We start from the raw sequence: 56553 nt of genomic DNA, 5'->3' as shown, positions 1-56553 counted from the left end.
GGGCGCTGCGCTGCGCCAGCGTGCGCACCTCGGCCGCGACCACGGCGAAGCCCTTGCCCTGCTCGCCTGCCCGCGCCGCCTCCACGGCGGCGTTCAGCGCCAAGATGTTGGTCTGGAAGGCGATGCCGTCGATGACGGAAACGATGTCGGAGATCTTCACGGAGCTGGCGGAGATCGCGTTCATGGTGCTCACGACTTCGGACACGGTGGCGCCGCCGCGCGACGCGGTATCCGAGGCTGCAGCCGCAAGCTGGTTGGCCTGCTTGGCGCTGTCGGCATTCTGCTTCACGGTGGACGACAACTGCTCCATGGACGCGGCGGTTTCCTCCAGGGAGGCGGCCTGCTGTTCGGTGCGGGACGACAGGTCCGTGTTGCCGGCCGCGATCTCGCCGGAGGCGGACGCAATGCTGTCCACCCCGGTCCGGATCCGGGAGACGGTGCCCGCCAGATTGGCGTTCATGGTTTCCAGCGCGCGCAGCAACTGCCCGATCTCGTCGCGGGACGTCACGGTGATCGTGCTGGTCAGGTCGTTGGCGGCCACGGTGCGCGCGACGCGCACGGCGTCGGACAGCGGACGGGTGATGCTGCGCGTCAGCAGCACGGCCAGCAGCAGGCCGCTGACGACCGCGACGGAGCCGATCACGATCATCCAGAAGTTGGCGGCGCCATAGGCGCTTTCAATTTCCGTGGCCCGCGCGTCGATGTCGGCGCGCTGCAGCTCGGACAGCCGCGTGATGTTGTCGATGAACTGGCGCGTCGCGGGCAGGAATTCCTGCGAGAAAATCTTGTTGGCGGCCTCCACGTTGCCTTCCTGCTTGGCCTTGAAGATGCCGTCGCGGGTGCGCAGGTAGTCGCCGCGGGCCTTCCCGATGCCCTGCCACAGCGTCTTTTCCTCGTCGCTTTCGATCAGCGGCTCGATCTTCTGCTGCAGCGCCGACGAGTTGCGGGTCGACGTCGCGGCTTCCTCGGTGAAGAAGCTCGCCAGGCTCGCATCGGCGCTCTTGGCGATCGCCGTGGTCCGGGTGACCCCGGTCTGGATGTTGCGCGCCCAGTCGTTGATCAGGCGCTCCTTGGTCAGCGACCGCTGGGTGAGCGTGTCGACCGATTCGTTGATGTTGGCCAGGCTGACCAGGCCCACGATGCACATGACCATGATCATGGCCAGCAAGATGGCGAAACCACCCGCAAGGCGGGTTCCAAGCTTCAAGTTTTTCATACTGCCTCCGGCTACTTCCAGGGCAAGTGTGAATGCGTGCTCAGGCGGATGCCTCGGCGGCGGACGAGCGCCGCCGCCAATGCAAGCCAGATGCCCGCAAGCCCCTGGATATCCGCCCCCAATAATGGTGTCCGTTGTGTCAAATAAGCGCCGTCGGGGAAGTCGTATCCGAGGGTTCCCGGGACGGTCGAACGGATGCTAGCAGCCCCGATTTGGCGGGCATCGGGCGAAATGGAGAACTTATTGACGCAAGCTCTACGGTTTGGACGAATCGGCCGACAGCGTTGTAAAAAAGCCCCATCCGGGGAGAAAAAAGGCGGCCGGATCGGCCGCCTTGCGGGCTATTGCGGCGACGTCGGCCGCGCCAGCTGAAAGGTGTCGGTGCTGCGCGCGTACCAGCCCCCGCCGTGCATGCGGGCGATCAGGCCCAGCGCCGGCGTGTCCACATGCCCGCGCGCCGCGTCGCGCACGCAGGCATCGTCCACATGCGCCCCCAGCACGCGGCCGATGACCACGATCTGGCGCGGTCCGGTGACGACTGTTGCCTGGCTGACACACTCCAGCGAAACCGGGCTGCCCTGGATCCGGGGCGGACGCACGTGCGTGGCGGGCAGCGCGGTCAGGCCGGCCGCCGCCATCTCGTCCACGTCGGCCGGATAGTCCGCGCAGGTCTGGTTCATCTCGCGGACCAGCGATTCGGGCACCAGGTTCACGACGAACTCGCCGTTCTCGATGATGTTGGCGCCCGTGTCCTTCAGTTCTCCGCTGGCATGGCGCATCAGGCCGATGGCGACCGTGGGGGGCTGGTGCCCCATGACGTTGAAGAAGCTGAAGGGCGCGGCGTTCACGACGCCTTTGTCCGACACGGTGGTGACCCATGCGATCGGACGCGGCGTGACGGTCGAGGTCAGGATGTTGTAGACCGTCTGCGCCGGCAAGGCGCTGAAATCAAAATGCATCGATCAGGCCTCCTGCTGCGAGCCGGCGGCGCCGATGGCCGAGACCGCGCGCTTTTCGCGGGTGTCGACCTGGAGCTGGAAGACGTCGGGCCGGGCGTAGTGGCCCGATACGTCGAAATCGTACTTGCCGCGCAGGATCTGATTGGGATTGATGTCGGCGTACAGGATCGTTTCGTCGGAAAAATCCGGCCCGGCCAGCACTTCGCCCAGCGGATCGATGATGGCGCTGCCGCCGCGCATCAGCACCGTGTCCGGCGCATCGCCCAGCGCGCACTCGAAATCGTCGGGATAGGCGCTGCGGCGCAGGTGCTGGCAAGCCGTCAGCACGTAGCAGCGGCCTTCCAGCGCGATGTGGCGCATGCTGGGAATCCAGGTGTCTCGGTCGTCGGCGGTGGGCGCGCAATACAGCGCCACGCCCTGGCTGTACATGTACATGCGCAGCATGGGCATGTAGTTTTCCCAGCAGATCACCGCGCCGATCTTGCCGTACGGCGTGTCGAAGACGGGCAGGGTCGAGCCGTCGCCAAAGCCCCAGATCAGCCGCTCGCCGGCGGTCGGCATCAGCTTGCGGTGCTTGCCGGCAAGGCCTTCCTGGCCATTGAAATACAGCACGGTGCAATACAGCGTGCCGCCGTCGGCCTCGATGCAGCCCATCACGACGAAGCTGCCGGTGTCGGCCGCGGCCTGGGCCACCAGCGCGACTTCCTCTCCATCCAGGCGGATCGCCTGCTGGTGGTAGCTGGCGAAGGCGTCGCGGCCTTCGGGCTTGCGCATGCCGATGGGTGCGCCGAAGGAGTTGCCCTTGGGATAGCCGCCCAGGAAGGCCTCGGGAAAGACCTGCACGCGGGCGCCCTGCTCGGCCGCCTGGCGAATCAGCGAAGCCGCCTTCTGAGCGCAGGCCACGCTGTCGGTGGGAATGGACGCCGCCTGGATGACGGCGGCCTTGAAGCTCTGTTGCACGGACATGTCTCGTCTCTCTTGTTAGTGGGCCGGATCTTCGTCGATGGCCTGGGCGCGCGTGTTGGGCAGCAGCAGGCTGCCTATGATGCCCACGACCACCATGACCGCCACCGGATACATCAGGCCGCCGAAGATATTGCCGCTGGCCTGCGCCAGGTAGGTGGCGGTAAACGGCACGATACCCCCAAAGATGCCCGCCCCGATGTGATACGGGAACGACAGCGCCGTATAGCGGATGCGCGCCGGGAACAATTCAACCAGATAGGACGCGACCGGGCCATAGACCATGGCGACGACGGCGGTCATGAGCACCAGGATCAGGATGATGGTGGCGCGGTCGATGCGCGCGGGATCCGCCTTGTCGGGATAGCCGGCCGCGGTCAACGCCTTGGCATAGGCGGCGCGGTCGAAGCCGTTGACGGTGGCCCCGCCCACGCTCATCGCGATCTCCTGGCCCGGAATCGGCGCCGCGTACTCGAAGTTGATGCCCTTGCCGACCAGGAATTTCTTGGCCTGCACGCAGACCTTCCTGTGGTCGGCATGGCTGCCGATCATCGCCGCCTGCAAGCCGAAATCGCACGCGCCGCCGCTGGTGTCGGCATGCACCCGGACCGGCGTGGTCTGCATGGCCTGCGCCAGGGCCGGGTTGCCGGCATTGAGCAGGACGTCGAACATGGCGTGGTAGCCCATCGCGCCGACGAACAGGCCAGCCATCATGATCCACTTGCGGCCGATCTTGTCCGACAGCCACCCAAACAGCACGAAGGTCGGCGCGCCGATGATGAAGCCGATGAGGATCAGCGTGTAGACGGTGGTCTGGTCAAGCTGCACGGCCTGCTGCATGAAGATCATGACGTAGAACTGGCCCGTGAAGTAGGTGGCGCCCTGGCCGGCGGTCACGCCGATCAGCGCCAGCAGCACCAGCCGCAGGCTGGGCCACTGGCCGAACGTTTCCTTGACCGGATTCTTCGACAGCCGGTTCTGCTTCTTCATGCGCGTGAAGACCGGCGATTCATGCAGCTTGGCCCGCACATAGATGGAAATGGCCAGCATGACGATCGACAGGATGAACGGCAGGCGCCAGCCCCACTGGCGGAAGTCTTCGGCGCTCATCGAGGCCTGGACGCACAGGATCACGACCAGCGACAGGATCAGGCCGGCCGACGACGTGATCTGGATCCAGCCCGTCAGCAGGCCGCGACGCCTGGGTTCGCAGTGTTCGGCGACGTAGATCACCGCTCCGCCATATTCCCCGCCCACGGCCAGGCCCTGCACGACCCGCAGCGTCAGCAGCAGGATCCACGAGAGATGGCCCGCCGATTCATAGGTGGGCAGGCAGCCGATCAGCACGGTCGCGCCGCCCATCATCACCACGGTGATCAGGAAGGTGTACTTGCGGCCCAGCTTGTCGCCCAGGTAGCCGAACATCACGGCCCCGAGCGGCCGGATGATGAAACCCACGGCCAGCGCCCCCAGCGCGGCCAGCAGCGCCACGGTGGGGTTGTCCTGCGGAAACAGCACCTGGCTCATGAAGACGGCCAGCGTCCCGTAGATGAAAAAGTCGTACCACTCGAACAGCGTGCCCAAGGTCGAGGCCACGACGACCTGGCGTTCTTCCTTCCGGCTGAGCGTAGGCCCGTCGTCGATCCTGGGCATTGCGACGTTTGCTTCCATGCTTGCTTTCCCCTGTCGTTTTAGATTGATACTGCTGTATGCATTAACTATTATCAAACTTATGGCAGCCAGGGAAAAAGCTAGGGGAAACCCGGCGGCCGGCGATCCAGCGGCCCGGCGGCGCGTTCCTGGCGTCCGGAAGGCCGCTGCTACACTGCCGCCACCGACACAGTGGAGGCAGTAATGGCAAGGCCCGCCGGCAAGGTTGAGAAGAACTCGGAACAGGCGCCGGCCGCGGCGCGCAGGGGCATCCAGTCGATCGAAGTGGGATTCCGGATCCTGGACGTGATCCGCAAGACCGGCCGCCCGATGCCCTTGAAGGAAATCGCCGACGCCTGTGAACTGACCGTCCCCAACGTCCACTACTACCTGGTCAGTTTCCAGAAGGTGGGCGTGGTGCAGCAGCACGCCGACACGGGCCATTACGGCCTGGGTCCCTATGCCTTGCGGCTGGGCCTGGCGGCGCTGGAGCAGTTCGACGTGTTCACCACCGCACGCCCCATCATGGCCGAGGTGGCCGCCGCCACCGGGCACACCGTATTCCTGGGGGTTTGGGGCAACAAGGGCCCGACCATCGTCTACCGCGTGGAAGGCAGCCGCAGTCGGCCGCTGCTGGAATTGCGCGTGGGTACCGTGATGCCCTTGCTGTCCTCGGCGCTGGGCCGCAACTTCCTGGCGCACCTGCCGGACGCGCTCACCCGCGAATTGCTGGAACAGGAAATGGCGTCGGCGGTGCCCGAAAGCCACGGAGGCACGGCCGGCAATTCGTACACACAGGAGGATGTGCAGGCGATCCGCGACGAAGTGCGCAAGCACCACATCAGCCGCTGCCGCCATGCCCTGCTGCCGCACTACACGTCGCTGTCGGCGCCCATCTTCGACATGCTCGGAGAAATGAAGGCCGCCATCACCCTGATGGGGCCAGTGGGCGCCGTGGACGACGACCTGGAGTCCGACACCGCCCGGCTGCTCAGCGAAAAAGCCCGCTCGATCTCGGCGACGGCGGGCTGGGTGGATCCTGAAGCGGGCTAGCGTGCTGTCCGGCGCCCCGATACCGCGCCGGCCTCAGCCTTCGGCGACGATCTTCGCGTCCTGGATGGTCTTGGCGTACTTCTGCTGTTCGCTCTTCATAAAGTCGGCAAAGCGCTGCACCCCGCCGCCGCCGTCCTCCGCACCCACCTGCGCCAGCTTCTCCTGCACGTCCGCCATCGCCAGCACCTGATCGATGTCGCGGTTCATGCGCTGGACCATGGCGTCCGGCATCCCGCCCGGGCCCACCATGCCAAACCAGATGCTGGCCTCGAAGCCCGGATAGCCCTGCTCGGCGACGGTCGGCACGTCCGGCTGGCTCCTGGACCGCTTCTGCAGCGTCTGCGCCAGGGCAATGACCTTGCCGGACTGCAGCAGCGGCGTGGCGGTCGTCATGCCTTCAAAGCAGTACTGCACGTGGCCGCCCATCAGGTCGTTCATCAGGGGCGCGGACCCCTTGTATGGCACATGCAGCACGTCGATCCCGGCGCGCGCCTTGAAGATTTCCAGCGCCAGGTGCTGGGCCGATCCGCTGCCGGCGGAACCGAACACGATCTTGCCCGGCTGCGCACGGCACAGCTGGACCAGGTCGGGCAGGGTCTTGGCCGGCTGGTTGGCGCCGCCGATCAGGATGGTGGGCGTCTTGCCCACCAGGGCGATGGGCGTGAAGTCCCGGTCCACCGAATACGCCAGCTTGGGCTGCAGGCCCGGGGCAATGCCGTGGCTGTTCACGTGCGCCATCAACAGGGTGTTGCCGTCATTGGGCTGGCGCGCGACCTGCTCGGCGGCGATGATGCCCGCCGCGCCCGCGCGGTTTTCGACGATGACCGGGATATTCCACAGCACGCCCAGCTTCTGCCCCAGCAGCCGCGCCAGCACGTCCGTGCCGCCGCCGGCGGGAAAGCCCACCACGATCTTCACGGGTCCGGACGGCATGTCCTGCGCCCGCGCCGCCGCCGGCAGGACCAGCGCCGCCCCCAGCGCCGCGGCGCCGGTCATGAATTGCCTACGTTGCATTGTTGTCTCCTCGCGCGCCGGTCCAAAGGCCGGCAACTGTTTATGTGGACACCGCCTGCCTCTGGCGCATCCGGCCGTCTGTCGCGGCCTGGATGCGAAGCCCCTGCACTACGTCTGCGTGAAAGCGCGCTGCCCGCCGCCGAAATCAGCGGGCAACGCGGGTCCACTTGCCGAAACGCTCGACCATGCGCTCGTCAAAGCCGAATCCCAGCCCGGGCTCCTGGTGCAGGACCACGCGCCCTTGCTTGTGGGTCAATTGACGGTCGACCAGCTTGCGGAAATTCAGGACCTGGTCGTCCCAGAAGAATTCCACGTAGCGCGCGTTCGGCGTCGCGGCCACCAGCGGCGCGTGCACGTCGTGGAACCAGTGCGGGCAGACCACCACGCCGTAGCTGGCGGCGGTGGCGGCGATGCGCTTCCATTCCGTGATGCCGCCGCAAACCGCCGCGTCCGTCTGCAGGATGCCGGCCGCGCCCTTGTCCAGCAGCTCTTTGTGATACCAGCGGCCGTAGCCGATTTCCGCCGTGGCGATCGGCAGGTGCGTCAGGCGCGCCAGCTTGGCGTGGCTGTCGATGTCGTCCGGACCGAAGGGTTCTTCGATGAAATACGGCTCGTATTGCTCGAAGCGGCGGATGTACTGCATGGCCTGGGTGACGTCCTGCCAGGCGTTGTTGCAGTCCATCATCAGCTCCACGTCGGGGCCGACAGCCTCGCGCGCGGCCTTCAGGCGGGCCTCTTCCTCGCGCGGCGACAGGCGGCCGGTCTTCATCTTGACGGCGCGGAATCCCTTGTCCACATAGCTGGCCATTTCCTCGCCCAGGTGCTGCGGGGTCTTGCCATCCAGGTAATAGCCGCCGCTGGCGTAAGCCGGCACGGTTTCGAGTTCCATGGCGCCGAGGAACTTGTGCAGCGGCAGGTTCGCCGTCTTGGCGTTCAGATCCCACAGCGCGATGTCCAGTGCGCTCAGCGCCCGCATCACCGTGCCCTGCCGCCCCTGCAGCAGCGCTTCCTGGTACATGGCCTGCCACAGTCCTTCGACGGCGTGCGAATCCTTGCCCAGCAGCACGGGGCCCAGCAGGCTCTGCACCGCCGCTTCGAAGATGGCGCCGCCAGCGCTGCCGACGTAGCAAAAGCCGATGCCTTCCACGCCATCCGTGGACCGGACCTTGACCAGACCGTAATGGCGGACCGACACCGTGCGGTTGGAAAACGAGGTGACTTTGTCCAGAGGCACCGCCGCGGCGCATACGTCTATGGATTCAATGATGGGCACGGTGGCTCCTTGATGGCTGGATGGTTTCGACGGGCCCGACCGGCGCGCGTTGCGCCGTATCGATGCCGTGAACGTATTCTTCCCGCCGCCAAAGAAAACAACAATTATCTTCATGCATCTTTAGAATATGGAAAAAACAACTTCCAAAGAGACAAGCCGCCGTGGACTCGCGCTTTCTGCAAACCTACGTGCACGTCGTGGAGCTGGGCTCCATCGCCCAGGCCGCCCGCCACCAGGGACTCACGCCCGCCACGGTGCAGCAAAGGCTGCGGGCGCTCGAGGCGGACGTAGGCAGCGCGCTGATCGCCCGTTCCGGCCGCACGGTCAAGCCCACGCCGGCAGGCGTGCGCATTCTTGAACGCGCGCGCGTCATCCTGCGCGACGTCCGCGACCTGCGTTCCGCCGCGTCAGACACGGAACTGCCCGCCGGGCCCCTGCGGCTGGGCGCCACGCCCACCGCGCTGACCGGCATCATGCCGCCGGTGCTGCGAACCTGGGTGGCGAGCCATCCGCGGATCGAGATCTATATCGAACCCGCGCCCACCACCCTGCTCTACGGCAAGGTGCTGTCCGGCGAACTGGACGGCGCGCTGCTGGTGCATCCGCTCTTTCCGATTCCCAAGACCTGCGCCTGGCGCGACCTGCGGCGCGAACCGCTGGTGCTCGTCACGCCGTCCGGCATGAAGGTCGACGACCCGCTGGCCGTCATCGCGCGGGAGCCCTACATCTGCTATGACCGCAGCGTGGTGGGCGGAAAGATGGCCGACGACTACCTGCGGGCGCGCAATCTGCGGCCGCGCGTCAGGTTTGAACTGGACGGCATCGACTCCATCGCGAAGCTGGTGTCGGAAGGGCTGGGGGTGGCGCTGCTGCCCGACTGGGCGACCACGGGCACGCCGTCGGCGCGCGTCACGCGCTGGCCGCTGCCCGCGCCCTGCCCGGTGCGCACGGTGGGCGCGATCTGGCTGCGATCCGGCGTGCGCTCGGCGCTGATGCGGGCGTTCGTGGAACTGACCGAATCGCAGCTCGGCCTGGGCGGAAAAGCCGGCGAACGCGCCGGCTAGGCGATGGCGTCTTCGCCGTTGCGCGCCACGACCACCCCGCCGGAAATCACCAGTCGGCGCGGCGCCGGCTGCGCCACGGCCTGCGCCACACAGCTCGCGTCGGCCAGCACCAGATCGGCGCGCGCGCCAGGGATCAGTCCATAGTCCGCAAAGCCGCACGCGCGGGCCGCCGCGGTTGTCACGCACTCCAGCGCCCACGCGATCTCGTCGTCGCGGCGCAGGTCGTTGCGCAGCCCGATCAGCATGGCGCGCGCCAGCATGTCGGGGCTGCCGTAAGGCGTCCAGGTGTCGCGGACGCCGTCGTTGCCGCCGAAGAGGGTCACGCCCGCTTCGCGGCAGGTGCGCAAGGACGGGACGGGCCGCGATGCCGGCGCCGTGGTCAGCAAGGCCACGTCGAGTTCGGCCAGGCGGCCGAGCAGGCCGTCCAGCCGCCTGGGTTCCAGGGCGCCCAGGCAGAAGGCATGGCTGATGACCACCTTGCCATGCATGCCCAGCGCCTGGACGCGGTCCAGGATCAGTTCAAGCGTGAAGGCGCCCAGTTCGCCGGGCTCGTGCAGATGGATATCCACCGGCTTGCCATGCTTGTCGGCCAGGCCGAACAACACGTCCAGCGACTTCGCGGGATCGCGGTCGATGGCGGACGGGTCCAGCCCGCCCAGCACGTCGGCGCCCTGCGCCAGCGCCCGGTCCAACAGGTCGGCCGTGCCGGCGCGCGCCAGCAGGCCGGACTGGGGGAAGGCCACGGTCTGGATTTCCACACGGCCGGCCAACGCCTGCCGTGTGGCGTGCACCCCGTCCAGGTGGCGCAGGCCGGCGTCGGTGTCGACATCGACGTGCGTCCGGATGCGGGTGGCGCCCGCCCGCAGGAACGCCAGGGCCAGGGCGCGGGAATGGCTTGCCGCGTCGTGGCCAGTGCGGGACCGCCAGGCGCGTTCATTGTCGATGCGGTCGGTCAGCGCCGGCCCGACTTCGTTCACGTACCAGGGCGAGCCCCAGGTCGTCTTGTCCAGATGGGTATGGCCTTCGATCAGGCCAGGCAGCAGCAAGGCTCCACCGCCTTCTTCCACCGCAACGGAGGAGTCGGCGGCGAGTCCGGGCCCGATCTGCTGGATGCGACCGCCGCGAACCAGCACATCCACGCCATCGCCCTGCGGCGCGCGGACATTCTTCAGGAGCAGGTCCGCCATGTCAGAGCAGAGGCGGTTCGATCCAGAAGAAGCGTTCGCCCTGACGGACCATGTCGGCCACGCCTTCGGCGCCAATGCGATAGTCCGTGCCCATCAGCGTGGCGCCGCCGTCCTCATGGATATGGATGACGGCCAGCGGGTCATTGGCCATGGTGTACCAGTAGTAACCGGGCTTGAGATCGTGCAGGTCAGTAGTCATGAGTCGAGTATACAAATAACCCCGCCGCGTTTTCAAAAAGACAACACATATTCAGGCCGCGCCTGACAGCTAGGTCGTGACACGTCATACTTCCCCTGCAAGACTTGAATAAGGCTCAAACAGACGACACGTGCCGACCCGGCCGCAACAGCGATAGCGCGCATGCACAGATCGCGAGGGAAACAGCGAGCACATGAAACGGCAGTCACTTCAATTCAGCGAACCGCACAAGCAGGCCATTCTGGATGGCGCCAAGGTGCAGAGCCGGCGCATTCTAAAGCCGCAGCCGTCGAAATTCACGACGGCCTGGTATGCGGACGCCGCGGATTCGGGCAGGTGGGTGGCCATGGGTCCCTCGCCTGATAATCCGTCTGAATTGCGCAAGACCTCAAGCTGGGTCAGATGCCCGTACGGAAAGTCCGGAGAAACCATTCTTCTTGCCGATGAGGCAGGGGTCCCATTCGCCAGCGCGGTCGTGGTGGGCGTGCGCATCCAACGTCTGCAGAACCTCACCGAATCCGACGCGCGCGCGGAAGGCACCCACGCCCTGTATCAAAGTTCTGCGTTGTTGCCTGGTGTTCCCCTCCAGACCGCGTTTGCGTTGATGTGGTGCGAACGCTATGGCGCGTCCGCATGGGCCGCCAATCCCTGGGTGTGGGTGGTGGAATATCGCCAGTCGACACCCTACGACGAGTTGGCCTGAGCGCTGGCGTGGCGTACGCACGCAACACAGTTACCCGCAGCCGTCGGCCGATAGTGACTACGTGTAACGAAGGCGTCCCGCTTCAGCCGATTCCAGGGTATTTCAATCGACTTCAACTGCGGGTTTACCGGAGAGCACGTCCGCTGCGGCAGCGCAGCACGCCTGGGGATTTCATCAAGGGGACGGTTGCGGATTGTCGCTATTGAGCCCGTGCCGCTTACGTATAACTGGCGCAAAGCACCGAAAATAGCGTCAACGGATATTCAACTTTGCTGCGTCATGCGGCAGGCAGGTGCAACATGAAAAAATGGCTTATCGCAGGTGTCGGTGCCGCGGGTCTGCTGATCTCCAGCGTCGCCCTGGCTCGCGTTGACGTCGGGATTTCCATCGGCGTCCCCGGGATCGTGTATCCCGCTCCGGTTTATGTCGCGCCGCAGCCGGTCTACGTGCCGCCGCCGCCTCCGGTCTATTACCGTCCGGCTCCGGTTTATGTCGCGCCCCCGGTGGTTTATCCGGCGCCAGTCTATTACCGTGGCGGCCGATATTATGATCGCGGCCATTATCACGGTCGCGGCCATGGCCACGGCTACTACCGCGGACGCGGGCACGACCGCGACTGAACCCGCAAGCGGCGCGCAAAACAAAGGCCACTCTGTCGAGTGGCCTTTTTTCCGCCAGGGCAATGTCCGGTGCCCTGCGGCATGCCGTTCAGACAGCGGGAGCCTGGACGGGTTTTCCAGCCAGGACGGCCGGTTGCTGCGGCGCCTGCTTGGCCTTGTTATCGGCCCAGCGCGGCGATTCCTGAACAAGATCGATCCATCGGCGAGGCGCACTCGACGCTCGCCACCAGCCATTATGCGGACGCATGAGCAAACTCCGGTTCACCGTTGAAACGCACACCATTGATACCTTGGAACAACTGTTGGCTTTCCTGTTCTGCTTCGTGCAAGTTTGCGAACGGCGCCTGTCCCGGCACGGTCCAGCATTTTTCCGGTGCGGTTCCGCCTACGCGGCGGGTCCATATCTGCACGCGGTAGCCATGCTCGTCTTCCCGAGCCACAGAGCATCTCACACGAAAATCTCCAATCATTCTTGAAGTCATGGACAACTCCTTGTTATATAAGTGAATGAAGCGTGTAGAACGCGGGTGTATTGTGCCGTAACTATCCGGCCCTTTTATCGGAATACACAATTGCTCACATCAAATCAAGCACTCATGCGAGCACGATAGCGTTCTAAAACGACAGGAATATGTCGCAATCATAAAAAAAAACGGAGCCCGAAGGCTCCGCCTTTTCATCAGCCATTTGGCCGATGGACAGGGTCATCAAGTCAGGGCTTGAGCACCGTCAGGCCACCCATGTAAGGCTGCAGCGCCTCGGGGATCAGGATGCTGCCATCTTCCTGCTGGTGGTTTTCCAGCACGGCGACCAGCGCGCGGCCCACGGCCAGTCCCGAACCGTTCAACGTGTGCACGAATTCCGGCTTGCCCTGGGCGTTGCGGAAGCGCGCCTGCATGCGGCGCGCCTGGAAGGTTTCGCAGTTGGACACCGACGAAATCTCGCGCCAGGTGTTCTGGGCCGGCAGCCACACTTCCAGGTCATAGGTCTTGGCCGACCCGAAGCCCATGTCGCCCGTGCACAGCAGGACCACGCGATACGGCAGGTTCAGCAGCTGCAGCACGCGCTCGGCGTGGCCGACCATTTCCTCGAGGGCTTCGTACGACTGGTCCGGCTGCGTGATCTGCACCATTTCGACCTTGTCGAACTGGTGCTGGCGGATCATGCCGCGCGTGTCGCGGCCGCCGCTGCCGGCTTCGGAGCGGAAGCAGGGAGTATGGGCGGTGAGCTTGAGCGGCAGGTCGGCGGCGGCCTGGATCGCGCCGCTGGCCACGCTGGTCAGCGTGATTTCGGACGTGGAGATCAGGTACTGGTCTTCGCGCACGTAAGGCTTGCCCTGGTCGTCGACCTTGGGGTCGTCGTCGCCGCCGCCCTTGGAGACCGCGAACATGTCGTCCTTGAACTTGGGCAGCTGGCCCGTGCCGAACAGCGTCGACGCGTTGACGATGTACGGCGTGTAGCACTCGGTGTAGCCGTGCGTGCCCGTCTGCAGGTCGAGCATGAACTGCGCCAGCGCGCGGTGCAGGCGCGCAATGGGGCCGCGCATGAACGAAAAGCGCGCGCCCGACAGCTTGGCGGCCATGTCGAAGTCCAGGCCCAGCGGTTCGCCAAGGGCGACGTGGTCGCGCGCTTCGAATGCCAGGGCCGGCGGGTTGCCATCGGCACCCGCGGCGCCAGGCAGCCAGCGGCGGACCTCGACGTTGTCGTCGGCGGATTCGCCCAGGGGCACGCTGGCGTGCGGCAGGTTCGGCACCGACATGAGCAGGTCGTTGAGCGGCTGCTGCAGCGCGGCCAGCTCTTCTTCCAGCTGCTTCAGGCGTTCCGGCACGGCCTGGGATTCCGCCATGACGGCGCTGGCGTCCTCGCCCTTGGCCTTGAGCTGGCCGATCTGCTTGGCCAGCGCGTTGCGGCGGGCTTGCAGGGACTCGGTTTCGGTCTGGACGGCCTTGCGGCGAGACTCCAGGTCGTTGAACCGTTCCGTGTCGAAGGTCACGCCACGGCTCTTGAGGCGGTCTACGACGGTTTGCAGGTCTTTGCGCAGCAGTATCGGGTCTAGCATGGTGTAGTCGGTGAGGTTGCGAGAAGCAACGGGCGCGGCCCGTTACCGGTTTTTGGCACGTTCCTGCGCGTCCAGCTCACGCAGGAAAGCCAGCTTTTGCTGGATTTTAGCCTCCAGCCCGCGATCGGTCGGGCGGTAGAAGGTAGGCTTGAGTCCATCGGGGAAATATTGCTCGGCGGCGGCGTACCCGTGGGGCTCGTCGTGCGCGTAGCGGTAGGCCTTGCCGTGGCCCAGCTGTTTCATCAATTTCGTGGGCGCATTGCGCAAGTGTATGGGCACCGGCGCGCTGCCGTGTTCCGCGGCAAACTTGCGCGCCTGGTTGTACGCGTTGTAGACGGCGTTGGACTTGGCCGCGCAGGCCATGTAGACCACCGCCTGCGCCAGCGCCAGTTCGCCTTCGGGGGAGCCCAGGCGCTCGTAGATGTCGGCGCCATTGACCGCCAGGTCCGTGGCGCGGGGGTCGGCCAGGCCGATGTCCTCCACCGCCATCCGCACCAGGCGGCGCGCCAGGTATTTGGGATCGGCGCCGCCATCGATCATGCGGCAGAACCAGTACAGCGCGGCATCCGGATTGGAGCCGCGCACCGATTTGTGCAGGGCGCTGATCTGGTCGTAGAAGGCGTCGCCGCCTTTGTCGAAGCGCCGCAGGTTCTGCGACAGCGAGATCTCGAGCCAGGCGGCGTCCACCGTGTCGCGCCCCGCCGCCTGCGCGGATTCGGCCACGACTTCCACCGCGCTGATCAGCCGGCGCGCATCGCCATCGGCCCAGGCCGCCAGTTGCTCGCGCGCGTCGGGTTCGATCCGGATGGCCTCGCCCTCTTCCAGGCCTTCATTGAGCGCCTGCACCGCGCGGTCGACCAGTTGCTGCAGTTCTTCGGCCGTGAGCGACTGCAGCACATAGACGCGCGCCCGCGACAGCAGCGCGGAATTGACCTCGAACGAAGGGTTCTCGGTGGTGGCGCCGATGAAGGTGAAGAGTCCGCTTTCCACGTACGGCAGAAAGGCGTCCTGCTGGGCCTTGTTGAACCGGTGGACTTCGTCGACGAAAAGGATGGTGCGCCGCCCCTGGCCCTGCGCGATCTGCGCCACGGTGACGGCGTCGCGGATGTCCTTGACGCCGCCCAGCACGGCCGAGATGGCGATGAACTGGGCGTCGAAGCCGTCGGCCATCAGCCGCGCCAGCGTGGTCTTGCCCACGCCCGGCGGCCCCCAGAAAATCATGGAGTGCGGACGGCCCGATTCGAAGGCGACGCGCAGCGGCTTGTCCGGCCCCAGCAGGTGCGACTGCCCGACGACGTCGGCAAGGGTGCGCGGGCGCAGGCGTTCGGCCAGGGGAACGTAGGGCCGATGGGCGGGATCGGCCGCGAAGAGATCGTTGCTCATTGGCAGCAGATGGAGGAAGACAGCAAGGAATTCAAGTCAGCATTACACCATGCCCGCCGCCTGCAATTGCCGCCCCGCCCATGGCGGGGCCAGGGGCGGCGGTTCCCGCATGGCCTATGCCAGTTCGGGCGGCGAGAACCGGCGGTTCGCCAGCACCGGCAGCACCTTGCGGGCGTGCGCCAGGCGTTCGGGATCGATGTCGGCAAACACCAGCGCGGGCGCCTCGCCGGCGCGCGCCGTGACGACGCCCAGGGGATCCACCACCATGCTGCAGCCGATGTTGCGCTCGCCGCATTCGCCGGTGGCGGCGACGTAGCAGGTGTTCTCGAGCGCGCGGGCCGTGACCAGGACTTCCCAGTGCATTTCCTTGAGCGGGCCGCGCACCCAGGCGGCCGGCAGCACCAGCAGGTCGGCGCCGTCCAGCGCCAGCCGGCGGGCCAGTTCGGGGAAGCGCACGTCGTAGCAGGTCATGAGCCCCACGCGCAGCCCGCCGATATCGAGCAGCGGCGGGATGTCGGCGCCGGGCGTGACGTTGGTGGACTCCTTCATGGTGAAGGCGTCGTACAGATGCAGCTTGCGGTACTGCGACACGATCTGTCCGTCGCGCAGCGTGACCAGCGTGTTCCACACCCGGCCTTCGCCCGTGGGGACGTGGACGCACATCATGGTGGCCATGTCCGAGCCGCGGCTGGCTTCCAGCAGGCGGGTGATGAAGGGGCCGTCCAGCGGCTGCGCGGCCTTGAGCACGATCTGCGGGTCCGTGATGTCGCGCGCGAGGATGCCTTCGGGCAGCACCAGCAGGCCGGCTCCGCCCGCCCGGGCGCGTTCCATCAGGTCGATGCAGACCTGCGCATTTTCTTCCCAGACGCGGCTGACGGCGAACTGGCCCAAGGCAACTTTCAGCATGGCTTTTCCTCTGTGTGGACGCCCAGGCGCGCAGCGGCGGCGCGCGTGACATGGAACTATTTTCCCATTGTCGGCCTCGCGCCGACTACGGGAAACTCCTAGCTGCCCGTTGTAAATTTCTTTCACGATAATGAAAAAAACCAGATTTGAAGTAAATATTTTCCATAACGGGCGCCCGCCATGACGAATTCTTCCTCCCCCGCAGCCCCCCTGGACGTCAACGGCAAAGGCCTGGGCGCGTTCCCGGAATCCTGTACGACCGCCGAGGTGGCGGCGCTGAACTGGAATCTGCTGGACGAGGACGTGAGCCTGCCCGTGGCCGTCCTGTACGAAGCCCGCATGCGCCACAACCTGCAATGGATGCAGCAGTTCATGGAGGCCTACCACGTCAAGCTGGCCCCGCACGGCAAGACCACGATGAGCCCCGCCCTGTTCAAGCGCCAGATCGACAACGGCGCCTGGGGCATCACGCTGGCCACCGCCCCGCAGGTTTTGGCCGCATACCAGCACGGCGTGCGCCGGGTGCTGATGGCCAATCAGCTGGTGGGCCGCGCCAACATGGCCATCATCGCGCGCCTGCTGCGGGACCCCGCCTTCACGTTCTTCTGCATCGTGGATTCGGCGGCCAACGCCGCCCAGCTCGGCAAGTATTTCGGCGACCAGGGCCTGGTGCTGCCGGTGCTGATCGAACTGGGCCCCGCCGGCGGCCGCACCGGCGTGCGCGACGACGCGCAGCTGCAGGCCGTGGCCGATGAAATCGGCCGCTGGCCCGGCCTGGCATTGGCCGGCATCGAGGTCTACGAAGGCGTGCTGCAGGACGAAAGCGCCATCCGCGCCTTCCTGCGCCGCGCCACGGACGCGCTGCGCGGGCTTGCCGCCGCCGGCAGGCTGCGCAAGAATGGCCCGGCCGTGATCTCCGGCGCCGGCTCCGCCTGGTTCGACGTCGTCGCCGAGGAATTCTCGCAACTGGACATCGGCGCGCCCCTGGAAGTGGTGCTGCGCCCGGGCTGTTACCTGTCGCACGATGTCGGCATCTACCGCAGCGCGGCCGAACGCATCAACGCGCACAACCCGGTTGCCCGCAAGATGGAGCCCGGCCTGCAGCCCGCCCTGCAGGTGTGGGCCTACGTGCAATCGCTGCCCGAACCGGGGCGCGCCATCATTGCGCTGGGCAAGCGCGACGCCGCCTTCGACGCGGGCCTGCCCGCCCCCGCCCTGCTGTACCGGCCCGGCCAGGCGGCGCCCGGCGCCGCGCCGGCGCACTGGAAGCTGACCGCCATGATGGACCAGCACGCCTTCATGCAGATCGGCGAGGGCGACGACATCCAGGTCGGCGACATGATCGCCTTCGACATCTCCCATCCCTGCCTGACGTTCGACAAATGGCGTCAGGTCCTGCTGGTCGACGAGCAGTTCCGCGTCGCCGGCGTTGCCGAAACGTTTTTCTAGTCCCCCAGCCCGCGGCACCGCGCCAGGCCCGAAGGGGGCCAGCAGCACCAGGGATCCCGGCGCCCGAACGATACCAAGCGACAACCTGTTTCTGACCCTCTGGAGAGAGAATCATGAACTTCCGTACCTCCCGGCGAGGCGGTGGGCTGAAGAGCCTGCTCGCGGCCGGCGCAATTGGCTTGACCGCATTGTCGTCCCCCGCCCTCTGTGCCACGCCGGTCAAGGGAGGCACGATCTCCGTCGCCACCATCGGCGAGCCGCCGACGCTGGATCCGATGACCAGCACCGCGGACCTGGTGGGCATCCTGACCCAGCACTTCTTCGAGACGCTCTACACCTTCGACGCCAAGTGGAACCTGACGCCCCTGCTGGCCGACAAGATGCCGGAAGTGTCGGCCGACGGCCTGGTCTACACGATCCCGCTGCGCCAGGGCATCACGTTCCATGACGGGTCCAAGATGGATTCGTCCGACGTGCTGGCTTCCCTGAAGCGCTGGACCGAGACCGCCACGCGCGGCAAGATGGCCGCCAAGATCATCGCGAACCTGGAAGCCCCGGACGCGAACACGATCCGCATCACGCTCAAGCAGCCCTATGCGCCCCTGACCGCCCTGCTGGCGATGAACAACAGCGCCGCCGTCGTCATGCCCAAGGGCAAGATTGCGCCGGCCCTGACCGAGTTCGTCGGCACCGGCCCTTATCAGCTCAAGGCGCGGGTGCCCGACCAGTACGTGCAGCTGGTGCGCTTCGACGGCTACAAACAGCGCGAAGGCGAGCCCGACGGCTACGGCGGCGCGCGCAAGCAATACCTGGACGAAATCCGTTTCGTGCCGGTCAGCAACGCCAACACCCGCGTCGAAAGCGCGGTGGCCGGCCAGTTCGACTACGTGGACTCGCTGCCCGTGGAGTCGCTGCCCAAGCTGAAGAATGGCCGTTCGGATCCCGTGATGCTCAAGCCCTTCGGCTGGCCGCGCCTGGTGCTCAACACCAAGCAGGGCATCATGTCGAACCAGGCGGTCCGCCAGGCGGTGCAGCTTGCCCTGAACGAAGAAGACATGCTGTTCGCCGCCTTCGGCGACAAGAATTTCTACAAGCTCAACGGCGACCTGTATCCGGAAGGCTATCCGTGGGCCACGTCGCTGGGCGGCAAGGTCTACAACAAGGCCGACGCCGCGGCCGCCAAGAAGCTGGTGGACGGCGCCAACGTGCAGGACCGCAAGATCCGCATCCTGACCAGCCAGCAGTACGAGTTCCACTACAAGATGGCGCTGGTGGCCGCCGAATACCTGAAGGCCGCGGGCTTCACCGTGGACATGCAGGTCGTGGACTGGGCCACGCTGACGCAGCGTCGGCAGGATCCGGCGGTGTGGGACATCTTCATCACGCACAGCCCGTTCCTGCCCGAGCCGGCCCTGATCGACTTCCCGTCCAAGGACGCGCCCGGCTGGTGGGACACGCCGCGCCGCAACCAGGTGCTGGACGCCTTCAACCAGGCCGGTTCGCAGGAAGAGCGCGTCAAGCGCTGGGCGGACGTGCAGCAGGCGGTGTACGACGAAGTGCCTTTCATCAAGGTCGGCGATTTCAACGCGCAGGCCGCGCGCTCGCCGGCGCTGCAAGGCACCCGTCCCGTGCCGTGGCCGTACTTCTGGAATGCATGGAAGGCGCCCAAGTAAACGCCGGCGCAGCGGGCGGCAGCCGCCGCCCGCCCACGAAGACACTCGCGCACGATTGCGCGCTGACCTCTAGGATTCCACCGTGTTGCGTTATCTCTTGAACCGGCTGGTCGGGCTGGTGGCCGTGATGTTCATCGTCGCGACCATCGTGTTCGTGATCATCCGCGTCACGCCCGGCGATCCGGCCGCGGTGATGCTGGGCCCGCAGGCCAGCCAGCAGGACATCGCCGCGCTGCGCGCGCAGCTGGGGCTGGACCAGCCCGTGGCCGTGCAGTACGTGTCGTGGCTGGGCAAGCTGCTGCAGGGCGACCTGGGCCAATCGATCTTCATGAACAAGCCGGTGCTGTCGGCGCTGGCCGACCGCGCCGAGCCCACGATCCTGCTGACGCTGATGTCGCTCCTGATCGCCAGCGCCATCGCGCTGCCGGTGGGAATTCTTTCCGCGGTCAAGCGCGGCACCACGCTGGACCAGTCGGTGCTGTCGTTTTCCATGTTCACGTCCAGCGTGCCCAGTTTCTGGCTGGGCCTGCTCCTGATGCAGGTCTTCTCCGTCAAGCTGGGCTGGCTGCCGGTGGCGGGCTACGGCGGGCCGGACGCCTCTCTCGCGACGCGCCTGTCGCACCTGATCCTGCCCGCCGTGGTGCTGGGGCTGGTGAACTCGGCGCTGATCACCCGCTTCATCCGCGCCAGCATGCTGGACGTGCTGCGCGACGACTACGTGCGCACGGCGCGGGCCAAGGGGCTGCCCGAGCGCAAGGTCATCCTGAAGCACGCGGTGCGCAACGCGCTGATCCCGATCCTGACGGTGCTGGGCCTGACCACGGCGCTGCTGATCAGCGGCGCGGTCGTGACCGAAACCGTGTTCGGACTGCCCGGCGTGGGCAGCCTGGTGGTGTCGGCGGTGCTGCGCCGCGACTACCCCGTCATCCAGGGCGCGCTGCTGATCATCGCGGCCATCTACGTCCTGATCAATCTGTTTATCGACCTGCTTTACCTGGTCGTCGACCCCCGGGTGCGCTACTAGAATGGCTATCGCAACTTCCGCTAATACGGGCGCCGGCACGGACCGCTGGCAGGTGCTGCGCCTCCTGGTGGCGCGCAAGACGGTGCTGATCAGCCTGATCGTGATCGTCGTGCTGACCGCCGCCGCGCTGCTGGCGCCGTGGATCAGCCCGTACGATCCCTTCAAGCTGTCCATCATGAACCGCCTGAAGGCGCCCGGCGCCGCGCACTGGTTCGGCACCGACGATTTCGGGCGCGACGTCTTCAGCCGCGTCATCCACGGCGGCCGGCTGTCGCTGATGGTGGGGTTTTCCGTCGTGATCGTGTCCAGCGTGCTGGGCATCGCGCTGGGCCTCATCGCCGGCTTCTTCCGCACGGCCGACAAGTTCGTGTCGCGACTCATCGACGCGATGATGGCGTTTCCCGACATCCTGCTGGCCATCTCGCTGGTGGCGGCGCTGGGGCCGTCGCTGGTCAACGTGGTGATCGCGCTGGGCATCGTCTACACGCCCCGCCTGGCGCGCATCGTGCGGGCATCGACCCTGGTGATCCGCGAACTGCCCTTCGTCGAGGCCGCCCGCGCGCTGGGCGTGCCCACCTGGCGCATCGTCACCGTGCACGTGCTGCGCAACCTGGTGTCGCCCATCCTGGTGCAGGGCACCTTCATCTTCGCCTACGCGATCCTGGCCGAAGCCGGCCTGTCGTTCCTGGGCGTGGGCGTGTCGCCCGACATCCCGACCTGGGGCACGATGATCAACGCGGGCCAGCAATACATGGGGTCGGCGGACTGGATCATGATCTTTCCCGGGATCGCCATCGTGCTGTCCGTCCTGTCGCTGCAATTGGTGGGCGACGGCCTGCGCGACGTCCTCGATCCGCGCCTGCGCAAGGAGCTGTAATCATGACGGCAAGCACCCGAGACATCGTGCTGTCCGTGGAAGGACTGAAGACCTGGTTCCACAGCCGCGACGGCATCGCCAAGTCCGTGGACGGCGTGACCTTCGACCTGGCCCGCGGCGAAACGCTGGCGATCGTTGGCGAGTCCGGTTCCGGAAAATCCGTGACCAGCCTGTCCATCATGGGCCTCCTGCCCAAGCCGGCGGGCCGCATCGAGGCCGGCAAGATCCTGTTCCGCGACCGCCAGGGCGCGCAGCACGACCTGGCGCACGCCATGCCCGCCACGCTGCAGAAGATCCGCGGCGCCGAGATCGCCATGATCTTCCAGGAGCCCATGACCAGCCTGAACCCGCTGTACACGGTGGGCGACCAGATCGCCGAGGCCGTGCTGCAGCATGAGGGCGGCTCCTACGCGGCGGCGATCAAGCGCGCCCGCGAAATGCTGGAGCGGGTCGAGATTCCCGCGGCGGACCGCCGCGTCAACGAGTACCCGCACCAGATGTCGGGCGGCATGCGCCAGCGCGTGATGATCGCGCTGGCCCTGGCCTGCAACCCGGCCGTGCTGATCGCCGACGAGCCCACCACGGCGCTGGACGTGACGGTGCAGGCGCAGATCCTGGACCTGCTGCGCCGGCTGCAGGCCGAAATGAACATGAGCATCCTGTTCATCACGCACAACCTGGGCGTGGTGGCCGAGATCGCGCACCGCGTGGCCGTCATGTACGCCGGGCGCGTGGTGGAGGACGCCGGGGTCTACGACCTGTTCGAAAAGCCCACGCATCCCTACACCCGCGGCCTGCTGTCCTGTCTGCCCACGGCCGCGCTGCTGGCCTCGGGCGAGCGCCTGCGCGCCATCCCCGGCAACGTGCCCAGCGTATTGTCGCTGCCGGCCGGCTGCACCTTCGCGCCGCGCTGCCCGCTGGCCGCGGACGACTGCCGGGCCGGCGTGCCCGAACTTGTGACGGTGCAGTCCGAACACCGCGCGCGCTGCATCAAGGTGAACCCGATATGACGAGCAACCCGACTGTCCGCGCCGAGGCGCCGCTCGTGCGGATCGAAGACCTGAAGGTCCACTTCCCGACCTCGCAGGCGCGCAACGCGCCCGTCGTGCGGGCCGTGGACGGCGTGAGCTTCGACGTGCCCCGCAACACCATCGTGGGCCTGGTGGGCGAATCCGGCTCCGGCAAGACCACCACCGGACGCGCCCTGCTGCGCCTGTTCGCGCCCACCGCCGGACGCATCGTGTTCGACGGGCAGGACATCACCACGCTGAACGAAAAGCAGATGCTGCCGTGGCGCCGCCGCATGCAGATCGTGTTCCAGGACCCCTACGCCAGCCTCAATCCGCGCATGACGGTGGCCGAGATCCTGAGCGAAGCGCTGAACACGCACAAGCTGGCGCAGGACCGCCGCGCCGCCCGCATCGGCGAACTGCTGGAGCGGGTGGGCCTGAACGCGGACCACAGCCGCCGCTATCCCCATGAATTCTCGGGCGGCCAGCGCCAGCGCATCGGCATCGCGCGCGCGCTGGCCGTGGAGCCGGACTTCATCGTGGCGGACGAACCGGTGTCCGCGCTGGACGTGTCGGTGCAGGCGCAGGTGCTGAACCTGCTGCAGGACCTGCAGCGCGACCTGGGGCTGACCATGCTGTTCGTGGCCCACGACCTGGCGGTGGTGGATTACCTGTGCGACGACGTGGTGGTCATGTACCTGGGCCGCGTCATGGAACGCGGGCCGACCAGCGAGGTCTACGCCCGCCCGCGCCATCCCTATACCCGCGCGCTGCTGTCCGCCGCGCCCGTGCCGGACCCGCGCGCGCCGCGATCGCGTATTCTGCTCAAGGGCGACATCCCCAGCCCGGTCAATCCGCCGTCCGGCTGCGTATTCCGCACGCGCTGTCCGCACGCCATCGACGCCTGCGCGGCCACCGTGCCGCCGGCGGTCGGCGTCGGCCCGGGCCACTTTGCGGCCTGTACGCGCCTCGACGATCCCGAGCTCGCGGCCTAGCGCCGGTTGCCCCGCCCGAATTGACCCAGGAATTGCACATGAACATCATCCGCGACATCGTCTTCCAGATACGCAGTCGGCGGGACGCATTGAGCGTGACCGAACGCAAGGTGGCCGACGCCATCCTGGACGACATCATCTGGAGCGCCAGCGCCACGGTGGACCAGCTGGCGGCCAAGGCCGGCGTCAGCATCGCCACCATCTCGCGCTTTGCGCGCACGGTGGGCTGCGACGACACGCGCGACCTGAAAATGAAGCTGGCGCAGGCCAGCACGGTGGGCAGCCGCTTCCTGGACCCCAGCGCGCCGGCCGAGGAAAGCACCTTCTACGCCCGCATCTACGCCGACATCGAAAGCACGCTGCGCGCGCACCTGCCGACCTTCACCGAGCAGCTCTTTGAAGAAGCCGCGTCCATCGTCGACGGCGCGCGCATGATCTACGTCTTCGGCATGGGCGGCGCGTCGGCGGTGCTGGCGCAGGAAGTCCAGTCGCGCCTCGTGCGCCTGGGCTACCCCATCGCCGTCTACAGCGACGCGGTCCTGCTGCGCATGGTGGCGGCCACGCTGGACGAGCGCGACGCGGTGCTGATCCTGTCGGCCTCCGGCCTGACGCCCGAGATCCTCGGCGCGGCGCGCATCGTGAAGCAGTACAACGCGCGCATCGTCGCCATCACCGACGCATCCTCCGAGCTGGCCAGGCTGTCCGACGTGGTGCTGCCCATCCGCACCGACGAGACCGACTTCATCTACAAGCCTTCGGCCTCGCGCTACGCGATGATGCTGGCGATCGACCTGCTGTCGACGGAACTGGCCATGCTGAACCAAGAGGAAAACCGCGAACGCCTGCGCCGCATCAAGCTGGCGCTGGACGAGCACCGCGGCGGCCCGAACCGCCTGCCGCTGGGCGATTGAACCTGGAACACAAGATGTACGACACCCTCATAGGCAACGTCCGTATTTTGGACGGCACCGGCGGCCCGGAATACCGCGCCAGCGTGGCGCTGGCCGGCGGCCGCATCGCCGCCATCGGCGACCTGCCCGGCGCCGCCGCCCGCCAGATCATCGACGGCACGGACCTGGCGCTGGCCCCCGGTTTCATCGACGTGCATACGCACGACGATACCAACGTCATCCGCACGCCGGACATGCTGCCCAAGCTGTCGCAGGGCGTGACCACCGTGGTGGTGGGCAACTGCGGCATCAGCGCCTCGCCCGTGTCGCTGCGCGGCGATCCCCCGGATCCGATGAACCTGCTGGGCAAGCGGGAAGACTTCAGCTACCCCACCTTCGCCGACTACACGCGCGCCATCGAAGCCGCGCAGCCCGCCGTGAACGTGGCCGCCCTGGTGGGCCACACGGCATTGCGCAACAACCACATGGACCGGCTGGACCGGCCCGCCACCCGCGAGGAAGTGCTGGCGATGCGCGCCCAGCTGCGCGACGCGCTGGAGCACGGCGCCATCGGCCTGAGTACGGGCCTGGCCTATGCCTCGGCCTTCGAGGCGGACACGGCCGAGGTCAAGCTGCTGGCCGAGGCGCTGGACGAATTCGGCGCGCTGTACACCACGCACCTGCGCTCGGAATTCGCCGCCATCCTGGAGGCCATGCAGGAGGCCTTCGACATCGCCCTGCACGCGCGCGTGCCGGTGGTGGTGTCGCACCTGAAGTGCGCGGGCGCCGGCAACTGGGGCCGCACGAAGGAAGTGCTGTTCAAGCTGGAAGGCGCCGGCCGCCTGCAGCACGTGGGCTGCGACTGCTATCCCTATTCCGCCAGTTCGTCCACGCTGGACCTCAAGCAGGTCACGGACGAGTTCGACATCGACATCACGTGGTCGGAGCCCCATCCCGAGCAGGCGCGCCGCAAGCTGGCGGCCATTGCCGCCGACTGGGGCGTCACCCTGCTGGAAGCGGCACGGCGCCTGCAGCCGGCCGGCGCCGTGTATCACAACATGCACGAGGACGACGTGCGCCGCGTGCTGTCGCACCCGCTCACGATGGTGGGCTCGGACGGCCTGCCGAACGACCCCATGCCGCATCCGCGGCTGTGGGGCGCCTTCCCGCGTGTGCTGGGCCATTACAGCCGCGACGTGGGCCTATTTCCGCTGGCCCGGGCCGTGCACAAGATGACCGGCCTGTCCGCCGCCCGCTACGGCCTGGCCGAACGCGGCCTGGTGCGCGAGGGCTACCACGCGGACCTCGTGCTGTTCGATCCCGACACCGTCATCGACCGCGCCACCTTTGCCGACCCGGTGCAGACCGCGGCGGGCATCGAGGCCGTGTGGGTGAACGGCGCCCTTTCCTACCGCAACGGACAAGCCACCGGCGAGCGCGCCGGCCGCTGGCTGCCGCGCAGCGGCGACCTGCGCGCGTCCTATTCCCAGGCGCCGGCCGCCTGACCCTTCAAGACATCCCGAACCAGGAGAAACACCCCATGAGCGCTACCCCCACTCCCGACGGCAACGGCATCACCCGCTACGGCGTCGCCGGCGGCACCGGCCAGGGCGGCTCGCACATGCCCTTCGCCCGCGCCGTCGCGGCCGACGGCTGGCTGCACGTATCCGGCCAGGTGCCGATGGAAAACGGCGAAGTGATCGAAGGCGGCATCGTGGCGCAAAGCCACAAGGCCATCCAGCAGGTGCTGGCGATCCTGAAGGAAGCCGGCTACGGCCCCGAACACGTGATCCGCTGCGGCGTGTGGCTGGACGACGCCCGCGACTTCGCGTCGTTCAACAAGGTCTTCAAGGAATACTTCGGCGCCAACCCGCCGGCGCGCGCCTGCGTGCAGTCCAGCCTGGTGGTCGACGCCAAGGTGGAAGTGGATTGCATTGCGTATAAGCGCGCTTGAGGGCGCGGCGCGCCATCGCGGCGCGCAAACAAAAGGCCCGGCTGCACCCGCCAGGCCTTCGGGAAAAGCCTGCCTGCCGGGGACGATTACATCTTCACGACATCCACGCCCTTGGGCGCGGTGAACTGGAATTCCTTGGCGGGCAATTGCGGATTGGCCTGGATGGCCGACAGGTCGACGCGGGTGGTCTGGCCGAACGAGTCCAGCAGTTCCACCCGCACGGGCAGGTTGTCTTTCATGCCGATGTCGACGCGCGAGAAACCGGCATCCGCGGTGCGCGGCTTGGCGCGCAGCCAGTCCACGCCGTCCTTGGCCGGCAGCGCGGACACGTCGAAGGACTGTTCGAGCGACCCCGAGCCGAAGAGGATGGCCGCGGGCGAGGTGCCGATGGCGGCATCGACCTTGCGCTCGGTGACCTGGGCCAGATCGGGATCGAACTGGAACACCTGGCGGCCGTCGGAGATGACCAGCTGCTCATAGGGCTTTTGCACGGCCCACTTGAACTTGCCGGGGCGCTGGAACGAAAACACCCCGGTCTGCGCGGGCTGGGTGCGGCCCTGGTTATTCACGGTGTACTGCGAGAACGACCCGGTGGCCGACGTGACCGTCGCCACGAAGGCGCGCAGTTGTTCTTGCGCGCTGGCGGCAAGCGCCAGGGCCGGCGACAGGCCCAGTACCGCGACGGCGGCCAGGCGGCGAAACGTGTTCATCATGCTTCCTCTCGTGCGGCGGCAGCGGCGGGAACGAGGATCTCGCGGTTGCCATTGGACTGCATCGCCGACACCATACCCGATTGCTCCATCTGCTCGAGTAACCGGGCCGCACGGTTGTAACCGATGCGCAGGTGCCGCTGCACCAGCGAGATGGAAGCGCGGCGGTGCTTGAGCACCACTTCGCAGGCCTGGTCGTACATGGGATCCGATTCCGCGTCGCCGCCGATGCCGGTGACGCTGCTGGCGCCCTCGGCGCCGTCGCCGTCCAGGCCGCCTTCGAGGAGGCCTTCGATGTAGTTCGGCTCGCCCTGCGCCTTCAGGCTTTCCACCACGCGATGGACTTCGTCGTCGCTGCAGAACGCGCCGTGCACGCGCACCGGCAGGCCGGTGCCCGGCGGCATGTACAGCATGTCGCCCTGGCCGAGCAGGGTTTCCGCGCCCATCTGGTCAAGAATGGTGCGCGAGTCGATCTTGGACGACACCTGGAAGGCGATGCGCGTCGGGATGTTGGCCTTGATCAGGCCCGTGATCACGTCCACGCTGGGACGCTGCGTGGCGAGGATCAGGTGGATGCCGGCCGCGCGCGCCTTCTGCGCGAGACGGGCGATGAGTTCTTCGATCTTCTTGCCCACCACCATCATCAGGTCGGCCAGTTCGTCGATGACCACCACGATGGTGGGCAGCGGCGCCAGGGGCTCGGGCTGGTCGGGGGTAAGCGAGAACGGATTCGGGATCGGCTCTTCGCGCTTGATCGCGTCGCGGATCTTGGTGTTGTAGCCCGCCAGGTTGCGCACGCCCATCTTGCTCATCAGGCGGTAGCGCTTTTCCATTTCTCCGACGCACCAGTTCAGCGCGTTGGAGGCCTGGCGCATGTCGGTGACGACGGGCGCGAGCAGATGCGGGATGCCTTCGTAGACGCTCATTTCGAGCATCTTGGGGTCGATCAGGATCAGGCGGGTGTGCGAGGCGTCGGCCTTGTACAGCAGGGACAGGATCATGGCGTTGATCCCGACGGACTTGCCCGAACCGGTGGTGCCCGCCACCAGCAGGTGGGGCATCTTGGCCAGGTCGGCCACCACCGGATTGCCGGCGATGTCCTTGCCCAGCGCCATGGTCACGACGGAATGGCTGGCGTGGTAGGTCTGCGAGCCCAGGATCTCGGACAGGCGCACCATCTGGCGGCGCGGATTGGGCAGTTCCAGGCCCATCAGGTTCTTGCCGGGGATGGTCTCCACGACCCGGATGCTGACCAGGCTGAGGGCGCGCGCCAGGTCCTTGGCCAGATTGACGATCTGGCTGCCCTTCACGCCGGTGGCCGGCTCGATTTCATAGCGGGTGATGACCGGACCGGCCTGCGCCGCCACCACGGTGACGGACACGCCGAAGTCGGCCAGCTTCTTTTCGATCAGGCGCGAGGTGAACTCGATGGTCTCGGCCGACACGGTTTCCTGGTTGTTCAGGGGCGGGTCCAGCAGGCTGATGGCCGGCAGGTCGCCTTCGGCGCCGGGCGCGGGCGCGAAGAACAGCGACTGCTGCTTTTCCTTTTCGACGCGCTCGGACTTGGGCACCACGGTGATGGCGGGCTCGATGCGGACGGGCTGTTCGTGGACCAGCTTTTCCTGCTTGGCCACGACCTGCTCGGTGCGCACGGCCTTGGCGACCTCACCGACCTTGCGGTCCTGGCGGGCGGTGTACGAATCGCGCACGCGGCGCACCAGGCCTTCCAGCCAGGAGCCGACGCGTTCCGCGACGGCCAGCCACGAAAACGAGAAAAACAGACTGAGTCCGATAGCCAGCATGACCAGGAAGGCCAGCGTTGCGCCAGTGAACCCGATGCTGCTGCCGATCAGGTCGGCCAGCATCTGGCCGATGACGCCGCCCGCGCCGCTGGTGGTTTCGGAGGCGCCGGGCAGATGCGTGCCGCGGCTGGCCAGGCGCAGGGCTTCCATGCCCAGCGAACCGATCATCAGCAGGAAGAAGCCGATGCCCTCTTCCCAGTGGACGCGCGGCAGCACTTCGGGCTGCTTGCTGTTGGCTACGCGCAACTGCGCGGCCAGGCGCCGGTAACCGGCGCGCACGCGGTGCAACAGCAGGATGACCCACCACCAGGCCGAAAAACCGAACAGGTAGAGGAGGATGTCGGCCAGATAGGCGCCCAGCCGGCCGCCCTGGTTGTGCACCACGTCGCCCGGCACCGAGTGCGACCAGCCAGGGTCGGAGGCGCTCCAGGTGGCCAGCACGAGGGTGAGCCAGGCCGCCAGGGCGGCGAACAGGATCCAGCGGGCTTCGCGCAGCAACGCGGAAATGCGCGTCTGTAGCGGAGAAGGTCCGTTGCGGGTGTTGCGCGAGGCGCGCGGAGAAGCAGTCGAGATACGCGGCATGCGGCTCATTATAATTGGGCGTTAACCTAAAGATACCCGCCCATGTCCACGCCTACGCACGCTAAAGTTTTGATACTCGGTTCCGGCCCCGCCGGTTACACGGCGGCCGTCTATGCGGCACGCGCCAATCTGAACCCTGTTCTTGTTACAGGTCTGGCCCAAGGCGGCCAGCTCATGACCACCACGGATGTCGACAATTGGCCGGCGGACGCGGATGGCGTGCAGGGCCCGGACCTGATGCAGCGGTTCCAGAAGCACGCCGAACGCTTCAACACCGAAATGCTGTTCGACCACATCGCCAAGGTCGACCTCTCCAAGCGCCCGTTCACCCTCACCGGCGACACCGGCAAGATCTACACCTGCGACGCCCTGATCATCGCGACCGGCGCCTCGGCCAAGTACCTGGGCCTGCCGTCCGAGCAGTCCTTCATGGGCCGCGGCGTGTCCGGCTGCGCCACCTGCGACGGTTTCTTCTACCGCAACCAGGACGTGGTGGTGGTCGGCGGCGGCAATACGGCCGTCGAAGAAGCGCTGTACCTGTCCAATATCTGCCGCAAGGTCACCCTGATCCACCGCCGCGACAAGTTCCGCGCCGAGCCCATCCTGGTCGACAAGCTCATGAGCAAGGTCGAGACCGGCAACATGGAACTGAAGCTGTTCCACACGCTGGAAGAAGTCCTGGGCGACGACAGCGGTGTTACAGGCGTGCGCGTACGCCACGTGGACACCGGCGCCACCGAAGACATGGCCGTTACCGGCGCGTTCATCGCCATCGGCCACCAGCCCAACACGGAAATCTTCCAGGGCCAGCTCGAAATGAAGGACGGTTACATCGTCACCAAGAGCGGCCTGTCCGGCATGGCCACCATGACCTCCGTGCCCGGCGTGTTCGCCGCCGGCGACGTGCAGGACCACGTCTATCGCCAGGCCATCACCAGCGCCGGCACGGGCTGCATGGCCGCCCTGGACGCACAGCGGTGGCTGGAGAATGCGGGGCAGTAAGGTCGGCCTGGCCGACCTGAAACGCCTGAAGAAAGACCTGCAGGCCGAACGCGAGCGCGCCGCCCTTGCCCAGCAGCGGGCGGCGCTGCAGAAGAAAAAGCCCGAGTCCGCCCCCATGGACGACATGGCGGCGTTCCAGCGCACGATGAAGTCGGTCACGCCGCTCAAGCATGATGCCCGCGTCGAGCACAAGCCGGTTGCGGAACCCGCGCCCGCGCTGCGCCGCGCCAACGCCCTGGGCGAAACGCCCACCCGCGCCGATGCCGGCGTCTCGGACGGCGGCGAAATCACGCACCTGCTGTCCGAAGGCGGCACCGCCTTCGTGCGCAGCGACGCCGCGCCCGACACCGCGCGCAACCTGCGCCGCGGCCAATGGCGCGCCGGCGCGGAACTCGACCTGCACGGCCTGCGCGTCGAACAGGCCCGCCACGCCTTGCTGTCGTTCCTGGACGAATGCCAGGAGCACGGCATCCGCTGCGTGCGCATCGTGCATGGCAAGGGTTACAACTCGCAGGGCCTGGAGCCGGTGCTCAAGGACAAGGCGCGCACGTGGCTGGTCCAGAAGGCGGACGTGATGGCGTTTTCCGAGGCGCCGGAGCGCGAAGGCGGCGCGGGCGCCCTGCTGGTGCTGCTGCGGCAATCCGAAGGATCGCGCAAATGAAATGGCTATACCTGGGCGTGGCGATCATCGCCGAGATCTTCGCCACCAGCGCGCTGAAGGGCTCCGAGGGGTTCACCCGCCTGGTGCCGTCCATCGTCACCGTGTTCGGCTACCTGATTTCGTTCTATTTCCTGTCGCTGACCCTGCGCGAGATCCCCGTCGGCATCGCCTATGCGATCTGGTCCGGCGTCGGCATCGTGCTGATCTCCATCGTGGGCGCGGTGCTGTTCAAGCAGCACCTGGACACGCCGGCGCTCATCGGCATCGGCCTCATCATCGCCGGCGTGGTGGTGATGAACGTGTTCTCGGAATCCGTCTCGCATTGAAGTCGCCGCCCGCTGTCCTCGCGCGGCGCATCCTGCGCCGCTGGTTCGCGGCCCTGTGCCTGGGATGGCTGCTGGCGGGCAGCGCCCTGGCCCAGGACTTCGACCGCGCGGCGGAGCTCCGGCGCTACCGCGCCTGGCTGCAGGATTTCACGCGGGATATGGACAGGCTGGCCGACACCCGCGGCCCGCTCAGCGACGCGCAGCTCGACGCCATGTTCGAACGCACCGTCGTGCCCGGCTCGCGCGCGGCCGGCTTCATCCGCGGCACCTTCGCGCGGCGGGGCGCCGATGGAACCTATCTTCCGCAGTACGGCCCGCGTCCGGTTTTCATGGGGGTGCTGAATAGCGGCATCCCGGCCGGCCAGGGCGGCGTCTATCCCGAAACCGATGCCGCGCTGAAGGGGCCGGACCTGACCGTCTGGTACCTGCACGTGGACGTGGGCGACATGGCCAACTCCTATCTGCTGTCTCCCGAGCACTTCACTCCCTATCGGCTTCCGCCCGCAGGCACGCTGGAACGCAAGGCCTATCCCTTCCTGCTGATGGAATCGCGCGATGGCTCCCTGCGCCTGGGCGGCGTCAGCGCCGAACTCTGGGGCCTGGTCGCCTGGCTGCACAATGCCGCGAACTGACGCCATCCTGCGCCTGCTTGCGTCGGCAGCCCTGTCGGCGCTTCCCGGGCTTGCGTTCGCGCTATGCCAGCCCCTGGCGGCCACGGGCGAACGCCAGACGCTGGTGGCCGACGTCCGGCTGGACGAAACGAATACCCTGCTGGGCAAGGACGGGTCCCGGATCAGGACCTGGCTGCCCCGCGTGGAGGTGGAATCGGGCCCGCGCGCGGTCCCCTTGATCTGGGCCGAGCGCGTGGACTGGTCCGTGTACGCGGCAGCGCCCGGCGCACGCATCGGCGTGACCCTGCTGCGTTTCGAGCGCGGCGCTGACGGGGTCCGGCATCTTTGCGGCATAGCGCAGTACAGCCCCGACGCCGTGGACGCAGCGCGGGCATCGCCCGGCGCCGCCCTGCCGCCGCCCGAGGCGGAGACGCGCTTCCATTACGACGATGCCGGCAGGCTGACCGGCTACGAGCAGCGATCGCGCGCCTGGAACGGCAGGCCGAATCCTGCGGATCGGCACTGCCTGCGGTACGACGGACAAGGATGGCTGGCCGAACTGGCCGCCGGCGCCTGCGACGCCGCAGCCCGGCCCCAGGCCCGCTACGTGCACAACGCCGCGGGCCGGCTGCTGCGGACCATCCGGTATGCGCAAGAGCGCCAACAGGCGGTCGAGGTCGTTGTCCACGACAGTCGGGGCGAGCCCGCGCAACGCTACCTGCGGCCGCTGCGCGACGACGCTGACGGCATGCAGGCGGCGCTGCCGTACCGAAGCGTGCCGGGCGACCACCCCGTGCTCGTGCTGCCCGGCCCCGGCTGGAAGCCGCCCGTGCTGGACTCTTATCACTACGACTGGACCATCGTGCAAACGCGAGACGGCGGCGACGTCTATGACGCAAAGCGCGACCCGGCATCGGTGCTTGCAAAGGGCAACAGCGGCGACGGACAGTTCCACCTGACCACCGACCAGCGCAGGCGTGTCTGGACTGCGGCGGGCGGCAAGCCCGGCGGCGTGCAGTGGCTATGGGCGCCGGGACAGGTCTTTACGCTGCTGCAGGCGATGCCCGACGCCGCCTGGGACGCCTGCGCGGATCCGGCCAACCGCAGCCCCAACGCCTGCCCTGCCCCCTAGGCATCGGCGCCTAGGCGTTTTCTGCCTGCGGGTTGCGCGCGTCGGGATTGCGCAGATAGTCCACCAGCGCCAGCGTGGCGCGGTCCGGCGGCGGCGTCAGCAGGGACACCACCACGATCGTCAGGAACGCCACCGGCGCGCCGAACACGCCTGCCGCGATGGGCTGGATGCCCCACCACAGGTCCACCGGCTGCGTGCGCGATATGCCGAGCACCGATTCCCGCAGCCAGGGATGCGTGTGCGTCATGTAGGCGAACGTCACCGCCAGGCCGGCCGCCATGCCCAGCGTCGCGCCCCATTTGTTGGCTCGCCGCCAGAACACGCCCATGACCAGCGCCGGAAAGAACGACGAGGCGGCGAACGAGAACGCCGCCGACACCATGAACAGGATGTCGGCCGGTTTGCGCGCCGCCACCCAGGCCGCCCCGAAGGCCACCACCAGCAGCAGGATCTTGGACACCATCACCCGGCGCGCGGCCGACATGCGCGGCGACACCACCCGGTACCACATGTCGTGCGACAGGGAGTTGGACAGGGTCAGCAGCAGGCCGTCGGCCGTCGACAGGGCCGCGGCCAGCCCGCCGGCCGCCACCAGGCCCGAAATCACATAGGGAAGTCCGCCGATCTCGGGCATGGCCAGCACCACCACGTCCGCCCCCATGTTGATCTCGCTGAGCTGCACCACGCCGTCGCGGTTGATGTCGGTCACGTCCAGCAGATTGATGTCCACCGCGCTCCAGGCATGCACCCAGTTGGGCAGGCTGAGGAAATTCGACCCGACCACCTGCGTGTAGATCTCGAACTTCACCAGCAACGCCAGGGCCGGCGCCATGAAATACAGCAGCAGGATGAACAGCAGAGACCAGCACACCGATTTGCGCGCCTCGACGACCGACGGCGTGGTGTATGACCGCATCAGGATATGCGGCATGCCGGCGGTTCCCAGCATCAGGCACAGCACCAGCGCCAGGAAGTTGATGCGCATATTGCGCCGCTCTTCGGGATCCTTGGCGGGAAAAGGTTCCGCGTGCGGGGTGGGCGGCGCGGCGCGCGCCTCGAAGGTCGCCCGGGCCTGCGACCAGGCGCCGCGCGCGTCCTCGACCGTGGCCGGATAAGACGCCAGCTCGCGTTCGGCGGAGCGGATCTCGACCATGGGCGCGTCGCTGGCGTTCAGCTGGGCCAGCCGGCTGCGCAGCTTGTCCTTTTCCAGGGTCCAGGACTCGGGCAGGGTTTCCAGGCGGCGCGACATTTCATCGGCGCGCTGCTGCCAGATGCGGCGCACCTCGATCTCGGACGGATCGTTCTGCAGGTAGACCTCTTTTTCGGTCACCTGCTGCAGCACCGCTCCGCCCGACAGCTGCGGCAGCGGCATGTTGGTGTGCTTGACCGACAGCCAGATCACCGGCACCAGGTAGGCGATGACCAGGATGATGTACTGCCCGACCTGCGTCCACGTGACCGCCCGCATGCCGCCCAGGAACGAGCAGACCAGCATGCCGCCCAATGCCACGAAGATGCCCAGTTCGAACGAAATGCCCGTCATGCGCGTGGTGATGATGCCCACGCCGTAGATCTGGGCGACCAGGTAGGTGAATGAACAGAGGATGGCGCAGGCCACTCCGGCCAGGCGCGGCAGGTTGCCGCCGTAGCGCGCCCCCATGAAATCGGGGATGGTGTATTGGCCGAACCGCCGCAGATAGGGGGCCAGCAGCATCGCCACCAGCACGTAGCCGCCGGTCCAGCCCATGATGTACGCCAGCCCGCCGTAGCCGGTCAGGTACAGCGTGCCGGCCACGCCGATGAACGACGCCACCGACATCCAGTCGGCGGCCGTGGCCATGCCGTTGTAGATGGCCGGCACCCGGCGGCCCGCGACGTAGTATTCCACCTGGTCGGACGTGCGGCAGACGATGCCGATGCCGGCGTACAGGCTGACCGTGACCAGCAGGAAAACGTAGCCGATCCAGTTGCGCGGCATGCCGAGGATCTCGGCCAGGGCCATCAGCAGGATCATCAGCGCGAAGCCGGCCGTGTACAGCACATAAATGCGCCGCAGGCGGATGCGGAACTGCTGGGGAGTGTCTCCGCTGAAAAACGGCATCAGCGCTGCTCTCCGGCTTCTTCGGCGCGCTCATCGGCGCGATTCATGACCCGGGCGTAGACGGCGATGATGATCAGGTAGGCCAGCGGGGCGCCGTAGGCGGCCATCCAGAAGGCAAAAGGCCAGCCGATGAAGTCGAAGCTCAGGCTGCGCGCAAAGAAGGACGGGACGAACGTCAGCGCCGCCCAGACGGCAAGCAGCAGCAGGATCAGCCGCAGGTTGCGGCGCCAATAGGGCGTGGATGAGCGGGAGGGTGTAAGGCGCGATTGCGGCATAGCTTGGATGAGCAGGACCCCATCTGATTATCGCTAAACGCAGCGCTTGAAAAGCCCTGAAGCGTGAAATGCCGGCTTTTTATGCGACAACGGCTGGCACTACCTGGTGCCAGCCGTTGTGCGTTTGCTTTTTTTGAGTACTGCTTTACTTTTTTTATGTACCGGTGCCGCCGGTATTTGCCCATGCAGGGCTTTGTCTCCTCACCTGCATGGGAAGAGATTCTGCACCAGATGCGGGAATGTCACACTAGGGGAATGCCCTAAGACGGAGCATTCATTTACATATTCCCTGCACCATATAAGTGCATTTCGGGCTCTTAGTTCTAAATATTGGGATTTTTTACCCTCCGCAAGCCGGCATTTGCCCTAAATCTTGAGGACTGCTCAGTTAGTGAGCATGCAGGATGGCGAACCCGGTGCACGCCGGCTTGCCCGCGCATGCCCGAATCCGGGCACGCAATGCCACGCGCGCGGGCCGTCTTTATATCCTGTTTACACCCCGCCTCCCAAGCTATACCCCGTTTTTACCCCCCGCTCCGTAACCTGCCGATGTCCTGATTGGTCGCTTCGCCCGCGCGCATCGCATCCGTATTCGCCGCGCGGGCAAGCCGTTCGAAGGGAGCCGTGCTCCCGGGGAGGAAAAACGTGGATGCCATCTATATCGCGATCTTCGCCGTCATGGCGGGGCTGACTTACGCCCTGCTGCGATTCTGCGAAGCCTTGTCGTCGGGAGAGCCGTCATGAACTGGCTCTACTGGCTCAGCGGCCTGACGGCCGCCCTGCTGTTCGTGTACCTGCTGGTCGCGCTGTTCAAACCGGAGAAATTCTGATGACCGCCGAATTCGTCGGACTGCTGGTCCTGTACCTGGCAGTCCTGCTCGCGATCGCGCCCCTGCTCGGGCGCTACATCCGCAACGCCATGGAAAACGGCAGCTCCAGGCTGACCGCCTGGGGCCGTCCGCTGGAGCGCGGCATCTACCGGCTGGCGGGGATAGATCCGCAAGCCGAGATGGGCTGGAAGCGCTATGCCCTGGCCGTGCTGGCCTTCAATATCATCGGCATCGCCGCCGTCTACGCGCTGCAGCGCGTCCAGGGCATGCTGCCGCTCAATCCCGCCGGCATGGGCGCCGTGTCGCCGGATTCCGCGCTGAACACCGCCATCAGCTTTGTCGCCAATACCAACTGGCAAGGCTATGGCGGCGAGTCCACGATGAGCTACCTGACGCAGATGCTGGCGCTGACGGTGCAGAACTTCGTCTCGGCCGCCACCGGCATCGCCGTGCTGTTCGCGCTGATCCGCGGGCTGGCCAGGCATTGCTCGGCCACGGTGGGCAACTTCTGGACCGACATGGTCCGCTGCACGCTCTACGTGCTGCTGCCGTTGTCCCTGGTGCTGGCGCTGGCGCTCGTCAGCCAGGGCGTGATCCAGAACTTCAGCCCCTACCAGGAGGTCCAGACGGTCGAGGCCGTGCATTACGACCAGCCGCGCCTGGACGCCCAGGGCCAGCCGGTCCTTGACGCCGCCGGCCAGGCCGTGACGGACCCCGCCGTCGCGCACACGCAGACCCTGGCCATGGGACCGGTGGCGTCGCAGGAAGCGATCAAGCTGCTGGGCACCAACGGCGGCGGCTTCTTCAATGCCAACTCCGCGCATCCGTACGAGAACTCCACGCCGCTGTCCAACTTCCTGCAGATGCTGGCCATCCTGGCCATCCCCGCCGCGCTGTGCTTTTCGTTCGGCGAGATGGTCGGCAGCCGGCGCCAGGGCATCGCAATCCTGGCGGCGATGACGGTGCTGTTTGCCGTATTCGCTCTGTCCACCGCCTGGTTCGAGCAGCAGCCCAACCCCATGGCCGCGCAGGCCGGCGCCGACAGCGCCTTCAGCGCCGCGTCGCCGGGCGGCAACATGGAGGGCAAGGAAACCCGCTTCGGCATCGCCGCCACCTCGCTGTTCGCCACGATCACCACGGCGGCGTCGTGCGGGGCGGTCAATGGCATGCACGATTCCCTGACCGCGATGGGCGGCCTGTCGCCGATGCTGCTGATGCAGCTGGGCGAAGTCGTGTATGGCGGCGTGGGCTCGGGCCTGTACGGCATGCTGGCCTTCGCGGTCCTGGGCGTCTTCATCGCCGGGCTGATGATCGGCCGCACGCCGGAATACCTGGGCAAGAAGATCGAGGCCCATGACATGAAGATGGTGTCCATCATCATCCTTGCCACGCCCCTGCTGGTGCTGGGCGGCACCGCGCTCGCGGTGTCCGTGTCCGCCGGCCAGGCCGGCGTGCTGAACCCCGGCATCCACGGCTTCTCCGAGATCCTCTACGCGCTGTCCTCGGCCGCCAACAACAACGGCAGTGCCTTCGCCGGCCTGTCGGCCAACACGCCCTTCTACAACGTCCTGCTGGGCATCGCGATGTGGTTCGGCCGGTTCGCCGTGATCGTCGCCGTGCTGGCGATGGCCGGTTCGCTGGCCGCCAAGCGCCGGCTTCCCGCCGGACCCGGCAGCATGCCCACGACGGGTCCCCTCTTTGTCGTGCTGCTGATCGGCGCCGTGCTGCTCGTAGGCGCCCTGACATATGTGCCCGCACTGGCCCTGGGCCCGGTCGCGGAACACCTGCAACCCTGATGCAAAGGCTAGGAATGAAAATGGCCAAGATTGAAATGCCAACACCCGGCGCCGGCGGCGGCGCGGCCCGCGCCCCCTCGGCCGGCACCCACGAACGCCCCTTCGGCATGTGGTCGAGCGCGCTGGTCGGACCCGCCCTGCTGGACAGCCTGCGCAAGCTGTCGCCTGCGGCGCAGATCAAGAACCCCGTGATGTTCGTGGTCTACGTGGGCAGCCTCCTCACCACCGCGTTGTGGATCATGGCGCTGGGCGGCCAGGCTGAAGCCCCCGCGGGCTTCATCCTGGCCATCGCCGCGTGGCTGTGGTTCACCGTGCTGTTCGCCAACTTTGCCGAGGCGCTCGCCGAGGGCCGGGGCAAGCAGCAGGCGGCGACGCTGCGCGGTTTGCGCACCACCATCGACGCCCGGCTGCTCAAGGGCTTTCGCGACGAGGACGCCACTGACGCGCAACCCGCGCAATGGCGCGCAAAAGCCGTCAAACAGCCATCCGGCCTGCTGCGCCGCGGCGACGTGGTGCTGGTCGAAGCGGGCGACACCATCCCTGGCGACGGGCAGGTCCTTGCCGGCGTGGCCTCGGTGGACGAAAGCGCCATCACGGGCGAGTCCGCTCCCGTCATCCGTGAATCCGGCGGCGACTTCTCGTCGGTCACGGGCGGCACGCGCGTGCTGTCGGACTGGATCTTCGTGCGCATCGCGGCCGATCCCGGCGAGAGCTTCCTGGACCGCATGATTTCCATGGTCGAAGGCGCCAAGCGCCAGAAGACGCCCAACGAGCTGGCGCTGACCATCCTGCTGGTGGGACTGACCGTGGTCTTCCTGCTGGTCGTCGTCACGCTGATGCCGCTCTCGATCTACGCGGTGTCGGCCGCTGGCGGCGGCGCCGCCGTCACCGTGACGGTGCTGGTTGCGCTGCTGGTCTGCCTGATTCCCACCACGATCGGCGGCCTGCTGTCGGCCATCGGCGTGGCGGGCATGAGCCGCATGATGAGCGCCAATGTGATCGCGACCTCGGGCCGCGCGGTGGAAGCGGCCGGCGACGTCGACGTGCTGCTGCTGGACAAGACCGGCACGATCACCTTCGGCAACCGCCAGGCGTCCACCTTCCTGCCCGCGCCCGGCGTGTCGGCGCGTGAGCTGGCCGATGCCGCGCGCCTGGCGTCGCTGGCCGACGAGACGCCGGAAGGCCGCAGCATCGTGGCGCTGGCCGACAAGGCGCTGCACGCGCCGGCGGCGCGCCTGGCCGCGGTCGAGTTCGTGCCATTCACGGCCCAGACGCGCATGAGCGGCGTCAACCTGGGCGACCGCATGATCCGCAAGGGCGCGGTCGACGCCATCCAGTCCTGGCTGGCCGCGCAGGACGCCGCCGTGCCCGAAGCGGCGCTGCGCCTGGCCGAAGACGTGGCACGGCGCGGCAGCACGCCGCTGATGGTCAGCGACGGCAACCGCGCGCTGGGCGTGGTCGAGCTCAAGGACATCGTCAAGCCGGACATCCAGTCGCGCTTCGCGGAACTGCGCCGCATGGGCATCAAGACCGTGATGATCACGGGCGACAACAAGCTCACCGCGGCCTCCATCGCCGCGGAGGCCGGCGTCGACGATTTCCTGGCCGAAGCCACCCCGGAAGCCAAGCTCAAGCTCATCCGCGACTACCAGGCGCAAGGGCGGCTGGTGGCGATGACGGGCGACGGCACCAACGACGCGCCGGCGCTGGCGCAGGCTGACGTGGCCGTGGCGATGAACTCGGGCACCCAGGCGGCCAAGGAAGCCGGCAACATGGTGGACCTGGATTCCAACCCGACCAAGCTCATCGAAATCGTCGAAATCGGCAAGCAGATGCTGATGACCCGCGGCGCGCTGACGACCTTCAGCGTGGCCAACGACGTGGCCAAGTATTTCGCCATCATTCCCGCCGCCTTCGCCACGGTCTATCCACAGCTCGACGTGCTGAACATCATGGGCCTGACCACACCGGCCTCGGCCATCCTGTCGGCCGTGATCTTCAATGCGCTGATCATCGTCGTGCTGATCCCGCTGGCCCTGCGCGGCGTGCGCTACCGCCCCCTGGGCGCCTCGGTGCTGCTGCGCCGCAATCTGCTGATCTACGGCCTGGGCGGCCTGCTTGTGCCCTTCGCCGGCATCAAGCTCGTCGACATGGTGCTGGCCGCGCTCGGCTGGGTCTGAACCGATACGCCCCCTGAAAGGAAACCCTCATGAAACCCGCTACCCTCGCGCCGCGCCAAGGCGGCATCCTGCGCCCCGCCCTGACCGTCTTCGTCGCGCTGTCCCTGGTGACCGGCCTGGCCTACCCGTTCCTGACCAGCGGCATTGCCGCCGCCGTGTTCCCGCATGAAGCCGCGGGGTCGCTCATCAGTCAGGACGACAAGATCGTCGGCTCGGAATGGATCGGCCAGTCCTTCTCGTCGCCGCAGTATTTCTGGGGCCGCCCGTCGGCCACCGCCCCCATGCCCTACAACGCCGCGGCCTCCGGCGGCTCGAACCTCGGTCCGCGCAACCCGGCGCTGGCCGAGGCGATCCAGGCGCGCATCGCCGCGCTGAAGGCGGCCGACCCCGACAATCCGGTTCCCGTCCCGGCGGACCTCGTCACGGCGTCCGGCAGCGGGCTGGATCCCCACATCAGCCCGGCCGCCGCGGCCTACCAGGCGCGGCGCGTGGCGCGCGCGCGCAACCTGCCGCGCGACCAGGTGGACGCGCTGATCCAGGCAAACACCGACCGCCCCTGGCTGGGCGTGCTGGGAGAGCCCGCGGTCAACGTGCTCAAGCTGAACCTGGCGCTGGACAAGCTGGGCAAGGCGCGTTGATGGCGCGGCGTATAGTATCGCCAGCGGTTCCCACCCTCTTTTTGTGCGTTCATGGCTGACATTGCTGGCGAGCGTCCCGATCCCGACGCGCTATTGAAGACCCTGGACGATGCCGAACGCCGGGCGGTGCGCGGCAAGCTGCGTGTGTACTTCGGTTCGTCGGCCGGCGTGGGCAAGACCTACGCCATGCTGGCGGCCGCGCGCGCGCAGGCCGCGCAGGGCACGGACGTGCTGGCCGGCATCGTCGAAACGCACGGGCGCCGCGAGACCGCGACGCTGCTCGAGGGGCTGCCCGTCCTGCCGCTCAAGGACGTCTCGTACCGCGGCCATGTGCTCAAGGAATTCGACCTGGACGGCGCCTTGCAGCGGCGTCCGGGGCTGGTGCTGGTGGACGAACTGGCCCACTCCAACGCGCCGGGATCGCGCCATGCCAAGCGCTGGCAGGACATCCAGGAACTGCTGGCGGCGGGCATCGACGTCTGGACCACGCTGAACGTGCAGCACCTGGACAGCCTGAACGAAGCCGTCGGCAGCATCACCGGCGTGCGCGTCTGGGAAACCGTGCCCGACGACGTCTTCGACGCGGCCGACGAGGTCATGCTGGTCGACCTGTCCGCCGACGAACTGCTGCGCCGCCTGAAGGAAGGCAAGGTCTACCTGCCCGAACAGGCGCGCCACGCGACGCGCAATTTCTTCCGCAAGGGCAACCTGATCGCGCTGCGCGAACTGGCGCTGCGGCGCACCGCCGACCACGTCGACGACGACGTCCAGGCCTATCGCCGCGACCGCGCCATCGAACCCGTCTGGCGCACGCGCGAAGCCCTCGTCGCCTGCATTGGCCCCGACGCCGACGCCGAGTACGTCATCCGCAGCGCCCACCGCATCAGCCAGCAGCTGGACTGCGACCTGCACGTCGTCACCATCGACGCGCCGCGCGCGGCCCCGCCGCCGGCCGCCGAACAGGAACGGCTGCAGCACAGCCTGGCGCTGGCCGATGCGCTGGGCGCCCGCACGGAAACCCTGGCGGGGGGCGACATGGTCGACGCCGTGGTGCGCTACGTGCGCCGCCACAACATCACCAAGGCCATCGTCGGCCGCACCCGCGCAGGCGGCCTGCAGCGCCTGCGCCTGTCGCTGTCGGCGCTGCTGACCGCCAGCATGTCGCCCGGCTGGCTCTGGCGCCGCCGCAGCTTTGCCGACATGCTGGCGGCGGGCTGCCCCGAAATCGACATCATCCGGCTGGGCGCGCCGCCGTTGCCCGCGCGCGCGGCGGCCGGACGCGATCCGCTCACGCTGGGACAACGCGCCCGCCAGGCCGCCGAAGAACGCAATGGGCGCTCGTGGGTCGGCTATGCCTGGGCGCTGTGCTACTGCGCGGCGGCCACCGGGTTGTCCGCGCTTGCCTTCCCGGCCCTGCACCAGACCAACATCGTCATGCTTTTCCTGCTGGCGGTGGTGGCCGTGGCGCTGCGCCATGGCCGCGGCCCCGCCGCGCTGGCCTCCGTCGTCAGCGTGGGGCTGTTCGACTTCTTCTTCGTCCAGCCCCTGTCCTCGTTCGCGGTGTCGGACGTGCAGTACCTGCTGACCTTCAGCGTGCTGCTGGGCGTCGGCCTGCTGATCGGCCAATTGACCGCCGGCCTGCGCCTGCAGGCGCAGGCCTCCGTCAAGCGCGAGGCCGACGCGCGCAGCCTCTACGAGTTCGCGCGGGAATTGTCGTCCGCGCTGCTGCCGGAGCAGATCGTGACCCTGGCCGGCTCGTTCGTGCATGCAACCTTCGGCTCGCGCTGCGCCCTTTATATCCTGGGCCTGGACGACCGCCTGAAGCTGGCCTCGCCCGCCGACGGCGACATGCCGCCGCTGGAATCCGCGCTGGCGCAGTGGGTCTATGACCACGGCCAGCCGGCCGGCGCGGGCACCGCCACCCTGTCCAACAGCGACCTGCTGTACCTGCCGCTGAAGGCGCCCATGCGCACGCGCGGCGTGCTGGCGATCGCGGCGCCGCGCCGCAGCCTGTTTTCGCATCCGGACTCGCGCCGCCAGATCGAGGCCTACGCCACCCTGATCGCCATTGCGCTCGAACGCTTGCACTACGTGGAAGTGGCGCAGCAGGCGCTGGTCAGCATGGAATCTGAGAAGCTGCGCAACTCCCTGCTTGCCGCGGTCTCGCATGACCTGCGCACGCCGCTCACCAGCCTGGTGGGCATGACCGACACCCTGATGCGCGATCAGTCCAGGCTGCCGCCCGGCGTGCAGGACACGGTGCGCGCGATGCGCGACCAGGCCCAGCGCATGCACGCGCTGGTCGCCAACCTGCTGGACATGGCGCGGCTGCAGAGCCGCGACGCGCCGTTGCGCCTGGAATGGCAGTCCATCGAGGAACTCGTCGGCGCCGCGCTGGCCGCCATGCGCGAAGCCCTGGCGGAACACCGGGTCGAAGTCGCCAGCCTGTCGGACCTGCCGCTGGTGGAATGCGATGGCGTGCTGATCGAGCGCGTGCTGTGCAACCTGCTTGAAAACGCCGCCAAGTACACCCCGGCCGGCAGCACCCTGCGCGTGCATGCCGCCACGCATGAAGGCGAGATGCGCGTGGCCGTCAGCGACAATGGCCCCGGCGTGCCGCCCGGCGCCGAGCGCCGCATCTTCGAGAAATTCACCCGCGGCGAACGCGAATCCGCGACGCCAGGCGTGGGCCTGGGCCTGGCGGTGTGCGAGGCGATCATCGCCGCCCACCATGGCCGCATCTGGGTCGAGCATGCGCCCGGGCAAGCCAGCGGCGCGCAGTTCGTCTTCAGCCTGCCGTTGGGTGCCCCGCCCGTCATCCAGCCCGAAACCCCTTGATTGCCCCTTCCCTCATGTTCGACTTCCAGCCTGCCATCCTGATCATCGAAGACGACGCCAACATCCGGCGGTTCGTCCGCCAGGCCCTGGAAAGCGAGGGCTGCACGGTGCACGAGGCCGACACGGTCAAGCGCGGCCTGATCGAGGCCGGCACCCGGCAGCCCGACGCGATCGTCCTGGACCTTGGCCTGCCCGACGACGACGGCATGACGCTGATCCGCGAACTGCGCGGATGGACCGAAGTGCCGGTGCTGGTGCTGTCGGCGCGCAGCGCCGAAGCCGACAAGGTGGCCGCGCTGGACGCCGGGGCCGACGACTACCTGGCCAAGCCCTTCGGCGTGAGCGAGCTGCTGGCCCGCCTGCGCGTGCTGCTGCGGCGCCATGGCCGTGGCGGCGCGGGCAACGTGTCTGAAATTGCGTTCGGCGACGTGCGCGTGGATTTCTCCAAGCGCGTCGTCGAACGCGCCGGCCGGCATGTGCACCTGACCGCCATGGAATACCGGCTGCTCGCCGCATTGCTGGCCCATCGCGGCAAGGTCATGACGCACCGCGAACTCCTGCGCCAGGTGTGGGGTCCGTCGCACGTCGAAAGCAACCATTACCTGCGCATCTACATGGGCCATCTGCGCCAGAAGCTTGAAGCGGACCCGGCCCAGCCCGTGTACCTGCTGACCGAAATCGGCGTGGGCTATCGCTTCGCGGGCTGAGCGCGCCCAGCCCCGGCGGCGCCGCGCGCCCGCATTGATGCCGCCTTTACGCGGACCGCGCGAGTCTTGTCTCGCGCTTTATGCCGATCCTCCTATTGTTGCGGACCCGTCCAACAACAGGAGCACTCCATGCCCCGCAACACCCTGGCCGCCCTCGCGCTGCTGTCCCTTGCCGCCACCGCCCAGGCGGCCGACGCCCCTGCCGCGGCCACGCCCGCCGCGTCAGACTTTTCCCTGACCGCCAACGTCACCCTGGCCAGCCAGTACCGCTACCGCGGCCTGATGCAGACCAACAACAAGCCCGCGATCCAGGGCGGCTTCGACATCGTCCATGCCAGCGGCTTCTACCTGGGCAACTGGAATTCCAGCATCAGCTGGCTGAACGACACCAACGGCGAGGTTTCCGCCCCCGTGGAGATGGATTTCTACGGCGGCTACAAGGGCGACATCGCCGACGGCGTTCCGGTGGACCTGGGCGTACTGCAGTACTACTACCCGGGGGACTATCCCTCGGGCTACACCAGCCCCGACACGACCGAGCTCTACGCCGGCATCGGCTACGGCCCCGTCATGTTCAAGTATTCGATCGCCATGACCAACCTGTTCGGTTTCGCCGACAGCAAGTACAGCCAGTATTTCGACCTGTCCGGCAACTTCGACACCGGCGTATGGGGACTGACCGTCAACGCCCATGTCGGCCACCAGTCCGTTCGCAACGTCGACAATGGCTCCTATACCGACTGGAAGCTGGGCCTGACCAAGGACTTCGGCCAAGGCCTGTCGGTATCGCTGGCCTATCTGGACACCAATGCCGACCGCGCCGTCTACACGAATACGCGCGGCCGCGACATGGGCCGCGCCACCGGCCTGCTGTCCCTGACCAAGACGTTCTGAGCCAAGGCGGGCGTTGACGCCATTTTTACGCGCCCCGCCCGCATTTATCGGCAGGATTTACGGCGCGATTCCTATAGTGGAATCGTCATCAACCAACCGGACAACGGATCGCCGCAAGCGGCGCCTCCGTCCCGCCCCCCGCCATGAATCCCCGACTGGACCGCCGCCTGGACCGTACGCCCGACCATTCCCCTGTTCCGCTCGCCCCCCGGGTCCGATCCGGCCTGGTCGCGCTGACGGTCAGGATAGACACGCTGGATGCCCTGAACGTGCGGCTCGCGCTGCACCGCGAACTGGGCTCGCGCATCGGCATCTACCTGCTGTCGGTGGATCATGCGCACGCGCAGAGCACGCTGCAGCTGCAGTGCGAACCCGGCGAGGTGGACGCCCTGATGCATGCCGTCATGCGCGGCCTGCCGCGGGCGGAATTCGGTCCGGTGCGCCCGGCCCCGCCCATCACGGTGCAGTAAGCCATGGACATGTCCGCCAAGACCGTTTTCGAGGGCATATGGCTGCCCATGGTGACGCCGATGCGCGGCGGCTACGTGGACCTTGACGCCGCGCAGGCGCTGGCCCGCTACTACCGCAATGCCGGCATCGCCGGGCTGGTCCTGTTCGGCTCCACCGGCGAAGGGAACCTGCTCGGCATGCCCGAGAAGATCGACATGATCGAAGCCATTTCCAGCGACGCGCACGCCCTGCCGCTGGTGTTCGGCGCGGGCGGCGTCGATACCCGGGGCGTGGCCGCGGCGGTGCGGCGCCTGGACAAGTACGCGCCCGCCGGCTACCTGGTGCCGCCGCCCTATTACCTGGGTCCGTCGCAAGCCGGCATCCTGTGGCATTACCGGCAGATCGCCTGGGCTACCCAGCGTCCCATCATCCTCTACAACATTCCCAAGCGCGCGGGGGTGACGATGACGGTCGAGACCATGGAGGCGCTGGCCGCGCTGCCCAACTTCGGCGCGGTGAAGGAATGCAATCCTTCGGTGCTCGCCACGCTCAACGCCCGCCGCAAGCTGGATGCGCTGTGCGGCGAGGACCTGGCGCTGCTGGACCATTTCCTGGCGGGCGGCCGCGGCGCCATTCCGGCCGCGGCCCACGTCTTTCCCGAACGCTATGTCGAGGTCATGCAACTGGCGCGCGACGGCCACTTCGAGGCCGCCCGCGAGACGTTCGAACCGCTGCGCGGACTTGCCCGCCTGCTGTTCAGCGAACCCAATCCCGCGCCGATCAAGCGCGCCCTGGCCATGCAGGGATTGATTGCCGACGAATTGCGCATGCCGATGATGCCCGCCAGCCGCGAACTCGGATCGCGCCTGCAGCGGGCCATGAGCCTCGTCCAGGGTTCGGCTAGCCGGCTGCAGACAGCCTGAAGACGGACACCGCGCGCGCCAGGTCGCCGGCCTGTTCATGCAGGCTGGCCGCCGAGGCGGCGAACTCTTCGACCAGCGCCGCGTTCTGCTGCGTCACGCTGTCCAGGTGCGTCACGGCCTGGTTGATCTGTTCGATGCCGGCGCTCTGCTCGTTGGACGCCGTGGCGATCTCGCCCATCAGCGGCGCGCTGGCGGCGGCGGACTCCAGCACGCTGCCCATGGTGGCGCTGGCCTGCTCCACGCGCTGGCTGCCGCGCGCCACCGATTCGGACGACGCCTCGATCAGCGTCTTGATCTCTTTGGCGGCGGTGGCCGAACGCTGAGCCAGCGCCCGCACTTCCCCCGCGACGACGGCGAATCCCCGTCCCTGCTCGCCGGCCCGCGCCGCTTCCACGGCCGCGTTGAGCGCCAGGATATTGGTCTGGAACGCGATCTCGTCGATCAGCCGGATGATTTCGTCGATGCGCTGCGAGCTGTGCGAGATCTCGCGCATGGCATCGATGGCGTGCTGCGTTTCGTCGCTGCCCTGACGCGCCAGCTTGGCCGCCTCGCCCGCCAGCGTGCTGACCTCGTGCACGTGCTCGGCGCTTTGCCTGGCGGTCGCCGTGATTTCCTCCACGCTTGCCGCCGTCTGCTCCAGCGCGGCAGCCTGCTTTTCGGTGCGGTCCGACAGATCCATGCTGCCCGCCGCGATCTGGCGCGAAGCGGCCGCGATCGAACCGGTCGAATGCACGATGGCGCGCAGCGCCACGTGCAGCCGTTCCTGCATCCGCGCCATCGCGTCGAACAGGCGGCCGATCTCGCCCCGGTGATGGCGCGAAATGTCGCTTGAAAGATCGCCATTGGCCACGCGCTCGCAGACGGCCACCGCCTCGTCCAGCGGACGCAGGATGTGCGTGCGGAAAAAGCGCAGCGCGGCCGCAAGCACCAGGACCAGCAGCCCGACCGTCACGCCGCCCTGCCGCCACAGCGTGCCATAGAAGGCCGCGTCCACATCGTCCACGTACAGGCCGGTGAACATCAGCCAGCCCCATTCCGGCTCGTAGGCCGCGTAGCTGATCTTGGGCAGCGCATCGTCGGCGCCCGGTCGCGGAAACAGGTACTGGACATAACCCCCGCCCGCCTTGCCCTGGGCGTAGAGGTTTTCAAAGATGGGCTGCCCTTCGCTGTCCTTGACCGCCCGCACGTTCGATCCCACCAGCCTGGCGTCGGGATGCACGAGCAGGGAATAGTCATCGCCGAACGCGCCGACGTAGCCATCCTCCCCATAGCGCAATTGCGCCAGCCGGCGCGCGACATCGCGCTTGGCGTCCGCCAGCGGCACGCCCTCCTGCACGCTCTGCTTGCCGTTGCGCACAACGCCCGCGGCCAGGTCCAGGACGTGGCGCAGCTCGATCTTGCGTTCGGCCACCATCTCCGCGCGCCGCTCCCACGCATCCCAGGCGCCCAAAGCCAGCACGGCCGCGCCAATGGCAAACACGAACCACAACAGTTCCCTACGCAAGCTGGAATTACTCATCGACTCTCTTCTGCATGCCATCCGCAACTGAAACCAAAAACTGCGGAGTGTGACGATTTACATACTTCGGCCGATGAGCATACGGATTTCAAACATCGTTTTCATCAAGGTTGCGTAGTCAATTTGATCTAGCTCAAGCCCAATAAAAAAACGCAAGGCGCGGCGCGCCTTGCGTTTGTCGGTTCCGGACCGCGGGCCGATGCCCGCCCCGCGCTATTCGGCCAGCCGGGATGCCCGCTGCGGGCGCACGGTGGTCAGCGCGATCAGCGTCACCACGATCAGCGAATAGGTGGGCACGCTGCGCATGTTGCGGAACATCATCTCGGTCAGGCTGAACGCGCAATAGCCCAGGCAGAACAGCAGACCCATCTGCGCGCCGACGCGTATGACCCGGTCGTCGCTGGCCAGGCGCCGGAAGAAAATCGCGGCAGGCAGCAGATAGAGCGTGAGAATGCCCAGAAGCCCCAGCAGCCCGTAACTGGACAAAGCCGCCAGCAGATCGTTGTGGGGTTCGCCGAAACCGTCCACGACTTCCTGCGTCACGATGCCCTTGCCCTGCAGTTCGCGCAGCTCTTCGCGGAACTTGCCGGGACCGATGCCCACGACCGGGCTCTTTTCGAACATCAGGATCGACGCATGCCACAGCTGCAGCCGGATGCCGAAGGAGGTGTCGCGGTTGGACGACGTGGTGAAACCCTGGACGTCGGTCGAGATTTCCTGCATGCGGCTGCTGAACGTCCAGATGGCGGCCGCACTGACGACCAGCACGGCACAGACGGCCAGCGCGCAGTACACCTTGTGGCGACGCCGCCAGTTGCGCAGGCCCAGCAGGAAAACCACCCCCAGAATGGGCAGCAGCATCCAGCTGCTGCGGGTCTCCGACATCCAGGTGGCGCAGATGGCCAGCGCGACGGCCAACAGCTTCACGCCGGTTTCCACACGGGGCCAGCGCGTGCTGGCGCCCCAGCCGAGCGATAGCAGCGTCATGCCGCCAAACAGCAGCACCATGTTCGCGAACGCCACGGCGTTGTAGCGCCCGCCGACGTCGATCATCCCCCCGCGTCCCACCGTGGCCATCGTGATGATCATCAGCACCGAGCCCGCCAGCGCGCCCGCCAGAATGCTCCATTGCACATGCTTGAGCCACCGCTGCGGTGCGCGCAGCAGCAGCCACAGTACTGGCAGCGCCAGTGCGAAGCGCAGCAGCTTTTCCAGTTCCGAACTGCTCCACAAGCCTTTCACGACGGACGAGACGAGCATACAGGCCAGTGGCAACAGCAAAGCCAGGGCCATGGGCCACAATGCGCGAAAATCCATCGGCTCGTAGCGCTTTACCGCGTTTGCAGCCAGCGCGGCCAGCGCGATCAGCGCAGTCAGATACAGGACAGCCGGACCGCCCACCGGGCTGGTCAACGCCAGCGCGGGCACCAGGAGCACCAGCCAGGTGGCCAAAGAAACATACAGTCGGGGCACAACACTCAACCTGAAAAGAACAAAGCACGCGCTAAGCGCATCATGCCGATTGGTTAGACAAAACCCGCCCGCCTTGACGGCGGGCGGGTTTACGGGAAATGCGGGATCAGGGCTGGCGCAAACCGGAGCACCTCCGGCGCGGGCCCTGGCCGCGGCTTACATGTTTTCGATCATCACCTGGCCGAATCCCGAGCACGAAACCTGCGTCGCGCCTTCGAGCAGGCGGGCGAAGTCGTACGTGACCTTCTTGGACAGGATGGATTTTTCCATGCTGGAGATGATCAGGTCGGCGGCTTCGGTCCAGCCCATGTGGCGCAGCATCATTTCGGCGGACAGGATTTCGGAACCGGGGTTCACGTAGTCCTTGCCGGCGTACTTGGGCGCCGTGCCGTGGGTGGCTTCGAACATGGCCACGGAATCCGACAGGTTCGCACCCGGGGCGATGCCGATGCCGCCCACTTGCGCGGCCAGCGCGTCCGAGATGTAGTCGCCGTTCAGGTTCAGGGTGGCGATGACGTCGTACTCGGCCGGACGCAGCAGGATCTGCTGCAGGAAGGCGTCGGCGATAACGTCCTTCACGATGACCTCGCGGCCGGTCTTCGGGTTCTTGAACTTGCACCACGGGCCGCCGTCGATCAGCTGGGCGCCGAATTCCTTCTGCAGGAGTTCATAGCCCCAGTCGCGGAAGCCGCCCTCCGTGAACTTCATGATGTTGCCCTTGTGCACCAGGGTCAGCGACGTGCGGTCGTTGTCGATGACGTACTGGGCAGCCTTGCGCACCAGGCGCTCGGTGCCTTCGCGCGAGACGGGCTTGATGCCGATGGACGAGGTGTTCGGGAAACGGATCTTCTTGACGCCGAGCTTGGTCTGCAGGAACTGGATCAGTTCCTTGGCCTGCTCGCTTTCCGCCATGTATTCGATGCCGGCGTAGATGTCTTCCGAGTTCTCGCGGAAGATCACCATGTTGGTCTTTTCGGGCTCGCGCACCGGAGACGGCACGCCCTTGAAGTACGCCACGGGGCGCAGGCAGACGTACAGGTCCAGCTGCTGGCGCAGCGCCACGTTCAGGGAACGGATGCCGCCGCCGACCGGCGTGGTCAGCGGGCCCTTGATGGACACCACGTAGTCTTTGACGACTTCCAGGGTTTCGTCGGGCAGCCACACGTCCGGACCGTAGACCTTGGTGGCCTTTTCGCCGGCATAGACCTCCATCCAGTGGATCTTGCGCTTGCCGCCATAGGCTTTCTGCACCGCCGCGTCGACAACCTTGATCATCACGGGCGTGATGTCGGCGCCCGTGCCGTCGCCTTCGATGAAGGGAACGATGGGCTGTTCAGGCACATTCAGCGAGAAATCGGCGTTGACCGTGATCTTCTGGCCGCCGGCGGGAACCTTGATATGTTGGTAGGACATGAATGCTCCATTTGCTCCGGGTGGTTTTTCTGCACGCGCTGTTGCACGCGCCCGGCATCGGACAGCGTCCGATTCCGCGGGCCGTGCCGCCCCCAGCGAACCGCACACCGGATGGCGGATAGCAACCAATTCTATATCGCAAAGCGCCGGGCGGAGCCGGCGGTCCGCACGGGGCGGTAAAATAATGAGACCACAGCCCGCTTTTCTCCCCTTCAGATGTTCAATCCTTCCCGCGACCAAGTCCGCGAATTCTTTATCGAAACCTGGCGCAAGCACCGCGCCAACGAGGTGCTGACCCCGCTGGAGGCCATTGCGCTGGACTGGATCATCGAGCACCCCGAATACCACGGCGACCTCGAAAGCCCCGACGCCATGACGACCGAATACGCGGTGGAAAAAGGCCGGACCAATCCTTTCCTGCATCTGTCGATGCACCTGGCCATCGCCGAACAGCTGTCGATCGACCATCCGCCCGGCATCCGCCAGGCTTACCAGCAGCTGACGGCCCGTTCTGACGCGCACCAGGCCGCCCATGAAATCATGGAATGCCTGGGCCAGGTGGTCTGGGAAGCGCAACGCCTGGGCACGCCGCTGGACAGCGATACCTACATCGACCTGATCCGCCGGCGCGCCAGCCTCTGACCGAAAGAAAAACCCTCGAATCCGAGGGTTTTCATCAATGCTCGCGGCTTGCGGCGGGCTGTTTAGCGGCGCACGCCCAGGTCGCTGGGCAGCGATGCCAGCCAGGCCGACACGTTGGAAATGTCCTGGTCGGACAGCTGCGTGGCGAAGGCGCCCATGATCGGGTTCTTGCGCACATTGGCCGTGGCCGCGCTGCCGGAGGCGCCGCGCTTGTACGCTTTCAGGGCGTGGGCCAGGTAATCGGCATGCTGTCCCGCCAGCGTGGGATAGGCCGGATCCACCGCCGTCTTGGCGTCTGCGCCATGGCAGGATGCGCAATTGAATTTGTCGAAGACGGCCTTGCCGGCCGCCAGGTCCTGGGCCTGGGCAGCGGCGCCCGAAATGGCCAGGGTCGCGCCCGCAAGGGCAAGCATGGTGCGGTTCATGGTTTTGCCCCCTTATTTGAGATTCGAGTAGTACGCGGCCAGGTCGGCGATGTCCTGGTCGGACAGGCTGCCTGCAATGGCATCCATCGTGGGATGGCTGCGCGCGCCTTTTTTGTACTCGTTGAGGGCGGTTTCGATGTATTTGGCGTTCTGGCCGGCAATCATCGGGACGTGGTAGAGCTCGGGAAATGTCGCCTTGTAGCCCTCGATGCCGTGGCAACCGATGCACATGGAGACCTTGTCGCGGGCATTCTGGATATTACCGACCGGCGCTGCGTCCGCAGCAACAGCCTGGCCGGCGATCGCACAGGATGCCATGGTGGCCAACACGGAAACCGTGTACTTCAGAGAGGTTCGCAACTTCATTGGAATGACTCTTCTTGGTATGGCTAAGGACTAGGGCCTGCTCACACGAAAAGGCCCTCGGCAAACACGTTGCGGGTGGAACCCAAAGCAAAACCGCCTGATTGTACGATAATTGCTCAGGATTAATACCTTGCGTTAGTGTTGATCCCCATCAAACCACAGAAGCCATCAGACCATGCCCGCAGCCCAGACCGCCTCTTCCGCCAAGCCAGTCCGCTTCGATGGCACCGACAGCTACGTCGCCACCGATGACCTCAAGCTCGCCGTCAATGCCGCGCTGACCTTGCAGCGCCCGCTCCTGATCAAGGGCGAACCCGGCACCGGCAAGACGATGCTGGCGGAAGAAGTGGCCCGCGCGCTGGGCCGGCCGCTGCTGCAATGGCACATCAAATCCACGACCAAGGCGCACCAGGGCCTGTACGAATACGACGCGGTGTCGCGCCTGCGCGACTCGCAGCTGGGCGACGAAAAGGTCCGCGACATCCGCAACTACATCGTGCAGGGCACGCTGTGGCAGGCATTCCAGTCGCATGAACCGGTGGTGCTGCTGATCGACGAGATCGACAAGGCCGACATCGAATTCCCCAACGACCTGCTGCGCGAACTGGACCGCATGGAATTCCATGTCTATGAAACGCGCGAGACCATCGCCGCGCGCCACCGTCCGCTGGTCATCATCACGTCCAACAACGAAAAAGACCTGCCCGACGCTTTCCTGCGCCGCTGCTTCTTCCACTACATCCGCTTCCCGGACCGCGAAACGATGCGCGACATCGTGGCGGTCCATTACCCGGACCTGAAGCAGGACGTGCTGGGCGCCGCGCTGGACACGTTCTTCTCGCTGCGCGACGCCCCCGGCCTGAAGAAAAAGCCGTCCACCTCGGAACTGCTGGACTGGCTGCGCCTGCTGCTGGCCGAAGACGCCACGGCCGCGCAGATCGACGCGCACACGGCAACCGCGGTGCCGCTGATGGCCGGCGCGCTGCTCAAGAACGAGCAGGACGTGCACCTGCTGGAACGCCTGGCGGCCATGACGCGCGGCGGCCAGCGCCGCTGATCCGGCATCCACGGGCGGCTCGCACATGCTGATCGACTTCTTCTATCACCTCAGGGCGCACAAGCTGCCCGTCTCGGTCAAGGAATACCTGACCCTGGTGGACGCCTTGCGCCAGGATCTGATGTCGCCCACCCTGGACGAGTTCTACTTCCTGGCGCGCGCCACGCTGGTCAAGGACGAATCCCTCTACGACCGCTACGACAAGGCCTTCGGCGCCTACTACAAGGGCATCGAGGCCGCGCTGCCCGCGGGCAAGGACATTCCGCTGGACTGGCTGATCAAGCAGTTCGAGAAAAGCCTGTCGCCCGAGGAAAAGGCCGCCATCGAAAAGCACGGCTGGGACAAGCTCATGGAGCTCTTCAAAGAGCGCCTGGACGAACAGAAGGAACGCCACGCGGGCGGCAGCAAGTGGATCGGCACCGGGGGCACCTCGCCCTTCGGCAACGGCGGCTACCATCCCGAAGGCATCCGCGTGGGCGGCGCGTCGGCCGGCAACCGCACCGCGGTCAAGGTGTGGGACATGCGCCAGTTCAAGGACTACGACGACCAGGTCGAACTGGGCACGCGCAATTTCAAGGTGGCGCTGCGCCGGCTGCGGCGCTTCGCGCGCCAGGGCGCGGAACTGGAACTGGATCTGGACGACACGATCGCCAGCACCGCGCGCAATGCCGGCCACCTGGACCTGCGCATGGTTCCCGAACGCCACAACACGGTCAAGGTGCTGATGCTGCTGGACGTGGGCGGCAGCATGGACGACCACATCGGCCGGGTCGAAGAACTGTTCTCGGCGGCCCGCAGCGAATTCCGCAACCTGGAAGTCTATTACTTCCACAACTGCCCCTACGAAAGCCTGTGGCAAAGCAACCGCCGCCGCCAGAGCGAACGTTTCGACACCTGGGACGTGCTGCGCAAGTACAACCCGGACTGGCGCCTGATCATCGTCGGCGACGCCACGATGAGCCCCTACGAGATCCTTCAGCCGGGAGGTTCCGTGGAGCACTACAACAAGGAACCGGGCGCCGAATGGATGCGTCGGCTGCTCGACGCCTGGCCCAAGTCGGTGTGGCTCAACCCAGAGCCCACGGCCTCGTGGCAATACCGCCAGTCCATCGCGCTGATGCGCGACATCATGCAGGACCGCATGTATCCCGTGACCGTCGCGGGCCTGGAACAGGCCATGCGGATACTGTCCAAGTAGGACGGTGCGCGGCGTCCTGCTCCAGGCGCCGCGCCGGCCCGGGTCAGCCGTCTACCGGGTTTTCAGGCGTGTCCAGCGTCAGCTGATAGAACGCCAAATCCAGCCAGCGCCCGAACTTGAAGCCCGCCTCGCGGATCGTGCCCGCGTGCTGGAATCCCAGCTTCTCGTGCAGGCGGATGCTGCCCTGGTTGGTGGCGTCGATCCCGCCGATCACCACATGCACGCCATTGGCCCGCGCCCGGCCTATCAGTTCGCACATCAGGGCTTCGCCCAGCCCGCGGCCGCGAAAACGCGCATCGACATACACTGAATGCTCGACCGAATACTTGTAGGCCGGCCAGGCGCGGAAGGTGCCGTAGCTGGCGAACGCCATCAGTTCGCCCGCTTCGTTTTCCAGGCCCACCACCGGAAAGCCGCCCTGCTGCTTGGCCTGGAACCACCCCTGCATCGCTTCGCGGGGCCGCGGCTTGTAGTCGTACAGCGCGGTGGACGTGGCGATGGCATCGTTGAAGATGGCCAGTATCTGGTCCGCATGGCGGTCATGCGTGCATTCGACCAGGGTGGCTCCTTGCGGAGCGCGGAATTCCGGATGCGTTTTCATGGCGGGATTTTAGCCAGCGCGGCGGACCCGCCGGCGGCTCATGGACAAAAAAGTGGACAAAAAAAACCGGCGAGGCCGCCGGTTCAGTGAGGTGTTGCCGCTTCTGGCCACTCTCAGGCGGCGCGGCTCTCCACAGATCGGTGGGCGCTGTTCGTCATGTTGCGCAAGCCCGGGCACTGGCGCCAGGACAGTTCGTCCGCGTCCATGTCCAGGTCGAATAGATCATGGGCGGCGGGCCACGGATGGGCGCGCGCCGTGGCGCCCTCCATCTCAAGCACGTGGCCGGCGAATCCGCGGGGCGATCCCCCGCACTCCGCGAAATACCTCTGCGTGTTCAAGTCCACCACATACGTGGTCATGTCATGGGTCAGTATGGCCACGAATTGGCCGTCATCACTGGCATAAGCGTACTGAAAGTGTCCTTTGATGCCATCGCCGCTAAGGGCGCTGCCTGTCAATTGGGACAAAGCACGCGTGACGATCTCGGTCAGCATGGGTCGTTCCTCCGTAAGATGCGCAGGCAGGATGCCGGCGGCGAAGGCGCGAACGACAAGCACCGGCGCCGCGCGTCGGGCGGCGTCTGGCGTTGGACGGGAAGCCGGTAGGCGGCTGTCGCGCATCCCGTCGACAACAGCTACTACGTCCTCAAAAGCTTACACCCGCGAACGGCCCAACCTCAAATCGGCCACGTTCTTACAGGGTATTGCAATGCAACATCCCCGAATGCCGGGCCTTTCCGCGCCTTATGCGGCGGCCACCACCGCGCCGTCAACGTTTCCGTCACCGTTTCTTTGCCTATGCCAGCAGTCCCGGCCCATGCGGTACAGCACATGCGCGCGCAGCGGACTTCCCGGCGGTACGGCGGGATGATCGAACAGATCGGGGTCGGGTTTCATGCCCAGCCTGTCCATCACCGCGCGGGAACGCAGGTTGCCCGCGACCGTGAACGCCACGATCTCGTCCAGGCCGACCTGGTCGAAACCGACCCGCAAGGCCGCCTCGGCGGCCTCGCTGGCATATCCCCTGCCCCAGAAGGGCCGCGCGAGGCGCCAGCCGATCTCGACGCCCGGCGCGAAGGGCAGGATGGGCGCCAGCGGCTTGATGCCCACGAAACCGATGAAGGGCGCCACGCCGGGCGCTTCCACCGCCCAGAAACCCCAGCCATGCTCATCGATGCCGGCCGCCAGCCGGTCGGCCAGCGCATCGCTTTCCGGGGCTGCCAGGGGCAGCAGGTATTCGGTCACTTGCGGATCGCCATTGAGCGCCGCGAAAGGCTCGCG

Annotated in this window: 54 protein-coding genes (2 of these 54 only partly in view); 30 read left to right on the top strand and 24 right to left on the bottom strand. The window is 66.8% G+C overall.

Translation table 11 applies throughout. From position 1 onward, the window contains the following. The 4 genes from ABE485_RS03235 to ABE485_RS03220 form a co-directional block, all read right to left on the bottom strand. On the bottom strand, positions 1–1216 hold the 5' portion of the coding sequence (locus ABE485_RS03235) for a methyl-accepting chemotaxis protein (protein ID WP_346513404.1). Its footprint begins 401 nt before the window's first position; 1216 of the gene's 1617 nt are visible here — the first part of the coding sequence; its start codon is at positions 1214–1216; its stop codon lies beyond the left edge, outside the window. A gap of 341 nt (positions 1217–1557) precedes the next feature. Continuing rightward, complete coding sequence (locus ABE485_RS03230; RefSeq protein ID WP_346513402.1) at positions 1558–2175, bottom strand: flavin reductase family protein; 618 nt, start codon at positions 2173–2175, stop codon at positions 1558–1560. A 3-nt stretch (positions 2176–2178) separates the two neighbouring features. Next, the gene (locus tag ABE485_RS03225; RefSeq protein ID WP_346513400.1) at positions 2179–3141 is read right to left on the bottom strand and encodes a carbon-nitrogen hydrolase family protein; all 963 of its coding nucleotides are present in this window, start codon (positions 3139–3141) and stop codon (positions 2179–2181) included. A gap of 15 nt (positions 3142–3156) precedes the next feature. After that, complete coding sequence (locus ABE485_RS03220; protein ID WP_346513398.1) at positions 3157–4809, bottom strand: MFS transporter; 1653 nt, start codon at positions 4807–4809, stop codon at positions 3157–3159. A gap of 183 nt (positions 4810–4992) precedes the next feature. Between ABE485_RS03220 and ABE485_RS03215 the strand changes: the two genes are divergently transcribed. Continuing rightward, a complete protein-coding gene (locus tag ABE485_RS03215; protein WP_346513396.1) occupies positions 4993–5841 on the top strand; it encodes an IclR family transcriptional regulator in 849 nt (282 codons plus the stop codon). 33 nt (positions 5842–5874) lie between these two features. On the opposite strand, the gene ABE485_RS03210 is transcribed toward ABE485_RS03215, so the two are convergent. Then, a complete protein-coding gene (locus ABE485_RS03210; protein WP_346513394.1) occupies positions 5875–6855 on the bottom strand; it encodes a Bug family tripartite tricarboxylate transporter substrate binding protein in 981 nt (326 codons plus the stop codon). 145 nt (positions 6856–7000) lie between these two features. Further along, positions 7001–8128: a mandelate racemase/muconate lactonizing enzyme family protein gene (locus tag ABE485_RS03205; protein WP_346513392.1), complete on the bottom strand. Its 1128-nt coding sequence runs from the start codon at positions 8126–8128 to the stop codon at positions 7001–7003. Positions 8129–8289: 161 nt separating this feature from the next. Between ABE485_RS03205 and ABE485_RS03200 the strand changes: the two genes are divergently transcribed. Next, positions 8290–9192 carry a LysR family transcriptional regulator gene (locus tag ABE485_RS03200; protein ID WP_346513391.1) on the top strand — a complete coding sequence of 301 codons (903 nt, stop codon included), beginning with the start codon at positions 8290–8292 and terminating at the stop codon, positions 9190–9192. Here the strand turns inward: ABE485_RS03200 and ABE485_RS03195 are convergent. After that, positions 9189–10379 carry an amidohydrolase family protein gene (locus ABE485_RS03195; RefSeq protein ID WP_346513389.1) on the bottom strand — a complete coding sequence of 397 codons (1191 nt, stop codon included), beginning with the start codon at positions 10377–10379 and terminating at the stop codon, positions 9189–9191. The two genes, ABE485_RS03200 and ABE485_RS03195, sit on opposite strands and share 4 nt — an antisense overlap. Position 10380: 1 nt before the next feature. After that, a complete protein-coding gene (locus ABE485_RS03190; protein WP_346513388.1) occupies positions 10381–10578 on the bottom strand; it encodes a hypothetical protein in 198 nt (65 codons plus the stop codon). Positions 10579–10771: 193 nt separating this feature from the next. Between ABE485_RS03190 and ABE485_RS03185 the strand changes: the two genes are divergently transcribed. Continuing rightward, complete coding sequence (locus tag ABE485_RS03185; RefSeq protein WP_346513386.1) at positions 10772–11281, top strand: hypothetical protein; 510 nt, start codon at positions 10772–10774, stop codon at positions 11279–11281. Positions 11282–11580: 299 nt separating this feature from the next. Continuing rightward, complete coding sequence (locus tag ABE485_RS03180) at positions 11581–11901, top strand: virulence factor (protein WP_346513385.1); 321 nt, start codon at positions 11581–11583, stop codon at positions 11899–11901. 233 nt (positions 11902–12134) lie between these two features. On the opposite strand, the gene ABE485_RS03175 is transcribed toward ABE485_RS03180, so the two are convergent. From ABE485_RS03175 to ABE485_RS03160, 4 genes are all read right to left on the bottom strand, one after another. Beyond that, the gene (locus tag ABE485_RS03175; RefSeq protein ID WP_346513383.1) at positions 12135–12383 is read right to left on the bottom strand and encodes a hypothetical protein; all 249 of its coding nucleotides are present in this window, start codon (positions 12381–12383) and stop codon (positions 12135–12137) included. Positions 12384–12613: 230 nt separating this feature from the next. Beyond that, a complete protein-coding gene (serS, locus tag ABE485_RS03170) occupies positions 12614–13960 on the bottom strand; it encodes a serine--tRNA ligase (protein WP_346513381.1) in 1347 nt (448 codons plus the stop codon). Positions 13961–14002: 42 nt separating this feature from the next. Next, positions 14003–15343: a replication-associated recombination protein A gene (locus tag ABE485_RS03165; RefSeq protein WP_346513379.1), complete on the bottom strand. Its 1341-nt coding sequence runs from the start codon at positions 15341–15343 to the stop codon at positions 14003–14005. A gap of 114 nt (positions 15344–15457) precedes the next feature. After that, positions 15458–16249 carry a deaminated glutathione amidase gene (locus tag ABE485_RS03160; RefSeq protein WP_346513378.1) on the bottom strand — a complete coding sequence of 264 codons (792 nt, stop codon included), beginning with the start codon at positions 16247–16249 and terminating at the stop codon, positions 15458–15460. A gap of 180 nt (positions 16250–16429) precedes the next feature. Between ABE485_RS03160 and ABE485_RS03155 the strand changes: the two genes are divergently transcribed. From ABE485_RS03155 to ABE485_RS03115, 9 genes are all read left to right on the top strand, one after another. Further along, positions 16430–17698 (top strand): amino acid deaminase, encoded by a 1269-nt coding sequence (locus tag ABE485_RS03155; RefSeq protein WP_346513376.1) that lies wholly within the window; start codon positions 16430–16432, stop codon positions 17696–17698. 113 nt (positions 17699–17811) lie between these two features. Further along, the gene (locus ABE485_RS03150) at positions 17812–19371 is read left to right on the top strand and encodes an ABC transporter substrate-binding protein (protein WP_346513375.1); all 1560 of its coding nucleotides are present in this window, start codon (positions 17812–17814) and stop codon (positions 19369–19371) included. 82 nt (positions 19372–19453) lie between these two features. After that, a complete protein-coding gene (locus ABE485_RS03145) occupies positions 19454–20395 on the top strand; it encodes an ABC transporter permease (RefSeq protein WP_346513373.1) in 942 nt (313 codons plus the stop codon). A 1-nt stretch (position 20396) separates the two neighbouring features. Beyond that, positions 20397–21272, top strand: a complete 876-nt coding sequence (locus ABE485_RS03140; RefSeq protein WP_346513372.1) for an ABC transporter permease — start codon at positions 20397–20399, stop codon at positions 21270–21272. A 2-nt stretch (positions 21273–21274) separates the two neighbouring features. Further along, positions 21275–22282, top strand: a complete 1008-nt coding sequence (locus ABE485_RS03135; protein ID WP_346513370.1) for an ABC transporter ATP-binding protein — start codon at positions 21275–21277, stop codon at positions 22280–22282. After that, positions 22279–23277, top strand: coding sequence for an ABC transporter ATP-binding protein (locus ABE485_RS03130; protein WP_346513368.1), 999 nt, complete (start codon positions 22279–22281; stop codon positions 23275–23277). The genes ABE485_RS03135 and ABE485_RS03130 overlap by 4 nt, the downstream gene beginning before the upstream one ends. Positions 23278–23315: 38 nt before the next feature. Next, the gene (locus ABE485_RS03125; protein ID WP_346513366.1) at positions 23316–24188 is read left to right on the top strand and encodes a MurR/RpiR family transcriptional regulator; all 873 of its coding nucleotides are present in this window, start codon (positions 23316–23318) and stop codon (positions 24186–24188) included. Positions 24189–24202: 14 nt separating this feature from the next. Then, a complete protein-coding gene (locus ABE485_RS03120; RefSeq protein ID WP_346513365.1) occupies positions 24203–25672 on the top strand; it encodes an N-acyl-D-amino-acid deacylase family protein in 1470 nt (489 codons plus the stop codon). Positions 25673–25707: 35 nt separating this feature from the next. Next, positions 25708–26121, top strand: coding sequence for a RidA family protein (locus tag ABE485_RS03115; RefSeq protein ID WP_346513363.1), 414 nt, complete (start codon positions 25708–25710; stop codon positions 26119–26121). 86 nt (positions 26122–26207) lie between these two features. Here ABE485_RS03115 and lolA read toward each other — a convergent pair whose 3' ends face one another. After that, complete coding sequence (gene lolA / locus ABE485_RS03110) at positions 26208–26831, bottom strand: outer membrane lipoprotein chaperone LolA (protein WP_346513655.1); 624 nt, start codon at positions 26829–26831, stop codon at positions 26208–26210. Further along, a complete protein-coding gene (locus ABE485_RS03105; protein WP_346513361.1) occupies positions 26831–29215 on the bottom strand; it encodes a DNA translocase FtsK in 2385 nt (794 codons plus the stop codon). Before ABE485_RS03105 ends, lolA begins: the two co-directional genes overlap by 1 nt. A gap of 42 nt (positions 29216–29257) precedes the next feature. On the opposite strand from ABE485_RS03105, the gene trxB reads away from it, so the two are divergent. From trxB to ABE485_RS03080, 5 genes are read left to right on the top strand one after another with little or no spacing between them, the layout of a single operon-like run. After that, positions 29258–30217, top strand: a complete 960-nt coding sequence (trxB, locus tag ABE485_RS03100) for a thioredoxin-disulfide reductase (RefSeq protein WP_008158848.1) — start codon at positions 29258–29260, stop codon at positions 30215–30217. Further along, the gene (locus ABE485_RS03095) at positions 30204–30878 is read left to right on the top strand and encodes a Smr/MutS family protein (protein ID WP_346513358.1); all 675 of its coding nucleotides are present in this window, start codon (positions 30204–30206) and stop codon (positions 30876–30878) included. The genes trxB and ABE485_RS03095 overlap by 14 nt, the downstream gene beginning before the upstream one ends. Continuing rightward, complete coding sequence (locus ABE485_RS03090) at positions 30875–31204, top strand: DMT family transporter (protein ID WP_346513357.1); 330 nt, start codon at positions 30875–30877, stop codon at positions 31202–31204. The genes ABE485_RS03095 and ABE485_RS03090 overlap by 4 nt, the downstream gene beginning before the upstream one ends. Continuing rightward, entirely contained in the window at positions 31201–31836 is a 636-nt protein-coding gene (locus ABE485_RS03085) for a hypothetical protein (protein WP_346513355.1), read from the top strand. Before ABE485_RS03090 ends, ABE485_RS03085 begins: the two co-directional genes overlap by 4 nt. Further along, entirely contained in the window at positions 31823–32947 is a 1125-nt protein-coding gene (locus ABE485_RS03080) for a hypothetical protein (RefSeq protein WP_346513353.1), read from the top strand. Before ABE485_RS03085 ends, ABE485_RS03080 begins: the two co-directional genes overlap by 14 nt. A 10-nt stretch (positions 32948–32957) precedes the next feature. On the opposite strand, the gene ABE485_RS03075 is transcribed toward ABE485_RS03080, so the two are convergent. Together ABE485_RS03075 and ABE485_RS03070 are read right to left on the bottom strand one after the other, a co-directional pair. Continuing rightward, complete coding sequence (locus ABE485_RS03075; protein WP_346513351.1) at positions 32958–35048, bottom strand: sodium:solute symporter family protein; 2091 nt, start codon at positions 35046–35048, stop codon at positions 32958–32960. Continuing rightward, positions 35048–35323, bottom strand: a complete 276-nt coding sequence (locus tag ABE485_RS03070) for a DUF4212 domain-containing protein (protein ID WP_346513350.1) — start codon at positions 35321–35323, stop codon at positions 35048–35050. The genes ABE485_RS03075 and ABE485_RS03070 overlap by 1 nt, the downstream gene beginning before the upstream one ends. A 740-nt stretch (positions 35324–36063) precedes the next feature. On the opposite strand from ABE485_RS03070, the gene kdpF reads away from it, so the two are divergent. From kdpF to ABE485_RS03025, 9 genes are all read left to right on the top strand, one after another. Further along, positions 36064–36153 (top strand): K(+)-transporting ATPase subunit F, encoded by a 90-nt coding sequence (gene kdpF, locus ABE485_RS03065; RefSeq protein WP_013391886.1) that lies wholly within the window; start codon positions 36064–36066, stop codon positions 36151–36153. After that, positions 36153–37949 (top strand): potassium-transporting ATPase subunit KdpA, encoded by a 1797-nt coding sequence (gene kdpA, locus ABE485_RS03060; RefSeq protein WP_346513348.1) that lies wholly within the window; start codon positions 36153–36155, stop codon positions 37947–37949. The genes kdpF and kdpA overlap by 1 nt, the downstream gene beginning before the upstream one ends. A 20-nt stretch (positions 37950–37969) precedes the next feature. After that, positions 37970–40129 carry a potassium-transporting ATPase subunit KdpB gene (kdpB, locus tag ABE485_RS03055; protein WP_346513346.1) on the top strand — a complete coding sequence of 720 codons (2160 nt, stop codon included), beginning with the start codon at positions 37970–37972 and terminating at the stop codon, positions 40127–40129. A 29-nt stretch (positions 40130–40158) separates the two neighbouring features. After that, positions 40159–40767: a potassium-transporting ATPase subunit KdpC gene (gene kdpC / locus ABE485_RS03050; RefSeq protein ID WP_346513344.1), complete on the top strand. Its 609-nt coding sequence runs from the start codon at positions 40159–40161 to the stop codon at positions 40765–40767. A 51-nt stretch (positions 40768–40818) separates the two neighbouring features. Beyond that, positions 40819–43605, top strand: coding sequence for a sensor histidine kinase KdpD (locus ABE485_RS03045; protein WP_346513342.1), 2787 nt, complete (start codon positions 40819–40821; stop codon positions 43603–43605). Positions 43606–43619: 14 nt separating this feature from the next. Further along, positions 43620–44312 carry a two-component system response regulator KdpE gene (gene kdpE, locus ABE485_RS03040; RefSeq protein ID WP_346513654.1) on the top strand — a complete coding sequence of 231 codons (693 nt, stop codon included), beginning with the start codon at positions 43620–43622 and terminating at the stop codon, positions 44310–44312. 129 nt (positions 44313–44441) lie between these two features. Beyond that, positions 44442–45206: a TorF family putative porin gene (locus ABE485_RS03035; RefSeq protein WP_346513341.1), complete on the top strand. Its 765-nt coding sequence runs from the start codon at positions 44442–44444 to the stop codon at positions 45204–45206. 143 nt (positions 45207–45349) lie between these two features. Next, positions 45350–45676 carry a hypothetical protein gene (locus ABE485_RS03030; RefSeq protein WP_346513339.1) on the top strand — a complete coding sequence of 109 codons (327 nt, stop codon included), beginning with the start codon at positions 45350–45352 and terminating at the stop codon, positions 45674–45676. 3 nt (positions 45677–45679) lie between these two features. Beyond that, positions 45680–46579, top strand: coding sequence for a 4-hydroxy-tetrahydrodipicolinate synthase family protein (locus ABE485_RS03025; protein WP_346513338.1), 900 nt, complete (start codon positions 45680–45682; stop codon positions 46577–46579). On the opposite strand, the gene ABE485_RS03020 is transcribed toward ABE485_RS03025, so the two are convergent. The 3 genes from ABE485_RS03020 to icd all read right to left on the bottom strand — a co-directional run bounded on the left by ABE485_RS03020 (position 46557) and on the right by icd (position 50984). Then, positions 46557–48098, bottom strand: a complete 1542-nt coding sequence (locus ABE485_RS03020; RefSeq protein ID WP_346513336.1) for a methyl-accepting chemotaxis protein — start codon at positions 48096–48098, stop codon at positions 46557–46559. The two genes, ABE485_RS03025 and ABE485_RS03020, sit on opposite strands and share 23 nt — an antisense overlap. 213 nt (positions 48099–48311) lie before the next feature. Further along, the gene (locus ABE485_RS03015; RefSeq protein ID WP_430795383.1) at positions 48312–49571 is read right to left on the bottom strand and encodes an O-antigen ligase family protein; all 1260 of its coding nucleotides are present in this window, start codon (positions 49569–49571) and stop codon (positions 48312–48314) included. A 156-nt stretch (positions 49572–49727) separates the two neighbouring features. Then, on the bottom strand, positions 49728–50984 hold the full coding sequence (icd, locus tag ABE485_RS03010) for an NADP-dependent isocitrate dehydrogenase (RefSeq protein WP_008158821.1): 1257 nt from the start codon (positions 50982–50984) through the stop codon (positions 49728–49730). Positions 50985–51200: 216 nt separating this feature from the next. Between icd and ABE485_RS03005 the strand changes: the two genes are divergently transcribed. After that, positions 51201–51626, top strand: a complete 426-nt coding sequence (locus ABE485_RS03005) for a DUF1841 family protein (protein ID WP_346513335.1) — start codon at positions 51201–51203, stop codon at positions 51624–51626. Positions 51627–51688: 62 nt separating this feature from the next. Here the strand turns inward: ABE485_RS03005 and ABE485_RS03000 are convergent, their stop codons facing one another. Then, a complete protein-coding gene (locus ABE485_RS03000) occupies positions 51689–52051 on the bottom strand; it encodes a c-type cytochrome (RefSeq protein WP_043517395.1) in 363 nt (120 codons plus the stop codon). Positions 52052–52063: 12 nt separating this feature from the next. Continuing rightward, on the bottom strand, positions 52064–52417 hold the full coding sequence (locus ABE485_RS02995; RefSeq protein ID WP_346513333.1) for a c-type cytochrome: 354 nt from the start codon (positions 52415–52417) through the stop codon (positions 52064–52066). A gap of 175 nt (positions 52418–52592) precedes the next feature. Here ABE485_RS02995 and ABE485_RS02990 point away from each other — a divergent pair, with 175 nt between their 5' ends. Both ABE485_RS02990 and ABE485_RS02985 read left to right on the top strand, forming a co-directional pair. Continuing rightward, entirely contained in the window at positions 52593–53474 is an 882-nt protein-coding gene (locus ABE485_RS02990) for an AAA family ATPase (protein ID WP_346513332.1), read from the top strand. A gap of 25 nt (positions 53475–53499) precedes the next feature. Further along, positions 53500–54672, top strand: a complete 1173-nt coding sequence (locus ABE485_RS02985) for a vWA domain-containing protein (RefSeq protein ID WP_346513331.1) — start codon at positions 53500–53502, stop codon at positions 54670–54672. A 43-nt stretch (positions 54673–54715) separates the two neighbouring features. Here the strand turns inward: ABE485_RS02985 and ABE485_RS02980 are convergent, their stop codons facing one another. From ABE485_RS02980 to ABE485_RS02970, 3 genes are all read right to left on the bottom strand, one after another. After that, on the bottom strand, positions 54716–55273 hold the full coding sequence (locus ABE485_RS02980) for a GNAT family N-acetyltransferase (RefSeq protein WP_346513329.1): 558 nt from the start codon (positions 55271–55273) through the stop codon (positions 54716–54718). A 113-nt stretch (positions 55274–55386) separates the two neighbouring features. Further along, positions 55387–55767 carry a hypothetical protein gene (locus ABE485_RS02975; RefSeq protein WP_346513327.1) on the bottom strand — a complete coding sequence of 127 codons (381 nt, stop codon included), beginning with the start codon at positions 55765–55767 and terminating at the stop codon, positions 55387–55389. Between the two features lie 249 nt (positions 55768–56016). Then, on the bottom strand, positions 56017–56553 hold the 3' portion of the coding sequence (locus ABE485_RS02970) for a GNAT family N-acetyltransferase (RefSeq protein WP_346513326.1). 63 nt of this gene lie beyond the right edge of the window; only the last 537 of its 600 coding nucleotides appear in the window; its start codon lies off the right edge, out of view — the gene reads right to left on this strand; the stop codon is at positions 56017–56019.

Source organism: Achromobacter spanius (genome assembly GCF_039673305.1).
In the GTDB taxonomy this organism is placed as follows: Bacteria; Pseudomonadota; Gammaproteobacteria; order Burkholderiales; family Burkholderiaceae_B; genus Achromobacter; species Achromobacter spanius_F.
Note: the sequence above shows the minus strand (reverse complement) of the source record. Positions and strands in the feature narration are given on the sequence as shown.

Coding starts and splice junctions, on each gene's coding strand:
- ABE485_RS03230 (WP_346513402.1), bottom strand. CDS start 2,175: ATGCATTTTGATTTCAGCGCCTTGCCGGCGCAGACGGTCTACAACATC.
- ABE485_RS03225 (WP_346513400.1), bottom strand. CDS start 3,141: ATGTCCGTGCAACAGAGCTTCAAGGCCGCCGTCATCCAGGCGGCGTCC.
- ABE485_RS03220 (WP_346513398.1), bottom strand. CDS start 4,809: ATGGAAGCAAACGTCGCAATGCCCAGGATCGACGACGGGCCTACGCTC.
- ABE485_RS03215 (WP_346513396.1), top strand. CDS start 4,993: ATGGCAAGGCCCGCCGGCAAGGTTGAGAAGAACTCGGAACAGGCGCCG.
- ABE485_RS03210 (WP_346513394.1), bottom strand. CDS start 6,855: ATGCAACGTAGGCAATTCATGACCGGCGCCGCGGCGCTGGGGGCGGCG.
- ABE485_RS03195 (WP_346513389.1), bottom strand. CDS start 10,379: ATGGCGGACCTGCTCCTGAAGAATGTCCGCGCGCCGCAGGGCGATGGC.
- ABE485_RS03190 (WP_346513388.1), bottom strand. CDS start 10,578: ATGACTACTGACCTGCACGATCTCAAGCCCGGTTACTACTGGTACACC.
- ABE485_RS03185 (WP_346513386.1), top strand. CDS start 10,772: ATGAAACGGCAGTCACTTCAATTCAGCGAACCGCACAAGCAGGCCATT.
- ABE485_RS03180 (WP_346513385.1), top strand. CDS start 11,581: ATGAAAAAATGGCTTATCGCAGGTGTCGGTGCCGCGGGTCTGCTGATC.
- ABE485_RS03175 (WP_346513383.1), bottom strand. CDS start 12,383: ATGACTTCAAGAATGATTGGAGATTTTCGTGTGAGATGCTCTGTGGCT.
- serS (WP_346513381.1), bottom strand. CDS start 13,960: ATGCTAGACCCGATACTGCTGCGCAAAGACCTGCAAACCGTCGTAGAC.
- ABE485_RS03165 (WP_346513379.1), bottom strand. CDS start 15,343: ATGAGCAACGATCTCTTCGCGGCCGATCCCGCCCATCGGCCCTACGTT.
- ABE485_RS03160 (WP_346513378.1), bottom strand. CDS start 16,249: ATGCTGAAAGTTGCCTTGGGCCAGTTCGCCGTCAGCCGCGTCTGGGAA.
- ABE485_RS03155 (WP_346513376.1), top strand. CDS start 16,430: ATGACGAATTCTTCCTCCCCCGCAGCCCCCCTGGACGTCAACGGCAAA.
- ABE485_RS03150 (WP_346513375.1), top strand. CDS start 17,812: ATGAACTTCCGTACCTCCCGGCGAGGCGGTGGGCTGAAGAGCCTGCTC.
- ABE485_RS03140 (WP_346513372.1), top strand. CDS start 20,397: ATGGCTATCGCAACTTCCGCTAATACGGGCGCCGGCACGGACCGCTGG.
- ABE485_RS03135 (WP_346513370.1), top strand. CDS start 21,275: ATGACGGCAAGCACCCGAGACATCGTGCTGTCCGTGGAAGGACTGAAG.
- ABE485_RS03130 (WP_346513368.1), top strand. CDS start 22,279: ATGACGAGCAACCCGACTGTCCGCGCCGAGGCGCCGCTCGTGCGGATC.
- ABE485_RS03125 (WP_346513366.1), top strand. CDS start 23,316: ATGAACATCATCCGCGACATCGTCTTCCAGATACGCAGTCGGCGGGAC.
- ABE485_RS03120 (WP_346513365.1), top strand. CDS start 24,203: ATGTACGACACCCTCATAGGCAACGTCCGTATTTTGGACGGCACCGGC.
- ABE485_RS03115 (WP_346513363.1), top strand. CDS start 25,708: ATGAGCGCTACCCCCACTCCCGACGGCAACGGCATCACCCGCTACGGC.
- lolA (WP_346513655.1), bottom strand. CDS start 26,831: ATGAACACGTTTCGCCGCCTGGCCGCCGTCGCGGTACTGGGCCTGTCG.
- ABE485_RS03105 (WP_346513361.1), bottom strand. CDS start 29,215: ATGCCGCGTATCTCGACTGCTTCTCCGCGCGCCTCGCGCAACACCCGC.
- trxB (WP_008158848.1), top strand. CDS start 29,258: ATGTCCACGCCTACGCACGCTAAAGTTTTGATACTCGGTTCCGGCCCC.
- ABE485_RS03095 (WP_346513358.1), top strand. CDS start 30,204: ATGCGGGGCAGTAAGGTCGGCCTGGCCGACCTGAAACGCCTGAAGAAA.
- ABE485_RS03090 (WP_346513357.1), top strand. CDS start 30,875: ATGAAATGGCTATACCTGGGCGTGGCGATCATCGCCGAGATCTTCGCC.
- ABE485_RS03080 (WP_346513353.1), top strand. CDS start 31,823: ATGCCGCGAACTGACGCCATCCTGCGCCTGCTTGCGTCGGCAGCCCTG.
- ABE485_RS03075 (WP_346513351.1), bottom strand. CDS start 35,048: ATGCCGTTTTTCAGCGGAGACACTCCCCAGCAGTTCCGCATCCGCCTG.
- ABE485_RS03070 (WP_346513350.1), bottom strand. CDS start 35,323: ATGCCGCAATCGCGCCTTACACCCTCCCGCTCATCCACGCCCTATTGG.
- kdpF (WP_013391886.1), top strand. CDS start 36,064: ATGAACTGGCTCTACTGGCTCAGCGGCCTGACGGCCGCCCTGCTGTTC.
- kdpA (WP_346513348.1), top strand. CDS start 36,153: ATGACCGCCGAATTCGTCGGACTGCTGGTCCTGTACCTGGCAGTCCTG.
- kdpB (WP_346513346.1), top strand. CDS start 37,970: ATGGCCAAGATTGAAATGCCAACACCCGGCGCCGGCGGCGGCGCGGCC.
- kdpC (WP_346513344.1), top strand. CDS start 40,159: ATGAAACCCGCTACCCTCGCGCCGCGCCAAGGCGGCATCCTGCGCCCC.
- ABE485_RS03045 (WP_346513342.1), top strand. CDS start 40,819: ATGGCTGACATTGCTGGCGAGCGTCCCGATCCCGACGCGCTATTGAAG.
- kdpE (WP_346513654.1), top strand. CDS start 43,620: ATGTTCGACTTCCAGCCTGCCATCCTGATCATCGAAGACGACGCCAAC.
- ABE485_RS03035 (WP_346513341.1), top strand. CDS start 44,442: ATGCCCCGCAACACCCTGGCCGCCCTCGCGCTGCTGTCCCTTGCCGCC.
- ABE485_RS03030 (WP_346513339.1), top strand. CDS start 45,350: ATGAATCCCCGACTGGACCGCCGCCTGGACCGTACGCCCGACCATTCC.
- ABE485_RS03025 (WP_346513338.1), top strand. CDS start 45,680: ATGGACATGTCCGCCAAGACCGTTTTCGAGGGCATATGGCTGCCCATG.
- ABE485_RS03020 (WP_346513336.1), bottom strand. CDS start 48,098: ATGAGTAATTCCAGCTTGCGTAGGGAACTGTTGTGGTTCGTGTTTGCC.
- icd (WP_008158821.1), bottom strand. CDS start 50,984: ATGTCCTACCAACATATCAAGGTTCCCGCCGGCGGCCAGAAGATCACG.
- ABE485_RS03005 (WP_346513335.1), top strand. CDS start 51,201: ATGTTCAATCCTTCCCGCGACCAAGTCCGCGAATTCTTTATCGAAACC.
- ABE485_RS03000 (WP_043517395.1), bottom strand. CDS start 52,051: ATGAACCGCACCATGCTTGCCCTTGCGGGCGCGACCCTGGCCATTTCG.
- ABE485_RS02995 (WP_346513333.1), bottom strand. CDS start 52,417: ATGAAGTTGCGAACCTCTCTGAAGTACACGGTTTCCGTGTTGGCCACC.
- ABE485_RS02990 (WP_346513332.1), top strand. CDS start 52,593: ATGCCCGCAGCCCAGACCGCCTCTTCCGCCAAGCCAGTCCGCTTCGAT.
- ABE485_RS02985 (WP_346513331.1), top strand. CDS start 53,500: ATGCTGATCGACTTCTTCTATCACCTCAGGGCGCACAAGCTGCCCGTC.
- ABE485_RS02980 (WP_346513329.1), bottom strand. CDS start 55,273: ATGAAAACGCATCCGGAATTCCGCGCTCCGCAAGGAGCCACCCTGGTC.
- ABE485_RS02975 (WP_346513327.1), bottom strand. CDS start 55,767: ATGCTGACCGAGATCGTCACGCGTGCTTTGTCCCAATTGACAGGCAGC.